This window comes from Pseudomonas sp. BW7P1, assembly GCF_024981055.1.
GTDB lineage: Bacteria > Pseudomonadota > Gammaproteobacteria > Pseudomonadales > Pseudomonadaceae > Aquipseudomonas > Aquipseudomonas bananamidigenes.
Map to the genome: position 1 here is coordinate 3,985,319 of NZ_CP103374.1, position 55,889 is coordinate 4,041,207.

Below are 55,889 nucleotides of genomic sequence, written 5' to 3' on the forward strand. Positions count from 1 at the left end.
GGCACGCGACCGCTGACCGGAACATCCACCACCAGCGGCACCCGTCGAGCGGGATCCTGATACAGACGATAGGGAATCATCCGGCCCCCCGCCTCGCCCGTCATGTAACGCACTTCGCCGGTCCCGCCATGCAGTCCGCCGTCGACACGCAACTGATACGGCGTGTCCGGGTTGCATTCCAGGCGCGGCAGCCGCGAAGGGTTCAATACCGCCCCGAGCGGCCCGGCCGGATCGTCGAGGCGCGCGGTGCTGCCGAAATCGAGGACACCCGATTGCTCGATTCCGGCGTCACGTTGCCGGCCGACCAACTGACAGCCACGCTGCACGTCGACCCGCACTTCCACCTGCAGGTCGGCGGCCTGCACCGGTGCCGCAAACCCGCCCAGCAATGCCCAGACCATCCCTGCATTCACCGTCCGTTCCCTGATGGCGACAGCGTCTCTGCCGTTACAGTGTTTCAGGTTAGCAACGGACGCCGATTGCGCCAGTCGATTGGATCCATTGACCGTGCGGGATATGTTTCGAAAAGTTGTCGATTCAACACGTCAGGGCGCTGAAAAAACCTCTACACACAGCAAATTACTGTCCAGAAAGCAGCGCCTGCCGATAAAGCGCAGTGGAAGAAAAACTACCCATCTGGTTACACTACGCCGCCGCGCTCCGGGAGAGCCGGCCTGATCATGACGGAGTGACTCCACCGTGCCCGCCCGAACGCCCGAACCCTCACGTCTGTCCCGGCGCTTTTCCGTGCTGCGCCGTTGGTTCGGCATACCCCATGCTGCCAGTGCCGGTCATTGCGCCAGCGCTCAGGCGATCCGCGACTATTTCCGGCACAAGGCCCATGCCCAGGGCTATACCCTCAGCCATAGCCAGCAGCGGGTGATCGACTGCATGGCGCAACAGGCGGGCCTGTTGTTCGGTCCTGCCCCGCAAACGCCTCCGAGTCTGTACTTGCACGGTGCAGTGGGACGCGGCAAGAGCTGGTTGCTCGACGGCTTTTTCCAGGCCTTGCCGACACAGCAGAAACAACGTCTGCATTTCCATCAGTTCTTCGCCGACCTCCATCAGGGCATGTTCCGGCATCGTGATCAGGAAGATGCCCTCGCCGCCACACTCGACGAACTGTTGCGAGATTGCCGGGTGCTGTGTTTTGACGAATTCCATGTGCATGACATCGGCGACGCGATGCTCATCACCCGGTTGTACAAAGCCCTGTTCCAGCGCGGCATCCTGCTGCTGGTGACCTCGAATTATCCGCCCGAAGGCCTGTTGCCGAACCCGCTGTATCACGCGCGGTTCAAACCGGTGATCGATCTGATCAACGCCCGCATGCAGGTCATGGAAGTTGGCGGCCCTCACGACTATCGCAGCCTGGCCCGTCACCACGCGCATCAGGTCTTCACGCAGGGCCATTACGTATGGCCGGCCACACCGACACAGCGCCAGGCGCTGGACTTGCCGCCACAAGATGCCGCGCCGCAGTCCATAGCGGTGGGCAGCCGGATTCTGCAGGCGCGCCTGCGCGACAATCGGCGTGTCGGTTTCACCTTCAATGCGTTGTGTGAGCAACCCACGGCAGTGATGGATTATCTGGAACTGTGTCGTCACTTCGACCACTGGGTCATCGAGGAACTGCCGGCGCTGGACGACTGCCCGATTGCCGTCCAGCAACGCTTTATCAATCTGATCGACGTGCTCTACGACCAGGACAAACACCTGACGCTGCTCGGGCATCTGCCTCTGCATGAAAGCCTGGCCGGCAACGCCATTGATCTGGCCCGCACCCGCAGTCGTCTGGGACAATTGTCGGAAACGCACGAACCGATCTGATTTGCCGTTATCATGCGGGCCATTTCCGGCGTACGACGCCCTCTCGATAGCGATCCTCTTCATGCACACCCTTGCACAACTGCGCGCCGGCGAACTGTCGGGCATCACCCGGCTGGATCTGGTCGAAGGCCTGAGCGAATTTCCCCGTGAGATCTTCGACCTTGCCGATACCCTGGAGGTGCTCAACCTGAGCGGCAATGCGTTGAGCAGCCTGCCGGACGACTTGCATCGCCTGCCGCATCTGCGCGTGCTGTTCTGCTCCGACAACCGGTTCACCGAACTGCCCGAGTGCCTTGGCCAGTGCCAGGCCCTGAGCATGATCGGCTTCAAGGCCAACCGGATCGCCCGGGTGACCGGCGCGGCCCTGCCACCGCAGCTGCGCTGGCTGATCCTGACCGACAACCTGATTGAAACCCTGCCGGACGAACTGGGCGAGCGCCCGCTGCTGCAAAAGCTCATGCTCGCCGGCAACCGTCTGCGTGCCCTGCCGCCATCGTTGAGCCAATGCCATCGACTGGAACTGATCCGCATCGCCGCCAACCAACTGACAGAATTGCCGCAATGGCTGCTGACGCTGCCCAGCCTGACCTGGCTGGCCTACGCCGGCAATCCGCTGGAAACCGAAGCAGATGCCGCCGCACTGCAAGCCACCCCGTTGATCGACTGGTCGACCCTGCGTCTGCAACAGCGCCTCGGCGAAGGGGCGTCCGGGGTGATTTCCAGGGCTACATGGCAACCGGCCGGTCAGCCTGAACGCTCGGTGGCGGTCAAACTCTACAAGGGCGAGATGACCAGCGATGGTTCGCCGTTGCACGAGATGAACGCCTGCATCACCGCCGGCCTGCACCCGAATCTGATCCGGGTCGAGGGTCGTATCGGCAATCATCCCGAAGACCGGCAAGGCCTGGTGATGCAACTGATCGATCCGAGCTATCGCAACCTCGCCGCGCTGCCGAGCCTGGCGTCCTGTTCACGGGATGTCTACGCAGAGGATTGCCGCTTCAGTGCCGATGTCGCATTGCGCATCGCCCGGGGTATCGCGTCGGTCGCCGAGCATTTGCATCAACAGGGCATCACCCATGGCGACCTGTACGGTCACAACATTCTGTTGAACGAGGACGGCGACTGCCTGCTGGGGGACTTTGGCGCAGCCTCGTTCCACGCCACCACCGACAACCTGGAAACCCGCGCACTGCAACGCCTCGAGGTGCGGGCGTTCGGGATCTTGCTGGGGGAATTGCTGGCGCGAATCGACTCGGGTCTGAGTGCGGATCAGCGTGTGCGACTGGAGGCACTGGAACAGCGCTGCTGTCAGCCGGATGTGCTGGCGCGGCCGGGGTTCGCTGAAGTGGTGGAGCAATTGCGAAACCTGTGAACACAAACCTGTGGCGAGGGCGCTGGCTCCCGCTGGATGGCGAAACCATTCCGATTGCGGCGACTGCTGCGCAGTCGAGCGGGAGCAAGCTCCCTCGCCACAGTTCAGCTTTGCGACAAGATCAACCGACCAGGCCGATGTACATGTTCTGCACGTCGTCGTGGTTGTCGAGGCCTTCGAGGAACGCTTCGACTTCTGCCATCTGCTCGTCGGTCAGGCCGCTGACCGGGTTCTTCGGCTGATAGCCCAGCTTGGCCGACAGCACGGTGAAGCCTTGTTCCGGCAGGGCTTTCTGAACGGCGTCCAGATCGGTCGGGTCGGTCAGGAACAAGGTCGCACCGTCTTCGCCCGCTTCGAAGTCCTGCGCACCGGCTTCGATCGCGGCCAGTTCCGGATCAGCGTCCGGGGTGTCCGGCGTGGCTTCGATCATGCCGACGTGGTTGAAGTCCCAGGACACCGAGCCGGATGCGCCCAGTTGGCCCTTGCGGAACGCCACGCGGATTTCCGCCACGGTACGGTTGATGTTGTCGGTGACGCACTCGACGATCAGCGGGACCTGATGCGGCGCGAAACCTTCGTAAGTCACGCGATGGTACTGAACGGTCTCGCCCAGCAGGCCCGCGCCTTTCTTGATCGCGCGATCCAGGGTTTCCTTGGGCATCGAGGCTTTCTTGGCCTGTTCGACCACCAGACGCAGGTGTGCGTTGGTGGCGGTATCGGCACCGTTGCGGGCCGCGATGGTGATTTCTTTCACCAGCTTGCCGAAGATCTTGCCCTTGGCGTTGGCTGCCGCTTCTTTGTGTTTAACCTTCCACTGTGCGCCCATTACTCACTCTCTTGATCTGTGGCGCCGAGACATCTATTGGCCGACGCGTGGCGCCAAGTTTATACGGCCTAAAGTCGGCAATCGACCAAAAAATCCGCTGCTGTCGACATCTTCTACGCACCTTGTAGGGCGATTCTGAAAAACCGCTTTCCAATTCCCCTTTCCCGCCGTGGTTTCGTACCCTCTGCCGCCCGTATTACCCGACAGAGCCCGTACGAATGCTCAATGACAAGGAAAGTCCCTTCACTTTGACCCTCATCGAGGGTGGTCTGAGCCTGCCGGTGCAGCGGTTTCGCGGCCATGAAGCACTGAACCGGCCCTTCCGCTTCGAGATAGACGTCATTGGACTGGCCCCGCCCCTGGCCCCGGCTACCCTGCTGTATCGGCCCGCCTATCTGCACATGGGGGAGGATCATGGCATTCACGGCACCCTGCACAGTGCCAGTTGCGAACATCGCGGTGCCCATCGAGTCGGCTACCGGCTGGTGCTGGGCCCCCACTTGCTGCAACTGCAACAGCAGCCCCGGCGCCGGGTGTTCACCCGATCCAGCGTTCCGGACATTCTTGAGCAACTGCTCGTCGAGCATCGTCTGCCCGCGCACAGTTACCGGTTCGACCTGACGACAGGCCACTACCCGCCGCGCCCGTTCTGCATCCAGTACGACGAATCGGACCTGGCGCTGTTGCAGCGCTTGTGCGAAGAGGAAGGCATCCACTATCACTTCGAACACCGACCGGACGGCCATGTCGTTGTGTTCGCCGATGACAGTCTGAGCCTGGCGCAGCAAGCGGTGCCGGTCCCCTTCAGCATGGAACCGGAGCCGCCGTCGCCCGCCCTCAGTTCTCTGTTTCAGCGTCACGATGCGGTCATGGTGCAAATCTCGCCCGGCGTCCGTGATCGAGGGTACTTGAGCAATGCTGACGAGGCTGCCAATCATCCACCGGGAGACCCGCTGCCCGTGCACGGCATTGCGACGAGCGAGCAACGCTACGCCGATCAACGCAGCCGGCGTCAACTGGAACGCCAGCGTTGCCGGTATCGATGTCTCCATGGCCGCAGCGACTGCACCCGGTTACTCAGTGGCCGTCTGCTGCAGGTTACAGATCATCCGGTGGGTGGGTTCAATGACCAATGGCTGCTTACCGAGTTACATCATCAGGGACAACAACCTTCGATTCTCGACACGACACCTGCATCCCGTCGCTACCACAACGACTTCACCGCACAGCCATGGCAGACCGAGTTCCGGCCTGCACTTCGACAACCGCGCCCGAGCATTCCGGGGTATCACCCGGCCCGGGTTCTTGGCCCGGCCGGGCAGCCGCCGCAATTGGACGATCAGGGACGAATCGCTGTCCGGTTATGGCCTCGACAGAGCGTGAATGCCGACGATGACGGGTTATGGCTGGCGATTGCCATGGTTGGAGGTGGCAGCCCGATCACTCGGGAAGCACTGCCTCGCGCCGGCAGTGAAGTCTGGGTGAGTTTCCTCGACAGCGATCCGGACCGCCCGATCCTGTGCCTGGACGTCGGCCACGTTCGTGCGACGCAGCCACCGTCGGAGCCGCTCGATGACGATCTGCTGCTCGACTGGCTGCTCAACCGCACCCCGCCTTCAGCCTGATGTTCAGGCCTTGTCGGCCTTGCCCGCAGCCGCTGCGAATTTCGCCAGGCGTACATCCAGATGCCGAGGACGCCGTCCGTGGTCCTCGGCGCGTTCCTTGCGACGAATTGCGTTGCGCACCATCAAGGAACCCAGATAGCGGATCGGCTCCGGCGGAAAATAGCCCAGCGGCCCGTTGACCAGCGGCGAACGCGTCCAGGGGTTGTCGAGACCTTGCACCAGCGAGGCGAGAATCTGTCCGCCCATGTGGCACGGTCCGACGCCACTGCCGGAATAACCGAAACCGTAGAACACATTGCCGCTGGCGCTCATCTGACCGAAAAATGGCAGACCGGTGACCGAACGATCTGAAGGGCCGTTCCATGTCGCGTCGACCTTTACATCGGCGAAGGCCGGGAAGAAGTCGTCGAGACTGCGCTTGAGCAACCCGGCGTATGGCGATGGCCGGTCGAATACCGGCAACATTCGCCCACCGTAAGCGAAGGTGTTGCCCCCCTTGCCGAGCATGAGCCGGCCGTCCGGAGTGTTGTGGTAGTAATGCACGAAAATCCGCGAATCCAGCACGGTCACGCCGCTGGTCAGGCCGACTTCCTGCAACAGCTCCGGACGCGGTTCGGTGATCAGCATGTCGCTGGAAACGATCGCCACACTGCGCTCGAACTGTGCAAAAGCACGGGCCATCCAGGCATTCATCGCCAGCACCACGCGATCGGCGACCACACGCCCACCGGTCGTATGAAGGCGCGCCGGACGCCCTTCCTCCAGTCCGGTCATCGCGGTGTTTTCATGGATCCTGACGCCCAGTTGCAGCGCCACCCGACGCAAGCCACGCACCAGTTTGCCCGGCTGCACACTGGCGGCTGCCGGCGAGAACCAGCCTTCCAGATGCTTGTCGGAGCCGGCCATACGCCGGACATCGGCAACGGGACGTTGGGTGAACGAGTTGATGCCGCTGCGCTCGAGTGCCGCAATCACCGCATCGGTCGAGCCGCATTGCGCCTGATTGGTGGCGGTGTAGAGCGTACCGTCGAGGCGGTAATCGGCCTCGACACCGTAGTGCTCGCAGAACTCGCCGATGGCATGGATGCTGCGCTCGGACTCCTTGACCAGCCGTACCGCCTCTTCGACGCCGAACAGCCGCTCCAGGGTGAAATACTTCGCCGACCACGACAGCGCACAACCGCCATTGCGCCCACTGGCGCCGGCGCCGCAGATGTCGGCTTCGATCAGCAACACATCGAGTTCGGGGTTCTGCTGCTTGAGCATGATCGCGGTCCACAACCCGGTGTAACCGCCGCCGACGATGCACACGTCGGTGCGCACATCGCCTTGCAGCGGCGCGCAAGGCCCGGATGTATCGAGCTGCAAGGCCTGCTCCAGCCAAAACGGTCTCATGAACATTCTCCAGTCAGTCGGCCATGGCACAGCCTGCCGCGAATGCCGCAGCAGGTCGCGAGGCAGGGTTGATTCAGTTGCGCAGGGGTTTGATGGTCAGGGCCCGATTGGGCACCGAGGCACGGGGTTCCATGACACCGACCGGGCGACTGTTCCAGTGCGGAATCAACACCAGCGCGGAAAACAGCGCACAACCGGCGAACACGATGAACACCGTCACCGAATCGAAGTAGCCCGGCAGCAACCCGCCGAGCACCGCGCCGACCGAGCCGCAACCGTTGACGAATCCCGCCGCCGTGGCGCCCGCCCTGGCCTTGCCGAAATCGATGGCGGCCGCGCCGCTGATCATCGAATCCGGGCCGTACAGGGTCAGGCCCATGACAAAGAGCAAGGCCACCACCAGCAACACGCTGCCGGTGTGCAAGGCCCCCATGAACAGCGCCAGCGTCACGGTCAGCGCCAGCAGGCTCAACACGCAGGCCGGCATGCGCCGGGCGCCGAACAGTTTGTCCGAGGCCAGACCGATCATGATCGGCCCGAGCAGCCCGGCCAGTTCAAACGCAGTCGGAATGATCGCCGCGCCAACCTTGCCGACTGCCGGCATCTGCTCGAAGACGATCACCGGGCCCCACAACAGAATCGCGTAACGCGCAGGTTTCAGCAGAAAGTAAGCCAGCCCCAGCACCAGCACCGTGCGGTTGCGCAGGATTTCCTTGAGCGGTTCCCAGACACTGAGCTTGCTGTCGGCAGCGGTTTGCTCGGCACTGCGTTCCGGCTCCGGCTCCACGGCGGGCAGTCCGACGTCTTCCGGTTTGTTGCGCTGAAAGATGAAGAACAACAGCGCCACCACGGCCACAACAGCCGCACTGGAAATGAACGCCGCATGCCAGCTGCCGATCAGCGTGTAAGCCCACCAACCGGCGAACGGTGAGGCCACCAGGCCACCGAAGGCGTAGCAGGAACTCCATAACCCGAGCACTCGCCCGCGCTGTTCGGCGGGGAAGAAGCTGCCGAGGTTCTTGCACAGGCCCGACCAGCCGGTGGACTGCGCCAGGCCCTGAATCAGCATGCAGGTGGCAAAGATCGGCAAGGTCGCGAAACTGCCCATCACCAACGCCGCAGCGGCGGATATCAGCAAGCCACCGAGCACCACGACCCTAGGGCCGAAGCGGTCGGCGAGCATGCCCCAGGTGAATTGCCCGATGGCGTAGGCCGCCAGATAAATTGCATCGAGATTGGCCATGGCCATTTTGTCGAGGGTGAAACCCGGGTCTTCGGCGATGCCCAGTTTGGCCACCGAAAAGGCTTTGCGGGTGAAATAGAACGCGGCGTAAGCGAGCCAGGTGACAGCGAAGATCTGCATGCGCCAACGCGCAAGGGTGCCGATGTGCTTGTTCATTGTGGTTCTGACCTCAGGGTGTGAGTGTGCCGGCAGAATCGTTAAGTAAACGCCTGTGTTTTTTATTGTTGAGCACTGCGATATCAGCCCGTCCCTTCGGCGATACCGGTCAGATGAGCCCTGCTGTTGCACGCACAGGCCCATGGCCAGCGTGGCTGCCCGACCGGGCAGTCAGCGTTGGCGTGAGCGGATCAAAGCAATTACTGTTTAATAAATAAAATCGATTTATCGTATTTCACACATAAGCTCCGCTTGTTACCGAGGTCAGCCATGTCGGTGTCCCACGCCCAGCTCAAAGCCTTTCATGCCGTCGCCGTGCACGGAAGCTTCACCAAGGCCGCCGAGCGGCTTTACCTGACGCAACCGGCGATTTCCGACCAGGTGCGCAAGCTGGAAGAACGCTTCGGCGTGTTGCTGTTCCATCGCAACAAACGTTCGGTGCGCCTGACTGACTTGGGCGAACGTTTGCTGGCAATTACCCAGCGCCTGTTCGTGGTCGAAGCCGAAGCCCAGGAGTTGTTGCAGGAATCCCAGGCCCTGCAGACCGGCAGTCTGATTTTGGCGGTGGATGCGCCGGTGCACGTGTTGCCGCAGATTGCGCGGTTCTGCGAGCGCTATCCGGGAATCAGCGTGAAAATCGAGACCGGTAATACCGATGAATCGCTGTTTCGCCTGTTCAACTATCAGGCCGATCTGGCGTTGCTCGGGCGCGATGTCAGCGATGAACGCTTGCTGTGCGTACCGCTGCGCAATGATCCGATGGTGGCATTTGTCTCGCGCCATCATCCATGGGCCACGCGCGAATCGATCTGCCTGCAGGATCTGGACGACACACCGCTGGTGCTGCGCGAACACGGCTCGGTCACCCGCCAGACCCTGGAAGAAGAAATGGCCCGCGCCGGTTTCCGCATCCGCCCGGCGATCCAGGTGGAAGGTCGGGAAGCGGCGCGGGAAGCCGTGGTTGTGGGGATTGGCGTGGGGGTGGTGTCGGCAGCGGAGTTTGGTGCGGACGCGCGGGTCTGCGCACTGCCGATCACCGATTGCACCCGGCGGTTGACCGAGACACTGGTGTGCCTGCGCGAGCAGCGTTCGCGGCGAGTGGTGGCGACGTTTCTTGAGATGGTGCGCGAGAGTCTTGTTCAGACCGGGGCCAACCCGAAAAACGCCTGAATCAACCGTAACTCCCGCCGCCGCTCCACGCAGCCGATCATGTGCCGATTGACCAACCCTTCTCCCGCAATGGGAATCGCGACGACTCGGGGGTCATGACTGACCTCCACCGATGACACCACGCCAACCCCCAGCTCAGCCGCCACCGCTTCGGTCACGGCCTCGCGGCTATCGAGCTCCAGCAACACCCGTGGATTGACCGATGCCTGCGCACAGGCCTGATCGAAGGTGCGACGGGTAATCGAACTCGGCTCGCGCAGGACCATGATCACCTGATCCAGCTCCTTGAGGCTGACTTCACCACGGCGTGTCGCCCAGGAATGCCCCGCCGGCACCAGCGCACAGATTCGCGATTCATTCAGCGCCTGCAAGTGCAGCCCCTTGCGCGGTTCGACCTCGGTCAACACGGCCACGTCTGCATGTTCCGACAACAGTGCCGCCAGGGTTTCCTGGGCATTGCCCAAACGCAGATTCACCGTGATGCCGGGATACCTCGCCCGCAGGCTGGCAAGCATCGGCATGACCAGGTGCGGGCCGTCCGCCGCCACTTCGAGACGTCCGCTGAGCAATTGACGATTGGCTTCGAGCAGCGCCTGGGCCTCTTCGGCCATGCCGAACATCGCCCGGGTGATCGCCGCCAGTTTGGTGCCCTCCTCTGTCAGTTCGACCCGACGTGCCGTCCGTCGCAACAGGGTGATCTGATAGTGCTCCTCCAGCGCCTTGATGTGCCCGGTGACCGCCGGTTGGCTGATGAACAGGCGTGCGGCGGCACGGGTGAAGCTGCCTTCCCGGGCCACGGCGTCGAAGGCGCGGAGCTGGAACAGGTTCATGAATAACCCTCACTGATGGCTGGCATAACAACAAACAATTTGATTGATGATCCGCCGAATTGCAACGTATGCCCCGTAGCTTCATCCCACAGCGCTATCGCGAGGACACACGAATGAGTACTGCCGCACCCATCCTGCTCACTCCCGGCCCGTTGACCACCTCGGCCCGCACCCGCCAGGCGATGATGGTCGACTGGGGTTCATGGGATGACCGCTTCAATAAGCTGACCGCCAGCCTCTGTGAGCAACTGCTGGCGATCATCAACGGCGCCGACACCCACCACTGCGTGCCTTTGCAGGGCAGCGGCACGTTCGCCGTCGAAGCCGCCATCGGCACCCTCGTCCCCCGCGACGGCAAGGTACTGGTGCTGATCAACGGCGCCTACGGCAAGCGTCTGGCGAAAATCTGCGAAGTGCTCGGTCGCTCGTTCAGCACCTTTGAAACCGCCGAGGACGAGCCGACCACCGCCGCCGACGTCGAGCGCCTGCTGTGCGCCGACACGGCCATTACCCACGTCGCACTGATCCACTGCGAAACCAGCACCGGCATCCTCAACCCGCTGCCGGAAATCGCCCAAATCGTCGAGCAACAGGGCAAACGCCTGATCATCGATGCCATGAGTTCCTTTGGTGCGCTGCCGGTGGATGCCCGGAAAGTCCCGTTCGATGCACTGATCGCCGCCTCCGGTAAATGCCTGGAAGGCGTGCCGGGCATGGGCTTCGTATTTGCCCGCAAGGAATCCCTGGCGGCGGCCGCCGGAAACGCTCATTCACTGGCGATGGACCTGTTCGATCAGCACAACTACATGCAGAAGACCGGCCAGTGGCGCTTCACCCCGCCGACTCACGTGGTCGCCGCACTGCACGAAGCCCTGCTGCAATACAACGAAGAAGGCGGCCTGCCGGCACGACATGCGCGTTACGCCGCCAACTGCCAGGCGCTGATGGAAGAGATGGGCAAACTCGGCCTGCGCAGCTTCCTGCCCGCCGCGATTCAGGCGCCGATCATCGCGACCTTTCACGCACCGAAAGATCCGCGCTACCAGTTCAAGGATTTCTACGAACGGGTCAAGGCCAAGGGTTACATCCTCTACCCCGGCAAGCTGACCCAGGTCGAAACCTTCCGCGTCGGCTGCATCGGCCACGTCACCCCGGCGCAGATGCGCGAAGCCGTCGCGGCGGTGGGTGAAGTGCTGCGCGAGATGGAAGTGCTGGAAATTTAAGCAACACCACAAAGCCCGCTCCCACAGGGACAGCGAACTCCGAATTGCTTGTTCTCACAGGAATTTCTGCCATGAACTACAACAACCCTACCAAGCTGCAAGCCGCCATCCTCGACTGGGCCGGCACCGTCGTCGATTTCGGTTCTTTCGCCCCGACCCAGATCTTCGTCGAAGCCTTCGCCGAATTCGATGTTCAGGTCTCCATCGAAGAGGCTCGCGGCCCGATGGGCATGGGCAAGTGGGATCACATCCGCACCCTGTGCGACCTGCCGCAGGTTGCCGAGCGCTATCGCAAAGTGTTCGGTCGCACCCCGACCGACGATGACGTGACCGCGATCTACAACCGCTTCATGCCGTTGCAGATCGAGAAGATCGCCGAGCACTCGGCGCTGATTCCCGGCGCGCTGGAGACCATCGCCAACCTGCGCCGGCAAGGGATCAAGATCGGCTCATGCTCGGGCTACCCGAAACAAGTGATGGACAAAGTCGTGGCGCTGGCTGCCACCAATGGCTACGTCGCCGATCACGTCGTGGCCACCGACGAAGTGCCGAACGGCCGACCATGGCCGGCTCAGGCCCTGGCCAACGTGATTGCGCTGGGTATCGACGATGTCGCCGCCTGCGTGAAGATCGACGATACCGTGCCGGGAATCCTCGAAGGTCGCCGCGCCGGAATGTGGACGGTGGCGCTGATCTGCTCCGGCAATGCACTGGGTCTGGACTACGAAGGCTTCCGCGCACTGGGCAGCGACGCACTGGCCAGCGAACGCAAGCGCATTCATGCACTGTTCGAAGGCTCGCGTCCTCACTACATGATCGACACCATCAGCGATTTGCCGGAAGTGATCGCCGACATCAACAAACGCCTGGCCAGCGGCGAGATGCCACAAAGCAGCTGATTGCGCGGCCTGCGGCAAAGAAAAACGCCGGTGTCTGCCCGACACTGGCGTTTTTTTATGGGCAAACTGCTGATTTCGCGTAATGAAAGCATTTTCAGACACGCGCAAATCGGCCAAAGCGGATTACAGTTAAAGCATGCCGTCGCTCAAGAACGGCACGTTTCGACCCTGATCCGTGAGGAAATACCGTATGCCGTGGACAAGTTCAGAATCACGCTACAGCACCGTGTCAGTCCTGTTGCACTGGTTGATGCTGGTGCTGTTGGTGCTGGTATACGCCAGCATGGAATTGCGTGGCATCTTCCCCAAGGGCAGTGGTGGCCGCTCGCTGATCCGTGAAGTGCACTACATGCTGGGACTGACCGTGTTCGTGCTGGTGTGGTTTCGCCTGCTGGCACGCAGCATCGGCCCGGCGCCGAAGATCTTCCCGGCTTCGCCACTGTGGCAGACCACGCTCGCCCGACTGATGCACTGGGCGCTGTACCTGTTCATGATCGCCATGCCGATCCTCGGCTGGCTGATCACCAGCGCCGAGGGCCATCAAGTGATGTTCTACGGTTTCGACCTGCCGCTGCTGGTGCACGAAGACAAAGCCTTCGCCAAGCAGGTTGAACACTGGCACGTGCTGATCGGCAATATCGGCTATTGGCTGATCGGCCTGCATGCATTGGCGGGGCTGTATCACCATTACGTGGTAGGCGATAACACGCTGCTGCGGATGATGCCCAAGCGCAATCAGGGCTGACCACTGAATCCACGCCGGCCCTGCAAGCCGCCGGTGTGGACGAAGATCAGTCGCGTGCCGCCGGCAAAGCGGCCCGCCTCGATATGTTGCTTGAGCGCGAGCAGGGCTTTGCCGGTATACAGCGGTTCGAGGGGAACGCCGCAGACCTGCTCGGTCTGCGCGATGAACTCAAGCAATGCCGCATCGACTTTGGCAAAGCCGCCACGGCTGGCGTCGATCAGCTCATAGCCTCCAACCTCACCGACAATCGCTTCGACATTGGCCGCGACGCCGTGATCGTCGGGCACGGCCAGTGCGCCGTACACCGTGCGTTGACTGCCCTGCGCCAATACCAGACCGGCCAGCGTGGTGCCCGTGCCACAGGCCAGCCACCACCCGTGAAAGTTGTTCCAACCCAGCCTCGCCAATTGCGCGCTGACCTGATCCTTCAAGGACGCGCAACCCTGCGCCCCCGGCCACCCACCACCACCTTCGGGCACCGGATGCAGCGTCGGGTATTGCTTCAGCCAAGGTTCCCAGAACCCCGGCTCATGTCGCGCCCGATAGCCGCCATAACCGAGCCAGTGCAACTGCATGCCAAAATCCTGCAGATCCCTGACCGTCGGCGTGTCCTGCGGATGCCCGCGCAGCAGACCGACCGTTGCGAACCCCAGGCGCTTGCCTGCTGCGGCCAGTGCGTGCAGATGATTGGAATGCGCGCCACCCAGGCTGATGATGCCTTGCGCACCCGCACGGTCGGCGGCTTTCAGGTGTTCGACGAGTTTGAACCACTTGTTGCCGCTGATCAGCGGATCGATCCGGTCCAGACGCAAGATCGCGACTTCAATGCCGGCGGCAGTGAGCCAGTCCAGATGAAGCGGTTCGAGGGGGGCTGGGGCCAGCCAGTCGGAGGGAGGCAGAAACATGAAAGCCGGCTCTGTGCAAAGAGCCGGCATTCTAGGGTGGATCAGAGCTCGGCGGCCAGACGCGAGCCTTGATTGATCGCACGTTTGGCATCCAGCTCGGCCGCGACATCGGCGCCACCGATCAGGTGTACGCTCTGCCCGGCAGCCACCAGGCCGTCGTGCAGCTCACGCAGCGGATCCTGGCCGGCGCAAATGACAATGTTGTCCACCGGCAGCACTTGCGGCTCACCGGTTTCGCCGATGCGGATGTGCAGGCCTTCGTCGTCGATCTTCAGGTATTCGACGCTGTTGAGCATCTGCACCTGCTTGTTCTTCAGGCCGGTGCGGTGAATCCAGCCGGTGGTCTTGCCCAGACCGTCGCCGACCTTGGACTTCTTGCGTTGCAGCAGGAACACGTCCCGGGCCGGTGCGTGCGGTGCAGCCTTGATTCCGGCCACACCTCCACGGGCTTCCAGATTCGTATCGATGCCCCACTCTTTCCAGAACGCGGCGCGATCCTGACTGGTGGCCACGCCTTCATGGACGAGGAACTCCGACACGTCGAAACCGATACCGCCGGCGCCGATCACCGCCACACGCTTGCCCACCGGTTTGCGCGCGAGCAGCACATCCAGGTAGCTCAGCACCTTGGCGTTTTCGACACCCGGAATCGCCGGCACTCGCGGCACAATGCCGGTGGCCAGAATGACTTCGTCGTACCCGCCCTCCACCAGTTTTGCCACGTCGACGCGGGTGTTCAGGCACACCTCGACGTTGGTGGTCTGCAGTTTGCGTTTGAAGTAGCGCAGGGTTTCGTAGAACTCTTCCTTGCCCGGCACACGCTTGGCGACGTTGAACTGGCCACCGATCTCGCTGGCCGAATCGAACAGCGTCACCTGATGCCCACGCTCGGCGGCCACGGTCGCGGCGGACAGACCCGCCGGGCCGGCACCGACCACGGCAATCTTCTTGATCTGCTTGACCGGCAGGTAGTTGAGTTCAGTCTCGTGGCAGGCACGCGGGTTGACCAGGCAACTGGTGAGTTTGCCGCCAAAGGTGTGGTCCAGGCAGGCCTGGTTGCAGCCGATGCAGGTGTTGATTTCATCGGCACGGCCGGCGGCGGCCTTGTTGACGAAGTCCGGGTCGGCAAGGAACGGCCGGGCCATCGACACCATGTCGGCATCGCCTTCGGCGAGGATCTGCTCGGCGACTTCCGGGGTGTTGATGCGGTTGGTGGTGATCAGCGGGATATTCACCGAGCCACGCAATTTGGCCGTGACCTTGGTGAAGGCTGCACGCGGCACTTTGGTGGCGATGGTCGGAATCCGCGCTTCGTGCCAGCCGATACCGGTGTTGATAATCGTCGCACCGGCCTGCTCGATCGCTTTGGCCAATGTGACGATTTCTTCCCAGGTGCTGCCGCCTTCCACCAGATCGAGCATGGACAGACGGAAGATGATGATGAAGTTCGGACCGACCGCTTCACGCACCCGGCGAACGATTTCCACCGGCAGGCGCATGCGGTTTTCGTAGCTGCCGCCCCAACGGTCGGTGCGGTGGTTGGTGTGGGCCGCGAGGAACTGGTTGATGAAGTAGCCTTCCGAACCCATGATTTCCACGCCATCGTACTCGGCGGATTGAGCCAGTACCGAGCAGGTGACGAAATCGCTGATCTGCTTCTCGATGCCTTCTTCGTCCAGCTCTTTGGGCTTGAACGGATTGATCGGCGCCTGAATGGCGCTCGGTGCGACCTGTTTCGGGCTGTAGGCATAACGGCCGGCATGGAGGATCTGCATGCAGATCTTGCCGCCCGCTTCATGCACGGCGCGGGTGACGATGCGGTGCTTGAGCGCTTCCTCTTCGGTGGTCAGCTTGGCGGCACCGGAATACACACCGCCCTCGTCGTTCGGGCCGATACCGCCCGTCACCATCAGGCCGACGCCGCCACGGGCGCGCTCGGCAAAGTACGCCGCCATGCGCTCGAAGCCGCCCGGCTTCTCTTCCAGGCCGGTGTGCATCGACCCCATCAGGGTGCGGTTGCGCAGCGTGGTGAATCCCAGGTCCAGCGGGGCCAGCAGGTGCGGGTAAGTGGCGGTCATCGGTAACTCCACAGCGAGCGATCACGGAAAATGCGGGAGCTCTGCGTCCCCCGTCAGTCATGCTCGACAGCCTAAGAGTCGCATCGCTGTCACTCAATGACCGTAACTGACAAGTTATTGATCCAAATGCGCAGCGGCCCTTGGCAAGCGCAGGCATGGGCCCTACCCTAGTCCCACACCCTGTACCCGGTTGTTGTTGGATTTCATGCGCAAACTTCTGTACCTGACCTTTTCCATGGCGCTGGTCGCCGCGCTCACCTTCTACGCCATGTGGGCGGCTGACCGCCCGGCCGGTCATTACCTGTCGGACCTGCGGATCAAGCTGGCGATCGATCAGGGCACCCGCGCCGATCGTGGCAACCTGCTGGGAATCCAGCCGGAACTGTTCCCCACCGACTATCAAAGTTCCGAACGCCTGCACCGTAAACTCGCGGCCTATCTGCAACAGGCGCAGGATCAGGGTTTGCTCAATGAAAAAACCGTCGTGGTGCTGCCCGAGCATATCGGCACCTGGCTGATGATCAGCGGCGAAAAAGACGAGTTGTACCAGGCGCCCACTCTGGAAGAAGCGATGAACTGGCTCGCCGCCAGCAACCCGTTGCAGTTCGCTCGCGCCTGGCTCTCCGCCAGTGGCAGCAGTCGCCTGGATGACGCCCACTTGCGAATGAAATCCCGAGACATGGCCAAGGACTATCAGTTGCTGTTCGGCGGTCTGGCCAGGGAATTTCATATCACCCTGGTGGCCGGCTCGATCGTGCTGCCGGAACCCGACATCATCGACGGACGGCTCAAGGCCGGTCATGGCGCGTTGTATAACACCAGTGTGGTGTTCGGTCGTGACGGCGCCCCGCTCGGCCAGCCACAACGGCAGATGCGACCGATCTTCGATGCGGGAACCGGCGATGTTTCACAGATCAACGTGGTCGATACCCCGGCCGGACGCCTCGGCGTGCTGATCGGCAACGACAGCTGGTATCCGGACAACTATCGCAGGCTCGACGCGCAAGGCGCGCAACTGATCGCGGTGCCTGCATTCGTCATCGGCCATGGCGCGTGGGATCGGCCCTGGCAGGGTTACAGGGGCTTGCGTGCACCGGATTCGGTCAACCTCAAACCGGGAGAGATCAGCGAGGGCCAGGCCTGGCATCGCCTGACCCTGACGGCACAACCACCGGGCAGCCAGGCGATTGCCGGCATGAGCGTGTTCCTGCGCGGGCAGTTCTGGGACAAACCGGGTTCCGGGCAAAGTTTTCTCAGCAGCAATGGCCAGCAGTTCGCCGACGGTGAAGCCCGTGGCGCGCGCTTGCTGAACCTCTGGTTATAACCCATGAAGCCGCTGCCGATGCGCCTCGGGGATCTGTCAGTGGGGTTCGTCCACAGCCTGGCCGATGCCGTGCACAGCCATGGCGCCGATCCGCAGCCTCTGCTTGAACAATACGGCCTCGATACTGCGCGGCTGGCCGAGGCCGGGGCACGCCTGTCGATCCCGCGCTATATGCGCCTGGGCCATGGCGCAATCCAGCTGACCGGCGATCCGGCCCTCGGTTTGCGCATGGGCCGGCTCAGTCGCCTGAGTCAGGCCGGGCTGGCCGGTGTCACGGCGGCGCAAGCCCCGACCGTACGCGAAGCCGCTCGTTGCCTGACGCGCTTCGAACCGTTGTATGGCTCCAATTATCGCGGCCAGTCGAGTTTCCATGAGGATGCGAACGGCGCCTGGCTGCGTTTCTATTCGATCAGCCCGTACAACGCCTACAACCGCTTTGTGGTGGATTCGATCATCGCCGGCTGGCTGCAGCAGTTATCCAGCGTCAGCCTCGAACCGCTGCGTGCAGAACGCATCGAAATCGAATTCGAGACACCGGATTACCGTGACGCCTACGCCGTGCTGGGCGAATGCCCGATCCAGTTCGGCGCCGAACACAATCAATTGCGCCTGAACCTGGCCAGCCTGGCCCGGCGCAATCCACAACACTGCCCCAGCACCTGGAAACATCTGCTGCAACTGTGTGAACGGGAACTGGAACAATTGACCCGCACCCGCAGCCTGCGTGAACGCATCACGCAATTGCTCGGGCCGTTGCTCAATGGGGGTCGCGAACCGGACCTGGAAGAAGTGGCCGCACGCCTGAAGCTGCCGACCTGGACGTTACGGCGAAAACTGGCCGAAGAAGGCACGCAATTTCGCGCGATCCTCAACGATACTCGCCGTGATCTGGCAATGACCTACATCCGCGACACGGAACTGGCATTCGGCGAGATCGCCTACCTGCTCGGTTTTGCCTCGGCCGAAGCCTTCCAGCGCGCCTTCAAGCGCTGGAACGGGCAGACCCCGGGCGAATTCCGCCGCAGCCACCGCAAGATCGGCTGAAACCTCAGAGCTCGGTGGCGTCTTCCGCAGGCTCCGGTGAATCCAGCTCGTAAGCCTGGAATTCGAGCAGTTCTTCCTGATAGTCATCCATCGCGTAATCCCCCTGACCGCCAACCTGAAAATGGCCTGGAACAATCGACCAGTGCCCCGAGCATAAAGCGCCCGCATGAAGGAAAAATGAAACACGGCCTTCATGAAACAAACGTAGCAGGCGGTCAGGAATTTATCGCGGGGTTTTTCCGATGAAAATGCCATGGGCCCGGCAGCAGCCGAACCCATGGCGTGAAGATCACTGCCCGGAGGCCGGCATGGCCGGAATCGGCTCGGAAGGTGGCGGCAGGTCGGCTGGATTGGCCGGTGGCGTGATGACTTCGGTTGCCGGCCCCGGTGTTGGAACCAGCTCCGAGCCAGGTGCCGGCGTAATCGGCGCAGCTTCGGCGGGTGGAACGACCGGCTCGGAGCTGACCGGTGCCGGCTCTGCAGCGGCAGGAGTCGCAGCGGGCGCGGCGGCCGGTGCCGGTTCAGTCGCCGGTGTCGGCGCCAGCGCTGCCGGTGCCGCCTTGGCTTCAGGCACACCGAGGTCGGTTTTCGGTTTCTCGGTAATGTGAGCGGCCTTCTTCGCTTCGGCTGGCAGGAACAATTCGACCAACGAGAAGAAACGCTCGTAGAACTTCTGCGAGGACACGGTTTCGCTGGCCACCTTGACCATCGAGTCGTCAGAGGAACCGATCGGCATCGACACCGAACCCAGTACACCCACCCCCAGGCTGGCCGAGTTGTTGGTTTTCTTCAACGCGTAGCGGTCCTGCAGGGCGTTGGCGAACACCGTCGCGTGGTGTGCGGCACTGCCGTCATCGGTACACACCACGTTGAAGCTGATCTCCATGTGGGTTTCACCGGTCTGCTGGAAGCTCTTGTGCCCGCTGACCAGTTTCGGGTCGCTGCTGGTGATGATGTAACCCTGACTGAGCAAGGCACGGCGCGCCGCTTCGCAACTGGCTGTATCGTTGACAGGGTAATTGCGCGAAAAGGTGCCGGAGTCGTCGAAGTTCTCATGCTCGTAGATAGGCTTGTCCTTGGAGCAGCCGGCAGCGGCGGTCAGCAACAACGCCAACCCGAAAAAACGCACGGGAATAGAATTCAACATAAACATCCTGAGGGGAAAACGGTCCGGGGCGTATTGTGCAACATAACGTGGCCCTGCGGCGTACCGATTAGTGTCTTAAAACAGTTACAACGCTATTGACCGTCGACGACAGGAAAAAGTCGCGCTGAGAGGTGATCGATGAAGACCCGTAATTTCGCGGTGGCATGACGGCTCGACGGCCAAAGGATCCAGAACTGTCCGACGTGCTCGATGTGATGATCGAGCACCCGCAGCAGACGCCCCTGACGGTGCGCTTCATTGATCATGAAGTCGGGCAGGCAGGCGATTCCCATGCCTGCCAACGCCGCATGCTGCACGGCTTCTATCGACGTACTGACCAGGCGTGTCGGCAAGCGTGACTCGCCAGTACCCTCCTCATGCTTCAGCGGCCACGGCTCCAGTTTGCCGGTGGCGTGAAACGTGTGGCGCAAACAAGCGTGCTGCGCCAGATCCGCAGGTGTCTGCGGCACGCCGCGTGTTTGCAGATAGGCCGGACTCGCGACCAGGACCCTATGAAATTCGCCCAGCGGTCGCGCCATAAGCCGCGAATCCCGGGGCTTTCCGGTACGAATTACAGCGTCGAAGCCTTCCTCGACCACATCGACCATGCGATCGGTCAGGTCCAGGTCCAGCTCGATCTGTGGGTACATGGCCATGAATTCGTTCATCACCGGCATCACCAGTTCATGCACCTGGGGCAGACTGACCCGCAGCCTGCCATGGGGCGCTGACGCGGCGTCGCACAGCTCGAACTCTGCCGCTTCGACCTCCGCCAGAATCTTGCGGCAGCGCTCGAGGAACAACGCACCTTCGCTGGTCAGTGTGATGCTGCGGGTGGTGCGATGGAACAACCTTACGCCCAGTCGCGCCTCCAGCCGCGCAATGCTCTTGCCGACCGCCGATGATGACACCCCCTGCAAGCGGCCGGCCTCGGTGAAACTGCGGGTTTCCGCCACCTGCACAAAGACGGAAATGCTGCCCAGACTGTCCATTCTTTTTTCCTGATTCACGACATTCCTGTCCGAGATGTTCGGAACCCTAACCTGTTTTTCCCGAATATGCAGCGCCCTACCCTGTGGCCTTCATCTCCCTCGGCCAAATGGATGCTGATTCATGAACGACACACCGCTCACCTCTCCTTCCCTTGCCACGCCCGCCGAGCGTAACGATCGGTTGCCGTTGGCGGCGTTGCTGGCACTGGCTACCGCCGGGTTCATCACCGTGCTGACCGAAGCCATGCCTGCCGGTCTGCTGCCACAGATGAGCACCGGCCTCGGCGTCTCCCAGGCCCTGATCGGGCAATTGGTCACCCTGTACGCCATCGGCTCGATACTGGCCGCCATTCCGCTGACCATCGTCACGCGAGGCTGGCGCCGCCGACCGCTGCTGTTATCGGCCATTGGCGGCTTCGCCATTGCCAACAGCATTACCGCGCTGTCGGAGGTTTATTGGTTGACGCTGGCTGCACGTTTCCTGGCCGGCGTATTCGCCGGGCTGCTCTGGGCGTTGCTGGCCGGATACGCGAGCCGTATGGTCGAACCCCGGCTGCAAGGTCGCGCGATTACCGTGGCCATGCTCGGCGCGCCGCTCGCCCTGTCGCTGGGCATACCGGCGGGCACGCTGCTGGGCACCGCCGTCGGCTGGCGCCTGAGCTTCGCGATCATGACCGGCATGACCCTTCTGCTGGTGATCTGGGTGCGCTGGCAAGTGCCGGACTTTGCGGGTGAACGGGCTGGCAAACGACTGCCACTGCGTCAGGTCCTGATCTTGCCGGGCGTGCGATCAGTGCTGTTCGTGACGCTGTCCTACGTGGTCGCGCATAACCTTCTGTACACCTACATCGCGCCATTGCTGGAGCCGTCCGGTCTGGGCAGCGAAATTGACCGGGTGTTACTGGTGTTCGGTCTCGCCTCGGTGCTGAGTCTGTGGATCGTCGGCAGCCTGATCGACCGCTGGTTGCGGCAACTGGTGCTGATCAGCGCGACACTGTTCATGCTGTCGGCGACTGCACTGGCCTTATGGCAGGAACAGCCGAGCGTGGTCTACGCCGCGACGGCTGTATGGGGGCTGGCGTTTGGCGCGATGCCTTCACTGTTGCAGACGGCCTCGGCGAAAGCCGCCGCAGAGGCGGCCGACACCGCACAATCGATGCTGGTGACACTCTGGAACGTGGGCATCGCTGCCGGCGGGCTGGCAGGCGGCCTGCTGCTCAACGTGCCAGGCGTGCAGACGTTTCCCTGGATCGTCACCGGACTCTCGCTACTGACTCTGTGGGCGACCGCAAATGCCCGCAAGCATGGCTTTGCGCGCAGCGAATAGCGTGCAGAAAAAAGCCCCGGATTTTCATCCGGGGCTCGTTTCCTGCCGCTCAGTCAGACATCAGAAACGCTTGATGTCCGCTTCGCTTTCCAATTGCTTGCGGTACGCCGCGAAGTCCTGCTGGCCTTCACGAGAAGCGAGGAAACGACGGTATTGCGCTTTCTCTTCATCGGTAGGCGCAGCGGCTTCATTTACCGCATTCAGACGCACGATGGTCAGGCTGCCATCCGGCAGTGTCACGCTGCTGAAAGTCGGCTTGTCCTTGGCTGCCGGCTTCGGCATACGGAACAGCGCTTGCAGCACCGCAGGATCGACACCTTCCTGAGCGCGGGTGGCCGCCTGGGTGGCTTTCCAGTTCTGACCGTCGATGGCCTTGTCGAGCGGCGTCTTGCCGTCGCGCAGATCAGCGATCAGTTGCTCGGCCTTGGTCTTGGCCGCCGCACTCGCGTGCTCTTTGGCCAACTGCGTGCGAATGGCGGTCGCCACGGCGTCCAGCGGCAGTTGCGCAGGCTTGAGGTGTTCCTTCACGCGCAGCACGATCACGGTTTCCGGGTCCAGCTCGATGGCCGTGCTGTTGGCACCATCATCCAGCACTTCGCTGCTGAATGCGGCAGTGACCACCGCGCGGTTGGCTGCAACACCTTCACCACCTTCACGGCCGAACGGCTTGGAAGTGTGTACCGTCAGTTTCAGGTCCTGAGCCGGCTGCGCCAGGTCAGACGCTTCGAACGACGAGTCTTCCAGTTGCTTGGTCGCCTCGACGAAACGCTGCTCGACCTGCTGGGCCTTCAGCTCGCGGGTCAATTTGTCTTTCAGGCTGGCCAGGGTCGGCACTTCAGGCGCTTCGACACCCAGCAGCTTGATCAGGTGGAAACCGAAGTCGGTGCGAACCGGTCCGGATACCTGATCCTTGGAGAGCGCGTACAGGGCTTTCTCGAAGGCCGGGTCATAGACGCCAGGACCTGCAAAACCGAGATCGCCGCCATTGTTGGCCGAGCCCGGATCCTGCGAGAATTCCTTGGCCAGCGCTTCGAATTTCTCGCCCTTGGCCAGACGTGCCTGAATTTCCTCGATCTTCGCCTTGGCCTGGGCCTCGGTGGTCTTGTCGTTCACCTCGATCAGGATGTGCGCCGCGCGACGCTGTTCCGACAGATTGGCGATTTCTTTCTGATACGCCGCCTGCAGCTCTTCGTCCTTGACGGTGACCTGATCAAAGAACGAGGACTTCTTCAGCTCGAGGTAATCGATGACCACCTGATCCGGCGTCATGAACTCCTTGGCGTGCTCGTCGTAGTAGGCCTTGACCTCATCGTCGGTGAGCTTCACCGCAGCCGGGTCAGCCTTGACGTTCAACGAAGCGAAATCACGGGTCTGCTTTTCCAGACGGGCGAAGGCCAGAACCTGTGCGTCGGTTACAAAACCGCTGCCGGCCACACCGGCGCGCAGCTGGCCGATCAGCATTTCCTGAGCCAGCATCTGGCGGAATTGCATCCGGCTGTAGCCCAGCTGGCGGATCACCTGGTCAAAGCGGTCGGAGTTGAACTTGCCATCGACCTGGAACTCAGGCGTTTGCAGGATCACCTGATCCAGAGCAGCGTCCGAGAAAGCGAATTTCGATTGTTCTGCGCCTTGCAGCAGCAGCTTGCGATCGATCAGACCCTTGAGGGCCGATTCGCGCAGCATCTTTTCGTCAAGCAAGGAGGCATCGAAGTCCTTGCCCAGCTGTTGCATCAGCTGACGGCGTTGCATGTCAACGGCCTGGCTCAGCTCGTTCTGGCTGATTTCTTCGCCATTGACCTTGGCTGCCTCGTTCTTGTGAGTGGCGGCCTTGAAAATGGCGTCGAAACCGGTCAGGGCCATCAGTACGACGATGACCCCGATAATGGTCTTGGCAATCCAGCCTTGTGAATTGTCCCTGATGTTCTGCAGCATGCGTCCCCCATAAACGGTTGAACTTCAAAAATTGGGCAACCGTGGAGCGTGGGTAGAATCCGGATAGAAGAAAGGCGCATCCGAGGATGCGCCTTCTCGTAACTGGCGGAGCGGACAGGGATCGAACCCTCGATCCCGGTGTAGCGGACAATCATTCCAGACAGCCTGCCCTACCGCTCCGCTGCCAGGTCAGGCTTGACCCCGACCCGGTTGGGTAAAAACCTGAATCAAACTTAGTTGACGGCTTCTTTCAGGGCTTTACCGGCTTTGAAAACTGGTTTTTTAGCCGCTGGAATTTCCAGCGTCTTGCCGGTCTGTGGGTTACGGCCGGTACGGGCTGGACGGTCGTTTACCGAGAAAGTACCGAAACCTACCAGAACTACGGAGTCGCCAGCCTTCAGAGCGCCAGTGACGGATTCGATTACAGCGTCCAGCGCACGACCAGCAGCAGCTTTCGGGATATCAGCGGATGCAGCGATAGCATCAATCAGTTCCGACTTGTTCACTCTAAGTCCCCTTATATCTATTTGAGTATGATTCTAAGTTTTTTGGTGAAAGCAAAAACGAGTGCTGAATGGCCTACAGACACTTAAGAGCCGCTTTATAACAAGGGCTCTAAAAAACTGTCAACAAGCCCCCCAACCAAATACGTATTAATGCGTGCTAATTCTTTCCTTGGAATCGGACTCGCGTTTTTCATCCTTCGCGACAATCTCCGGAGCCACATCCGACAAGGGCTCCGGCGCGTATTGCAGCGCAATTTGCAGGACCTCGTCAATCCATTTAACCGGTTTGATCTGCAGATCCTGCTTGATATTGTCAGGAATCTCCTTCAGATCACGCACGTTCTCTTCCGGAATAATCACGACCTTGATTCCGCCACGGTGCGCGGCCAGGAGTTTTTCCTTCAGGCCGCCAATGGCGAGAACTTGACCGCGCAAGGTAATTTCGCCGGTCATGGCTACATCGGCACGCACAGGAATACCCGTCAAAGCGGACACCAGTGCGGTACACATGCCTACACCGGCGCTCGGGCCGTCTTTTGGTGTAGCGCCTTCCGGCATGTGGATATGCGTATCGCGCTTCTCGTGGAAGTCCAGAGGAATGCCCAGGCTCTTGGCGCGGCTGCGGACCACGGTCTGGGCTGCAGTGATCGATTCGACCATGACGTCACCCAGCGAACCGGTCTTGATCAACTGCCCCTTGCCCGGCACGACGGCTGCTTCGATGGTGAGCAATTCACCGCCGACCTGAGTCCAGGCCAGGCCGGTGACCTGACCGATCTGATCCTGCTGTTCGGCCAGACCGTAACGGAATTTACGCACGCCGAGGAAGTGTTCCAGCAAATCGGCTGTCACTTTCACCGAGAAACGTTTTTCCAGGGCATGCTCCTTGACCGCCTTGCGGCAGACCTTGGCAATCTGCCGCTCGAGCCCACGCACACCGGCTTCACGAGTGTAGTAACGGATGATGTCGCGGATCGCTTCTTCGTCGAATTCCAGCTCGCCCTTCTTCAGACCGTTGGCTGCAACCTGTTTTGGCGACAGGTACTTGACGGCGATGTTGATTTTTTCGTCCTCGGTGTAACCCGGCAGACGAATCACCTCCATCCGGTCCAGCAGTGCCGGCGGAATGTTCATCGAGTTCGAGGTGCACAGGAACATCACATCCGACAGGTCGTAATCGACTTCCAGATAGTGATCGTTGAAGTTGTGGTTCTGCTCCGGATCAAGCACTTCCAGCAACGCCGATGCCGGATCGCCCCGCATGTCGCTGCCCATCTTGTCGATTTCGTCGAGCAGGAAAAGCGGGTTGCGAACGCCCACTTTTGTCATCTTTTGAATCAATCTTCCTGGCATCGAACCGATGTAGGTACGACGGTGACCACGGATTTCCGCTTCGTCACGCACCCCACCGAGAGCCATGCGCACGAATTTACGGTTGGTGGCATGGGCGATCGACTCCGCCAGCGAGGTTTTACCCACGCCCGGAGGACCGACCAGACACAACACCGGACCACGGATCTTCTTCACACGCTTCTGCACGGCGAGGTATTCAAGGATGCGCTCCTTGACCTCCTCCAGACCGTAGTGATCGGCATCGAGAATGTCTTCAGCGCGGGCCAGGTCCAGACGCACCTTGCTCTGAGCCTTCCACGGCACCTGCACCAGCCAGTCGATGTAAGAGCGCACAACGGTGGCTTCGGCGGACATCGGCGACATTTGCTTGAGCTTGTTCAGCTCCGCGGTGGCCTTGGCCAGTGCGTCTTTCGGCAGACCGGCAGCGTCGATACGCTTTTTCAGGTCTTCGATTTCGTTGTGGCCTTCATCACTGTCACCGAGTTCTTTCTGAATGGCCTTCATCTGCTCATTCAGGTAATACTCGCGCTGACTGCGCTCCATTTGCTTCTTGACGCGACCCCGGATGCGTTTTTCGACCTGCAGCAAATCGATTTCGGCATCCAGCAAAGCCAGGACGTGCTCAACACGGGCCGGCAGGTCGATGATTTCGAGGATTTCCTGCTTCTGCTCGATCTTCAGCGCCATATGTGCAGCCATGGTGTCCACCAGGCGGCTCGGCTCATCAATGCTGTTGAGGGACGACAGGACTTCAGCCGGGACTTTCTTGCCCAGCTGGACATATTGTTCGAACTGCGACAGCAGCGTACGCACGAACACTTCGGACTCGCGCTCGGCCGCATCGACCTCATCGATCAGCGCCACTTCGGCCCGGCAGTGGCCATCGACTTCGCTGAAGCGTTCGACGGTGCCGCGCTGCTCGCCTTCGACCAGAACCTTCACGGTGCCATCGGGCAGCTTGAGCAGCTGCAAGACCGTGGCAATGGTACCTACGCGATAGAGGGCATCCTCTCCGGGATCATCGTCAGCCGGGTTTTTCTGGGCCAGCAGCAGAATCTGCTTGTCACCCGTCATCGCGGCCTCAAGGGCTTCGATGGACTTCTCGCGCCCCACGAACAGCGGGATAACCATGTGCGGATACACCACGACATCACGCAATGGCAGGAGAGGCAATTCGATGGTTGTCTTCATGATTTCGCCTCTACGGCGGCCATATGGCCGTAATCAGATGGAATTGAGCTTGAAACCAAGATGGGGGCTGCCTTGAAAAAAAACAAGCGTAAAGCGGATGTAAAAAACGACATAAAAAAAAGAGGCCCGAAGGCCCCTCCTTTTATTTCGGCAGACAGAACGCTTACGCGTCCGGTGCAGCCTTGGCCGTCGGCTCACTGTTTTCGTAGATATACAGCGGCTTGGACTTGCCTTCGATCACGCTTTCATCGATCACGACCTTGCTCACGTCGGACTGCGACGGGATTTCATACATCGTGTCGAGCAGCACACCTTCGAGAATCGAACGCAGGCCACGGGCACCGGTTTTACGCTCCAGCGCACGTTTGGCGACCGACTTCAGCGCATCGGACCGGAATTCCAGGTCCACGCCTTCCATCTCGAACAGCTTGGCGTACTGTTTGGTCAGGGCGTTTTTCGGCTCGGTGAGAATCTGCATCAGCGCAGCCTCATCCAGCTCGTCCAGCGTCGCGAGGACCGGCAGACGACCGACAAATTCCGGGATCAGACCGAACTTGACCAGATCGTCAGGCTCGACTTCACGCAGGGACTCACCGACTTTCTTGCCTTCTTCCTTGCTGCGCACTTCTGCATTGAAACCGATGCCACCTTTGGTGGAACGGTTCTGGATGACCTTCTCCAGACCGGAGAACGCACCGCCGCAGATGAACAGGATGTTACGGGTGTCGACCTGCAGGAACTCCTGCTGCGGGTGCTTGCGGCCACCTTGCGGCGGTACGGAAGCAACCGTGCCTTCGATCAACTTGAGCAAGGCCTGTTGCACGCCTTCACCGGAAACGTCGCGGGTGATCGACGGGTTGTCGGACTTGCGGGAAATCTTGTCGATTTCATCGATGTAGACAATGCCCATCTGGGCCTTTTCCACGTCGTAGTCGCATTTCTGCAGCAGCTTCTGAATGATGTTCTCGACGTCTTCACCCACGTAACCGGCCTCGGTGAGGGTGGTTGCGTCGGCAATGGTGAACGGAACGTTCAGCAGGCGGGCCAGGGTTTCGGCCAGCAGGGTTTTACCGGAGCCTGTCGGGCCGATCAGCAGGATGTTGCTCTTGCCGAGTTCGACGTCGTCAGTCTTCTTGTCACGCTGGTTCAGACGCTTGTAGTGGTTGTACACCGCTACCGCGAGAACCTTCTTGGCACGTTCCTGACCAATGACGTACTGGTCAAGGATGCCGCTGATTTCTTTAGGCGAAGGCAATTTATGCGCGCTGCTTTCGGCCTGTGCTTCCTGCACCTCCTCGCGGATGATGTCATTGCACAGGTCGACGCACTCGTCGCAGATAAAGACCGAGGGGCCGGCAATCAATTTGCGCACTTCATGCTGGCTTTTGCCACAGAAGGAGCAATAGAGCAGCTTGCCGTTGTCCTCGCCGTTGCGGGTGTCAGTCATTCGTTCGATCCAAATCCGATAGGCTTGCAACACAAGATGAAGGCTATTGCGGGCTTTTTCAAGCCCGCCACTGATCGGACCAGCCGATCAGGCCTGTTTTGAGCTGCTTGTTTTAAGCTGGGCGCTGCTCGATCACTTCGTCGATCAGACCGTAGTTCTTGGCTGCTTCGGCACTCATGAAGTTGTCGCGGTTGGTGTCGCGCTCGATTTCTTCGAGTGTACGGCCGCTGTGCTTGGCCATCAGCGTATTGAGACGCTCGCGGATGAAGAGGATTTCCTTGGCGTGAATTTCGATATCCGACGCCTGGCCCTGGAAACCGCCCAGTGGCTGGTGAATCATCACGCGCGAGTTCGGCAGGCAGTAACGCTTGCCTGGCGCACCTGCGGTCAGCAGGAATGCGCCCATGCTGCAGGCCTGGCCGATGCAGGTAGTCGATACGTTTGGCTTGATGAACTGCATGGTGTCGTAGATCGACATGCCAGCCGTCACCGAACCGCCCGGGGAGTTGATATAAAGATGGATGTCCTTGTCCGGGTTTTCCGCTTCAAGGAACAGCAATTGCGCACAGATCAGGTTGGCCATGTAGTCCTCTACCGGACCTACCAGAAAGATCACTCGCTCCTTGAGCAGACGCGAGTAGATGTCATAGGCGCGCTCGCCACGAGCAGATTGCTCGACAACCATCGGGACCAGGCCGCCGGCGGCCTGGATATCAGAGTTCTGCTGAATATAGGAATTACGGAACATGCTCTGCAGTCACTCCCAAATAGTCATGTCTTGAATACGCATAAGCCAGCTCGAAGGCTGGCTTATGGTGTGTGCTTCTAACGCAGAAACAATCAGTCGGCTTTTGGAGCTTCTACCGGCTTGACCGCTTCTTCGTAAGAGACCGATTTGTCGGTCACGCTAGCTTTCTGCAGAACAGTATCCACAACTTGTTCTTCCAGCACAACCGAACGGACTTCGTTCAGTTGCTGCTCGTTCTTGTAGTACCAGGACACGACTTGCTCAGGCTCTTGGTAAGCCGAAGCCATTTCCTGAATCATGTCACGAACGCGGGCTTCGTCCGGCTTCAGGTCGAATTGCTTGACCACTTCAGCCACGATCAGACCCAGCACAACGCGGCGCTTGGCTTGCTCTTCGAACAGCTCGGCCGGCAGTTGGTCAGGCTTGATGTTGCCGCCGAACTGCTGAACAGCCTGCACGCGCAGACGATCAACTTCGTTGGACAGCAGAGCCTTCGGCACTTCGATCGGGTTGGTGGCCAGCAGACCGTCCATGACCTGATTCTTGACCTTGGATTTGATCGCCTGACGCAGTTCACGCTCCATGTTCTTGCGAACTTCGGTGCGGAAACCGTCGATGCCGCTTTCCTTGATACCGAATTGAGCGAAGAACTCTTCGTTCAGTTCTGGCAGTTTAGGCTCGGAAACGGTGTTGACCGTCACGGTGAACTCGGCAGTTTTGCCAGCCAGGTCCAGGTTCTGATAGCCCTCTGGGAAGGTCAGGTTCAGAACGCGCTCTTCACCGGCTTTGGCGCCAACGAGGCCTTCCTCGAAGCCAGGGATCATGCGACCGGAACCCAGCACCAGCTGAGTGCCCTTGGCGGAACCGCCAGCGAACACTTCGCCGTCGACCTTGCCAACGAAATCGATGTTCAGTTGGTCTTCGTTCTGGGCAGCACGATCGGCCACTTCGAAACGGGTGTTCTGCTTGCGCAGGATGTCCAGCATCTTGTCCAGATCGGCGTCAGCCACTTCAGCGCTCAGACGCTCGACGGTGATGCCTTCGAAACCGGCAACTTGGAACTCAGGGAACACTTCGAATATGGCTACGAATTCCAGGTCCTTGCCAGCTTCGAGCGACTTTGGCTCGATCGACGGCGAACCGGCCGGGTTCAGCTTCTGCTCGACCACAGCTTCATAGAAGGAGGACTGGATCACGTCGCCGATCGCTTCCTGGCGCGCATCAGCACCGAAGCGGCGCTTGATTTCGCTCATTGGCACTTTGCCTGGACGGAAGCCAGCAATCTTGGCCTTCTGGGCAGTCTGCTGCAGACGCTTGTTGATCTGAGTCTCGATGCGCTCAGCCGGCACGGTGATGCTCATGCGGCGCTCAAGAGCAGTAGTATTTTCAACAGAAACTTGCATGGATATTCCTCGTTGCACAGACGTTAGCCGGCCGTTTCCGACCCAAGAATCAAGGGCAAGCATTCTAGTAGGTCAAACTCAAGAAGTCACCCTACTGAAAACGGGTAAAAAAACAGCAGGCAATTTGAGGACGAGGACAAACGGTTGCACCTCGCCCCGTTAGCAAATACAGCCAATAAAGCCAGAGCTCTGCGCCAACCCCTTCTATATATAGAGGCGGTTGAATCACCTCCCTGACAGCCAACCCCGCAAGCAAGGCCGGCGGGCAGCGCGACACCATCGAGCAACCTGGAAACGACGAAGCGCCCCGCCCTGCGACCCGATACCCGCTGTCGCCGAAATCCGAAAACATGAAACAAAAAAGGCGCCAGACTGTTAAATCTGGCGCCTTTCGGAATATGGGGTGGACGATGGGGATCGAACCCACGACAACAGGAGTCACAATCCTGTGCTCTACCAACTGAGCTACGCCCACCATATTGCATGCCAAAGAAGCCAAACAACTTCTTTGTAGAACTTCACCCGGCCTGCGGCATGAATGAAGCCTTGATTGGTGCGGATGAAGAGACTCGAACTCTTACGCCTCGCGGCGCTGGAACCTAAATCCAGTGTGTCTACCAATTCCACCACATCCGCGGATGAAGCTTTTTAAAGCAAAGGCGCCAGACTTTTACATCTGGCGCCTTTCGAAATATGGGGTGGACGATGGGGATCGAACCCACGACAACAGGAGTCACAATCCTGTGCTCTACCAACTGAGCTACGCCCACCATATCGCGCTACTTGTGCCAATGCAGCCTAATGGCGCACCCGGCAGGACTCGAACCTGCGACCATCCGCTTAGAAGGCGGATGCTCTATCCAGCTGAGCTACGGGCGCCTTGTTAGCTGTACCCTTGGAGGACTACAAACTAAGTGCTTTCCAGTCTCGCAAAACCTTGATTTCGCTCGACCTTCTTAACCAGTGCTAGGCTGTGCCCGACAAGTGCGACGAATAGTATAGAGAGCCCCGGAGGTCGTCAAATCCTTTTTGAAAAAAATTCATTTAATTAAAGGGCTTAGGGGAATTTGCTGACCAAGCGCCTTTGCCCTCACCGCCTGACATGCGAGAATGCGTTCTCTTTTTTTCCCCTCTCGATGGTTAATCACGCGCAATGACTGCACAACTAATCGACGGCAAATCAATCGCCGCCAGCCTGCGCCAGCAGATCGCACAACGGGTAGCCGAACGTCGCGAGCAAGGCTTGCGTACTCCGGGCCTCGCGGTGATCCTGGTCGGCAGCGATCCTGCCTCTCAGGTTTATGTCTCGCACAAGCGTAAAGACTGTGAAGAGGTCGGCTTCCTTTCCCAGGCTTACGACCTGCCTTCCGATACCACTCAGGAAGCACTGACCGATCTGATCGATCGGCTGAACGACGACCCGGCAATCGACGGTGTTCTGCTTCAACTTCCGCTGCCTGAGCACCTGGATGCTTCCAGACTGCTGGAACGCATCCGCCCGGACAAGGACGTCGACGGTTTCCATCCTTATAACGTCGGTCGTCTGGCCCAGCGCATTCCGCTGCTGCGCCCCTGCACCCCGAAAGGCATCATGACCTTGCTGGAAAGCACCGGCGTCGATCTTTACGGGATGGATGCAGTGGTTGTCGGCGCGTCCAACATCGTCGGTCGCCCGATGGCCATGGAGCTGCTGCTGGCCGGCTGCACCGTGACCGTGACCCACCGCTTCACCAAGGATCTGGCCGGACACGTCGGCCGTGCCGATCTGGTGGTGGTTGCCGCCGGCAAGCCGGGCCTGGTCAAGGGCGAGTGGATCAAGGAAGGTGCGATCGTGATCGACGTCGGCATCAACCGCCAGGACGACGGCAAACTGGTCGGTGACGTGGTATACGAGACCGCCCTGCCCCGCGCCGGCTGGATCACGCCGGTCCCGGGCGGCGTCGGCCCGATGACCCGTGCCTGCCTGCTGGAAAACACGCTCTACGCGGCAGAAACACTGCACGCCTGAGTCGAGTTTTCCGCCTTCCGAGAACCCCGCCCCGTGCGGGGTTTTTCATATCCTCGAAAAAACCTTTACCGTTCGCCGGAAACCCCTATTTTTACAGGGCTTTTCACGACTTTTTCATGCCTTTCAAACAACCATCGACAGTTCTTCAGCCATACTCCTAAAATGCGTCGTTTTTACGACACAGTCCGTTACAAAAACGGCATTTTCAACCTTCATGAGTTCGCCCGCGTGAATATTCGTCTGTCCATCCTGAGCCTGGTTTTTGCATTTTCAGGCACGCTCCTCACGCCAACGGTCAACGCCGCCGAAACCACCGCTGCCCCCCGAGACGCTTCGCAACTGAAGATTGCTTCCGGCAGCGCCCTGCTGATGGATCTGCAGACCAACAAAGTCATCTATTCCAGTAATCCGGACGTGATCGTTCCGATCGCATCCGTCAGCAAGTTGATGACAGGCCTGGTCGTGGTTGAAGCCCACCAGAACATGGATGAATGGATTGACGTCGACATCAGCCACACTCCGGAAATGAAGGGCGTGTTTTCCCGGGTCAAACTGCGCAGCGAGTTGCCGCGCCGAGAGATGCTGCTGATCGCCCTGATGTCTTCGGAAAACCGCGCGGCCGCCAGCCTCGCCCACCACTACCCGGGCGGGTATGCGGCATTTATCGCCGCGATGAACGCCAAGGCCAAGGCGCTGGGCATGACCAGCACCCACTTTGTGGAACCGACCGGCCTTTCGGAGCGCAACGTGTCCACTGCCCGCGACCTGAGCAAGTTGCTGATCGCTGCGCAAAAGCATCCGATCCTCACCGAGCTCACGACAACCAAGGAGAAGACCGTCTCGTTCCGCAAACCCAACTACACCCTGGGCTTCCGTAACACCGACCACCTGGTCAACAAGGCCGACTGGGACATCAAGATCACCAAAACCGGCTTCACCAACCCGGCCGGCCATTGCCTGGTGCTCGTGACCCGCATGAGCAACCGTCCGGTGGCCCTGGTGATTCTCGACGCCTTTGGCAAATACACCCACTTCGCCGATGCCAGCCGCATCCGCAGCTGGGTGGAAACCGGCCGAAGCACCAACGTTCCGGCGGTGGCGCAACAGTACAAGGCGGAAAAGAACCTCAAAGGGCGCCAGAGCGGCGTGGTCGAGGCGTCCAAGTAACAGGCGACTCAAGAACAAGCCCCGAATATTCGGGGCTTTTTTTCGTCTGCCGGTTCAGTCGTTGGGCAACGGCATCCGGTCATCATCGGGAATGCCGTCACCGGCAGCGGGGTCGCGCCGGTGCTCCGGCGTCACGACCGCAGGACGCGCCAGCGGATCGCGCAGCGGACTGTCCGGATCCAGTACAGGATCCTCATCCGGTTCCGGCGTGGTCGGCACGCTGTCAGGTTTATGGTCGTCAAAACTGGAATCCGTGCTCATAACCACCTCGCTTCAAGGCTTGAGATCAGCCAACGGGTCATAGGCTCTGGCGGGGCGTTTTTTGTCATCGCCGTGCGCTACGTCCCGTGGAGCCCTGGCCGGACCGACGGGATCGACTTGCGGATCATCCAGATCGGGCGAGTCGGGATCGAATCCCGGCTTTTCGCCACTGGCATGCTCGGATGAGTGAGGGCCACGGGGAGATTGGGGAATTGCCATAGTCGTCTCCTGGGAACGAGGCCCGGAAATAACCGGGCGCTACTGTTCAGAGACCTGCAGATTTTCAGGGTGCCCGGCAGGTGACGAACGGGGCCTTATTGTGTTCCGAGCGCCTTTCTTGCTTGTGCGGCCGCTCGCTCCTGGCCGGCCTGCGCCAGTTCATCAGCGGCTTTCAACCAACGCTGGCGATCGACCGCTGCCGGGATCTGTGAAGGTTTTTGAATCAATACCGCCCAACCACCCGACTTCTCGAGCGCCGATTCAAAAGAACTGAAGCTCATCAGTTCACGGCGGTTCATCCCGGCACGCAGCAGCACATTTTGCTTCTTGCGATCATAACCGGAAAGAATCGCGTAACGCGGCTCGGCCCAGAACGCCGACCCTTCACTGAAACGCACCATCACCGGGTACCCTGCCGCCACCTGAGTCAGCAACGCCGGCAAACGGGCATCCAACGGGTATACGACCATGCCGTATTCACGCGCCAGGTTCTGCATGTTCTGCTGCAACTGATTTTCGGCACCCGGCAGGTGAAGAGGTTTTTCCAGCAGGCCAGGGGTGATCACGATGCCCTGCTGCGACAGCAGGCTGGCCAGCACCTGCGGCCCGCTCTGATTGGCTTCGCCCCGATAGAAGGTGCCACTGAGCTCGACCCGTTCCGGCAGACGCTGCACCTGCGGCGCCACACTGCCTGCACACCCCACCAATGCCGTCACGCAACCGGCCGCCAGCAGCGCTGCGCGAATCCGGGAAAATAGCTGCACCATCGTCACTCTCTTGATCAGTTACCGGTCATCGTGTTCCGGCTTCGTCGAGATCATAGGACGGCGCAACGCTGCGGTATAGCCCGAAGAAGCAGATCCATCGGCTGCATAGAGCGAAGTGATTGGTCACCACCGACCTTTGGTCAATAGCCTGAAACACGCCAGCGACTAGACTGTCATTCGATAGACAGCAAAAGAGAACGCGCCCGACGCAGGGCAAAGAGGAGGCACCGATGAGCCTGACCATGACCATTGTGATGTTGATTGCCGGCTGGCTGGCCGTCGCCGCCGCCATGTTGTGGGGCGTACTGCGGATTTCTCGCCGCCATCATCATCCTGTGCAACCTGCACCGACCAGGAAGATCGAAAAACACAGCGCCCGTCACGCCACCGCGCACTGACTTCTTTCAACCGATTCAAACGAAAAAGGCCGCGTGGCTCTTGCGAGTGACGCGGCCTTCGCTTTTCCAGCCGTTACGCCTGGGCAGCCAGCTTCTTCTGCTTCGCCCGACGGGACATCATGTTCAACACTTCAATCGCAGCCGAGAACGCCATGGCGGCGTACACATAACCTTTCGGTACATGGGCGCCGAAGCCTTCGGCGATCAGCGTCATGCCGATCATGATCAGGAAGCCCAGGGCCAGCATCACCACCGACGGGTTGTCGTTGATGAACTTTGCCAGCGGATCAGCCGCAAACAGCATTACCAGCACCGAAACCACCACCGCGATCACCATGATCGGCAAGTGTTCGGTCATGCCGACCGCTGTGATGATGCTGTCGATCGAGAACACCATGTCGAGCATCAGGATCTGTCCGATCGCGGCAGCGAAACCCAGGGTCACGGTCGAGGTGGCGGTTTTCGGGTCTTCCGGTGCCGGATCCATGCTGTGATGGATCTCGGTCGTCGCCTTCCAGACCAGGAACAGGCCACCGGCGATCAGGATCATGTCCTTCCAGGAGAACGCCTGGCCGAGGACCTCGATGACCGGCTCGGTCAACTGAACAATGAACGCGATGGTGCTCAACAGCGCCAGACGCATGATCAGCGCCATGCCGATACCGAGGCGGCGGGCCTTCTGCCGATACTGTTCGGGCAGCTTGTTGGTCAGGATCGAGATGAAGATCAGGTTATCGATGCCGAGCACGATTTCCATCACCACCAGTGTGGCCAGGGCAATCCAGGCCGTCGGGCTGGAAGCGAGTTCTAACAGGTATTCCATGGGTCAGTCCTGACTCTTGTAAGACGATTTAGATGGTCTTGGCGGAAGATTCGGATTTTTCCGCCTCTTTTTCCGGGGCTTCTTTTTTCTCGATCAGGCCGCCAGTGGCCTCGCTGAGCGCCTGCTCGGCGGCTTTGTGCGTGTCGTCGATAGCCTGTTTGGCACTCTCGGCGGCCTTGCCCATCAATTGCTGGGCGCTTTTTTCAGCCTGGTCGCAGCCAGCCATAAGCAGTAAAGACGTAAACATCAGTGCCGGGATCGTGTATTTCATAAGGATTCCTTCGAATGAACAGACAGGTCACGGACCACCCGTCGATGGCTGGGCATTCTAGGGAGACAAACACTTCAGGAAAATTCGTATTTTCAGCGGCTATACTTCGATTTATACGAACTGAATCTGACGGAGCGAACCCTGTGCTCAATTACCGACAACTGCACTATTTCTGGGTCGTGGCCAAAACCGGCAGCATCGTGCGTGCCTGCGAGCAACTGAACCTGACACCGCAAACCATCAGCGGACAGATTTCCCTGCTGGAACAGACCTACGGCATCGAGTTGTTCCAGCGCGTCGGCCGACAACTCGAACTCACCGAAGCCGGGCGTCAGGCCCTGCCCTACGCCGAACAGATGTTCCAGATCGGCGGCGAACTGGAACTCATGTTGCGCGCCCAACCCAATGAACAGCAGATCCTGTTTCGCGTGGGGGTGGCGGACGTTGTGCCCAAATCCATCGTCTATCGCCTGATCGCGCCGACCATGGAGCTCAGCGAACCACTGCGCATCACCTGCCGCGAAGACAAACTCGAGCGATTGCTGGCGGATCTGGCGATCCAGCGCCTGGACCTGGTGATCTCCGACAGCCCTATGCCGTCGCACCTGGACATCAAGGGCTACAGCCAAAGGCTTGGAGAGTGCGGGATCAGTTTCTTTGCCACCGCCGAACTGGCGGCGCAATACGGTCAGGATTTTCCGCGCAGTCTGCACGGCGCACCGCTGTTGATTCCCGGAGCCGAAACCGTGGTGCGCAGCCGTCTGCAGCGCTGGTTCGCCGAACAGCAGATTCAACCAAGGATTGTCGGGGAATTCGATGACAGCGCCCTGATGCAGGCGTTCGGCCAGTCCGGCAGCGGGATTTTCATTGGCCCGAGCGTGATCGCCGATGAGGTAAAACGCCAATACGGCGTTGAATTGATTGGCCAGACCGATGCGGTGAGCGAGTCGTTCTATGCAATCTCGGTGGAACGCAAGGTCAAGCACCCCGGCATCAAAGCGATTACCGAAGGTGCCCGACGCGAGCTGTTTACCGGGTTTTAAGCCTGCGCGCAGACCTCGCGCGGCTTGAGTACCATCAACACCATGGCGAGAAAAATCGACAGCAGGATGAACGCGGCAGCGGCGAAACCGACGAAGCCGAGGCCCGCGTTGTCGATTACCCGACCGCCAATGATCGCGCCCAGACCGATCCCGAGATTGGCTCCGGCGATATTCAGCGATGCGGCAAAGGCCGGTGCTTCAGGTGCCGCTTTCATCAAGCGTACGTGGCTGACCAGAAACAGCGCGGCCTGCGTCACGCCCCAGATGCCCATCGCCGCCGCCAGGCCCAGCGACGAATTGATGTTGGGCACCAGCGCCACCATCCCGGGAATCATGAACGCGCAGAACATCACCGAAGCCATCAATGGGTGACGATCCACCGCGCGACCGCCCAGCGAGTTGCCGATCAGGCCGACCGCACCAAAGCCCATCAGACACCAGCCGACCACGGTGCCATTGAAACCGGCCAGACGTTCAAGGATATCCGCCAGATAGGTGTAGGCCGTGAACATGCCGCTGAACACCAGAATCGACAGCAGCACATGGCCAAGCATCAACGGGCTGCGCAGAATCTTGAACTGCGATCCGAAGCTGACCTGATGCTGGTGCAGGCTGGTTTTCGGCAGGTAGACAAACAGCAGCAACGCCTTGGCGAATGCGATGACCGCCAGAATGGCGAATGCGCTGCGCCAGCCGAAGGCATCGGAAATCAGCGTACCGACCGGAATGCCGAACACCGTGGCGCAGACGATGCCGAAGCCGATCTTGGCAATGGCGCGACCGGCGAAGTCCGGGCCGACGATGTCCACCGCGGTTTCACTGGCCAGGGCCCAGAACACCGGCAGCCCCAGTGCCGGGATCAACCGTGCAATGGCCATGACCCAGATGTTCGGCGCCAGAGCCGCCACGGTATTGGCCAGACCGAACATGACCAGAATGGTGATGAACAGCTTGCGCCGTTCGAAACGGGCGAAATAGGCCGTCAAGAACGGGCCGAACATGGCCACGGTGAAAGCGAATAGCGTCACCAGCAACCCGGCTTGCGGGATGGTGACTTCCAGGTCTCGGGCAATCGCCGGCAACAGGCCGACGATGATGAACTCCGTGGTCAGCACCGTGAATCCGGCGGCAGACAACAGAAGGATGGGCAACAGCATGGGGAACTCCAGCAAAACGACGGCACCGGCGCTGACCCGAAGGCCCGCCGGCAGAACATGAAAATAAGGATGCGCAATCTTAACAGAGTGTTCCCGGAGTGACTTGCACAAACCTGTCTATATTGCAGAACGTTTCGGTGGCAGATCGTCACAGGCCTGAAGGATAAGGCCTACGCTGTGATAAAGTCCGCGCCCTGAAAAACGTACACCCTGTTCAGCCACCCGTTAATCAGTGTGGCTGTCGCGTCATTCCTTACGGTTCGTGTCTGTGGCCTGCCCCCGATTCATCGCCCGGATCACACAACCTTGCACCCTATAAAAAAGCAGAGATGCCGTTATGACCGCTTCATCCCCTTCTCTAATGCAACGCCTGAAAAGCCTCAGCCTGGTCACGCAGATCCTGATCGGCCTGATTGCCGGCATCGCCCTGGCGTTGTTCGCGCCCGAGGCCGCCAAAGGCACCGCCTTCATCGGCAAGGTGTTCGTTTCCGCGCTCAAGGCCGTGGCGCCGATCCTGGTGTTCGTGCTGGTCATGGCCTCGATCGCCAACCACAAGCACGGTCAGGAAACCCATATCCGGCCGATTCTGTTCCTGTACCTGCTGGGCACCTTTGGCGCTGCGGCGGTGGCGGTGGTTGCCAGCACGATGTTTCCGTCGCATCTGGTGCTGTCCACCGATAACGTCGCCGTCACTGCACCGGGCGGCATCGGCGAAGTCCTGCAAAGCCTGCTGCTGAGCGTGGTCGATAACCCGGTCACTGCATTGATGAACGCCAACTTCATCGGCATTCTGGCCTGGGCCATCGGCATGGGCGTGGCGATTCGGCATGCCGGCGACACCACCCGGGAAGTGGTCAGCGACCTGTCCAACGGCGTGACCCTGATCGTGCGCGTAGTTATTCGTTTCGCACCCCTGGGCATTTTCGGCCTGGTGGCTTCGACCCTGGCCACGTCCGGTTTTGGCGCACTGGTGGGTTACGCGCACCTGCTGGCGGTGCTGCTGGGCTGCATGCTGTTCGTGGCCTTGGTGATGAACCCGCTGATCGTGTTCTGGAAAATGCGCCGCAACCCGTATCCGCTGACGCTGAAATGCCTGCGCGAAAGCGGCATCACCGCGTTCTTCACCCGCAGTTCGGCGGCCAACATTCCGGTCAACCTGGAGCTGAGCAAGCGTCTGGGCCTGCATGAAGACACCTACTCGGTCTCGATTCCGCTGGGTGCCACCATCAACATGGCCGGTGCGTCGATCACCATCACCGTGCTGACCCTCGCCGCCGTGCACACCCTGGGCATTGCCGTGGACATCCCGACCGCGATCCTGCTCAGCGTCGTCGCTGCGATCTGCGCGTGTGGCGCCTCCGGTGTGGCCGGCGGTTCGCTGCTGCTGATTCCGCTGGCGTGCAGCCTGTTCGGCATTCCGAGCGAGATTGCCATGCAGGTAGTGGCGGTCGGCTTCATCATCGGCGTGTTGCAGGATTCGGCCGAGACGGCGCTGAATTCCTCCACCGACGTGTTGTTCACCGCTGCGGCTTGCCTGGGCGAAGAACAGAAAGCACAACGTCCGGCGTAAACCGGGCGCAACAAAAAGCCCGCCAAGGCGCAAACCTTGGCGGGCTTTTTGTTGCGTCGGGTTTAGAACGCGCCCATGTAATCGCGCTTGCCGATTTCAACGCCGTTGTGACGCAGCAGGTCGTAAGCAGTGGTGACGTGGAAGAAGAACTGCGGCAGGCCGTAGCTCAGCAGGTAGGCCTGGCCGGAGAAGCGTTTCTCTTTCGGAGTGCCCGGACGGGTCACAATTTCGATGCCTTCCTTGCCATTGATTTGCTCAGGCTTGATCTCGCCGATGAAGGCCAGAACCTTGGCGATCAGCGCTTGCAGCTCGGCGAAGGTGGTTTCGGTGTCGTCGTATTTCGGGATTTCGACTTCGGCCAGACGCGAGGACACGCCTTTGGCGAAGTCCACGGCGATCTGCACCTGACGCACCAGCGGGAACATGTCCGGGTACAGACGCGCCTGCAGGAAGGCGTTCGGGTCGATGTTTTTCGCGGTGGCGTGGGCTTCGGCCTTTTTCAGCACATCGCTCAGGGCGTTGAGCATTTGCTGGAAAACCGGAACGGATGCGGCGTACAGGGAAATGGTCATGGCAGTCTCACAGGGTGGCTGGGTAAATCGTGGGGCGATTATAGCCATGCTCGCGGACCGTGCGACTTGTCTTTTATCCAGCAAGGATTAGGCTAGGCGCCTTCGACTGCAGAGGGAACGCGCGATGTCCACAGAACTTGAAACGACCATCCACGAACCACGGCTCAACGCCACGGAAATTCGCATTCTGGGCTCGCTGATCGAGAAGCAGGCCACCAGCCCGGAAACCTATCCGCTGACCCTCAACGCACTGGTGCTGGCCTGCAATCAGAAAACCAGCCGGGAACCTGTGATGAACCTGACCCAGGGCCAGGTCGGCCAGAGCCTGCGCGCCCTCGAAGGCCGGGGTTTCGCCAAACTGGTCATGGGCAGCCGCGCCGACCGCTGGGAGCACAAGGTCGACAAGGCGCTGGAGCTGGTGCCGGCGCAACTGACTCTGACCGGGCTGATGTTTTTGCGCGGCCCGCAGACCGTCAACGAGCTGCTGACCCGCAGCGGTCGCATGCATGAATTCGAAGACGCCGAACAAGTGGTGCATCAACTGGAACGCCTGATCGCTCGGGATCTGGCGGTGCTGATTCCGCGTCAGGCCGGCCAGCGCGAAGATCGCTACACCCATGCGCTGGGTGACCCGGCGGACATCGAGGCGATTATCGCGGCGCGGCAGAATCCGGGTGAGCGCGGGACTGCCAGCGGTGTTTCAGTCGAGCGCATCGAAGAGCTGGAAGCGCGGATTGCAGCGCTGGAAGAACGCCTGGCCCGCCTCGAACAAGCATAATGGGGGCGGCGTCATTCGCCGTCCCAGTAATCTACCCCGTCCGACTGCCGCGCCACCGCGACGAAGCCCGAGGCATTGCCCTCGGCATCGATGCTGAAGTTATCCATCACCGCGTACTTGTTCGAGTCCGGGTACTCGCAGATGTCCGGTTGCTGCTGGGTACTGACCGCCAGATAACGCAGCTCCTGCGCGCTGGTGTTGATGATTTGATGCGCCTTTTCCGGGCCGCCCGGCGGGCAGGCGATCACGTCGCCGGCGCGGATCGGAAAACGCTCGGCGCCCAGGCGCACCTCCCCTTCTCCGGCCACCACGTAGAACATTTCCTCATTGACCCGATGGCTGTGAAACGGACTGCCGCGCATGCCCGGCGGCAGCGCATACAGCCGATAACCGAGCTTTTGCGCGCCCAGTTGCTGACCGATTCGGGCGAACCGCTGCTGATAACGTCTGGCGGTTTCGCCTCCGGGTGCCAGCGCTTCGGGCAACGGTTCAAGTTCGACGTCATTCAGATTGAGAATGGGCGGATGCATGCAAACCTCGGTTTTTGTCGTGGGGCAAGTCTGTGCCTGCTGATGCGGCAGTATAGGCAATGACCACCCCGACACCGAGATCAATCAACTGCGGGCAAACGCCACCGCCGCCTCGAACTGCTCGACCGTCGGCCGCACGCCGGTGTAAAGCACAAACTGCTCCAGCGCCTGGATCGCGATCACTTCCAGCCCGGTGATGACCTTTTTGCCTTCGGCGCGACCCCGCACGATCAATGGCGTTTCCGAGGGGATCGCCACCACATCGAACACCGTATCGGCAGACTTGATCACATCCGCCTCAAACGCCAACTGACCCGCTTCCGGACCACCGTCCATCCCCACCGGGGTCACGTTGATCAACATCTGCGGGCGCTCCTCACCCAGATCCACCTGCCAGCGATAACCCAACGAATCCGCCAGCGTCCGGCCGGCGCGCTCGTTGCGGGCCACGATCAAACCCTTCCTGTAACCACCATCGCGCAGGGCACTGGCTACCGCTTTGGCCATGCCACCGCTGCCGCGCAGGGCGAAGGTCGAGTCCTTCGGCACCGCATGGGTTTCCAGCAACTGGGCGATGGCGATGTAATCGGTGTTGTAAGCCTTGAGATGGCCGTTGGTGTTGACGATGGTGTTGATCGACTGGATCGCCGCCGCCGACGCATCCAGCTCGTCGACCAGCGCAATGCAGGCCTCCTTGAACGGCATCGACACCCCGCAACCCCGAATACCCAGCGCGCGAATGCCGCCGACAGCGCCCGGCAGATCCTGACTGCTGAAGGCCTTGTAGTAAAAGTTCAGACCCAGTTGCTCGTACAGATGGTTATGAAAACGCAGACCGAAATTCCCGGGACGCCCAGACAGGGACATGCACAATTGGGTGTCTTTATTGGGGTTCATCTGCATGGGAGTCTCCTTCAAATACACTTTCGGATGGACGGGATTAGCCAGACCATCGGGTTCTGAACGATCATAAGGCGGTCTGTTCCGGGTATCACAGCCATTGCATGCAACACGGTAAGCAAGCCGGTACAGACCTTACACAAAATTTACCCAGCCGCCGTGCTGTTTTTCCAAATGTTGCTGTCTTAGATGTATCCCCGCGCTTTCCCGAGCCTGATGCAGGCCCGGACGCCGGGTCGAAGAACCGAGGATTAATCATGATTCGTAAACTCCCCATCGTGGCCTTGTTGATCGGTGCATGCGCTATCACAGGTCAGGCAGAAGCCCATGGCGGTGGCTGGCAGGGCCCGGCGGTATTTGGTGCGATCGTCGGCTCGGCCATCATCGGCTCGGCACTCATCAACCAGGATCGTCCGGTGTACGTTCAACAGCCTGTTTACGCTCAACCGGCGCCGGTGTACGTGCAGCCACCGCCACCACCGGTCTATTACCAGCCGGCCCCGGTCTATGTACAACAACCGGTTTATGTACCGGGACCGGTCTACTACGGCCCGCCCCGTGGTTATTACGGCCATCCGCACTACGGTCGCTGGTAAGCCCCCTGCAGAGCCCCGCCTTTACGGCGGGGCTTTTTATTGAGTGCGGGAAAGCCAACCGTCCGTCGGCCAACGTCTGAAAAAATCTCGCCAAGGTCGCTGTGGAGACAGTTTCACCCGTTAAAGTCGGCATGATGGACTCGACCGTCGAGCTGAAACACACAACGGTCATCGATTTGTCATGACGGAACCGCAATCTGAATCCGTCCGCATACAACAGGCTGATAACAACAAGGACGACTGGAATGCCAACACAAAATCCCCACCGCATCGTCGGTTTATGCACCTCGGGCAAGGTGTACAACGCCCTGACCGAGCTCAAGCACCTGGAAGGTCATCGTACGGCGAAGTTTCTCTCGTTGCTGGCGGAGAACCTGGTACGCAAGGGTTTGCTCAACGAGCACGAAATCGTGCACATGCTCGATCAAGTGGTGGACTGAACCAGCCCTCACTGGCATCAATGACCACTATCGAAAGCGTTGATTGTCCCTGAAACGACCAACCCCCTAAGGTAGCTCCATAGATTGATGGAGGTACTTTTCATGGCTCAGGTTCAAATCATGTCCGTTGTCGGCAGCGCCGTTCCCGCATCCCTCAGAGAGCTCGGATTGCTCGCCTGCTGGTATCTGGTGCGCGACGGCGAGCCCGTCAGCGGCCCGCTGACTTCGCTGCCAGCCGCCCAGGCGCTGTCGCAACAACTGATCAACGGCCCGTTCAAGGCTTAAGGCAACTGCACCTTCGGTCTGGTTTCGACGAAGAGCGCCCAGCTCGACATGAACAAGGCAGCAATCAGCGGCCCGATCACGAAACCATTAAGACCGAACACCGCCATCCCGCCCAGCGTCGAAATCAGGATCATGTAGTCCGGCATGCGCGTGTCCTTGCCCACCAGCACCGGACGCAGCACGTTATCCACCAGGCCGATCACGAATATCCCGAACAACGCCAGTACCACGCCCTGCCAGATCATTGCGCTGAGCAGAAAGTAAACCGCCACCGGCGCCCAGACGATCCCCGCCCCCACCGCCGGCAACAGTGACAGAAACGCCATCAATACCGCCCAGAGCAACGCACTGGGAATATCGAGAAACCAGAAAATCGCGCCGCCCAGTGCACCTTGCGTAATGGCCACCACCAGGTTTCCCTTGACGGTGGCGCGCACCACCCGATTGAACTTCAGTTGCAGTCGGCGTTTGTGATGTTCCTCCAGCGGCACCGCCGTACGCACCTTGCGCGCCAGTTCGGCGCCATCGCGCAGAAAGAAGAACAGCAAGTACAACATGATGAAAAAGCTCACCACGAAATCGAAGGTGCCCTGGCCGAAACTGAACGCCTGGGTGGCCAGCACCTGACTGCCCTGCATCGCTGCCTTGACGATTTTCTCGCGCACGGCATTGAGTTCGCCCATGCCGAAACGGTCGAGCAGGTGCTGAAAGTACGGCGGCAGGCTGTGCTTGAACTGCGTCAGATACGCGCCGATATCGAGCTTGCCGCTTTCGATATTGTCGTAAAGCGTCGCCCCTTCCTGCACCAGCAACACGCTGATGACGATCACCGGCAGAATCGCGATCACCACGCAGATACTCAGGGTGCACAGCGACGTCAAATTGCGTTGCCAGCCGAATTTCTGTTGCAACCGACGCTGCATCGGCGCGAACACAATGCCGAGAATCACTGCCCAGAACACCGCGCCGTAGAACGGCAGCAGGATCCAGATGAAGGCGACGGTCACCAGCAAGAGCAGCACGGTGAGGGATTTGAATTGCAGACTTTTTGGGTTCATGTCCGGTCCATGTCAGTCAGGCGCCAAACGCACCCGCCCAACTTAGTCAGCCCGTGCCCGCGCGAGTGCCATCTTTGTTCAAGGAGCATAGATCCAGATCAATAAACCCTCGCCGCACCTCGTTTACCCTCCCGCGCTTTTGCGACCGACACCGCCATGACGCCCTCCTTCACCCCGGAACTGCTCGCCCCCGCCGGCACCCTGAAAAACATGCGCTACGCCTTCGCCTACGGCGCCGATGCGGTCTACGCCGGTCAGCCGCGCTACAGCCTGCGGGTGCGCAACAACGAGTTCGACCACGCCAATCTCGCCCTCGGCATTCGTGAAGCCCAGGCTCAGGGCAAGCGTTTCTACGTGGTGGTCAACATCGCACCGCACAACGCCAAGCTGAAGACCTTTCTCAAGGATCTGGCACCGGTGATCGAGATGGCACCGGACGCGCTGATCATGTCCGACCCTGGCCTGATCATGCTGGTACGCCGTCATTTTCCGCAGATGCCGATTCATCTTTCAGTGCAGGCCAACACGGTGAACTGGGCGAGCGTCGAGTTCTGGCAGCAACAAGGGTTGAGCCGGATCATCCTGTCCCGGGAACTGTCGCTGGAAGAAATCGGCGAAATCCGCGAACAGGTGCCGGGCATGGAACTGGAAGTGTTCGTCCACGGCGCATTGTGCATGGCTTACTCCGGGCGCTGTCTGCTCTCCGGCTACATGAACAAACGAGACGCCAATCAGGGCACCTGCACCAACGCCTGCCGCTGGAAATATTCAGCACAGGAGGCTACGGAAAATCAGCTCGGCGAAATCGTCCAGACCTTCGAACCGCAACCGACCCTGGGCCTTGGCGCTCCCACCGATCAGGTGTTCCTGTTGCAGGAAGCCAATCGTCCCGGCGAGATGATGCCGGCCTTCGAAGACGAACACGGCACCTACATCATGAATGCCAAGGACCTGCGCGCCGTGCAGCACGTCGAGCGCCTGACCCGCATGGGCGTGCACTCGCTGAAGATCGAAGGCCGGACCAAATCGCACTTCTATTGCGCGCGCACCACTCAGGTCTACCGCCGGGCCATTGATGATGCGGTGGCCGGACGCGAATTCGACCGCAGCCTGATGACCGATCTGGAATCCCTCGCCCAGCGCGGCTACACCGAAGGCTTCCTGCGTCGACATGTGCATGACGAATATCAGAACTATCAGAACGGCAGCTCGGTGTCGGAGCGACAACAGTTTGTTGGCGAACTGACCGGAGAACGCCGGGACCGGCTGGCCGAGGTCAAAGTGAAAAACCGCTTTGCCCTGGGCGATCATCTGGAACTGATGACACCCAAGGGCAACTTTCACTTTGACCTGCACGAATTGCAGAACCTCAAGGGCGAAGCCATCGACGTGGCGCCGGGAGACGGGCACACCGTGTACTTGCCGATTCCGGATGCGGTGGATTTACGCTTCGGGTTGTTGATGCGTGATCTCGGCGCTGTTTAGACGCTGCTATCGAACCAGCGGCTTCAATTCGTGGCTGAAAACCGATCACGACTGTTGGTCAGGTGCAGCCACATCGCCGCGCGCGCCGCGTCGGGGTCCTGACGCTTGATCGCGTTGAGGATCGCTTCATGTTCGAGATTCGCCAATTGCCCGAGCTTGCTCAAATCCACTGCCCCGCGCTCGGCCGCATTGACCCGGGTGCGCGGAATCATCGCGCTGCCCAGGTGCTGCATGATTTCGGTGAAGCAGGCATTACCAGTGGCTTCGGCAATCAGCAGATGAAAGCGCCGGTCGGCCTCGACGCAGCTATCGTTGTTGGCCAATAGTCGCTGATAGTCGTCCAGCGCCTGACGCATCTGCAGCAGTTGCAGCTCGGTGCGGCGCTGCGCGGCCAGTGCCGCCGCTTGCGTCTCCAGCCCCATGCGCAATTCGAGAATGCTGCGCACGCCCAGCGCGGTGTCCACATTCAGCCGCAGCCCTTGCTCCGGCGCACGCTCGATCACGAACGTGCCGATGCCGTGCCGCGTCTCCACCAGCCCCGACGCCTGCAACTTGGAAATCGCCTCACGCACCACGGTACGGCTGACGCCGTGTTCCTGAACGATCGAGTTTTCCGACGGCAACTTGTCACCGGGCAGCATCTGGCCGAGCAGGATGCTCCGGGAGAGCTTTTCCACCAAGTCATGGGCCAGGTTGTGCGCACGCTTGCGTGCGGGAGCTTCGAGGTCTTCTTGCATGGTTCGGATCCGCAGGTCATGGCTGATCGATCGTAACACTGCGTCGAAGACTTGTATGAGCTCCTATGATTCCCCAGGCCAAACTTGTATGACAACATGGACATTTGCTTGGCAAACCCTCACTGACGATAACGCCGTCGCCTCCCGATCAACGGCATGCGTCTCTGCTTCACCGCAACAAAACGTCTTTAAAACCCAATGTATACGGCACAAACAGCCAAAAAAGCATAAAAACAATTCGCTGTAGATAAATTTGATTGGGCGTCTCTGCTTGTAGGACAAAAAAGTCTAGTTGTATGATGTCTATCAACAACGCAGCACCCAACCACACCCCCGCATAAAAATAACGAGTGGGAGAAAACCAAGTGAAATCATCCATTGCCGGGATGAGCGAAGGCGCCGATTTCGCGCTGTCCTGCGCCATCGCCAAAGTCAAACGCCACGTCCTGCCGCTGTTCGTCATCATGTTCATCGTCAACTACATCGACCGTGTGAACATCGGCTTTGTCCGCACCCACATGGAACATGACCTCGGCATCGGCGCCGCGGCCTACGGGTTCGGTGCCGGTCTGTTCTTCATTGGTTACGCGCTGTTCGAAGTCCCTTCCAACATGCTGCTGCAAAAGGTTGGCGCGCGAATCTGGCTGACCCGCATCATGCTCACCTGGGGCCTGGTGGCCGCCGGCATGGCGTTCATCCAGAACGAAACCCACTTCTACATCCTGCGATTTCTGCTGGGTGTGGCCGAGGCCGGCTTCTTTCCCGGCGTGATCTACTACTTCACTCGCTGGCTGCCCGCCGCGGAGCGCGGCAAGGCGATTGCGATTTTCCTGAGTGGCTCGGCCGTGGCCTCGCTGATCTCCGGACCGCTGTCCGGCCTGCTATTGCAGATTGAAGGTCTCGGACTGCATGGCTGGCAATGGATGTATTTCATTGAAGGCATGTTTTCGGTCGGTCTGTGCGTATTCGTGTGGTTCTGGCTCGATGCCAAACCCCACGATGCCAAGTGGCTGACCCCCGCCGAGCAGGATGCGCTGGTCAAAGCCATCGACGACGAACAGAAGGCCCGCGAGGCCGCGACGTCGATCCGGCCGTCCATGGGCAAGCTGCTCAAGGATCGCCAGATCATCCTGTTCTGCCTGATCTACTTCTTCATCCAATTGACGATCTACGCCGCGACGTTCTGGCTGCCGAGCATCATCAAGAAAATGGGCGAGATGAGTGACTTCCAGGTCGGCCTGTTCAACTCGATTCCGTGGTTGCTGTCGATCATCGGCATGTATGCGTTCGCCTCGTTCTCGGCGAAGTGGAAACACCAGCAGGCGTGGGTGGCCACCGCACTGTTGATTGCCGCAGCGGGGATGTTCATGTCCACCATCGGCGGGCCGATCTTCGCGTTCGTCGCGATCTGTTTTGCCGCGCTGGGTTTCAAGTCTGCGTCGTCGCTGTTCTGGCCGATTCCGCAGGCCTATCTCGATGCGCGGATCGCCGCGGCGGTGATCGCGCTGATCAACTCGGTGGGCAACCTCGGCGGCTTCGTCGCCCCCACCACGTTCGGCCTGCTGGAACAGCACACCGGTTCGATCCAGGGCGGCCTCTATGGTCTTGCCGCGACCTCGATCATCGCCGCGCTCACCGTGTTCGCCGCCCGCACGACACCCAAATCCGCACCTGATAACGCCGTGGCCGATGCCGCGCCGAAACACGCTTGAAAGGACAATCCGATATGACCGCACACGACATCGCCAAAGCCCCGATCATCACCGAAATGCAAGTCCTCCCGGTGGCCGGCCACGACGGCATGCTGCTCAACCTGAGCGGCGCCCACGGGCCGTTTTTCACCCGCAACATCGTCATCCTCAAGGACAACGCCGGCCATACCGGCGTCGGTGAAGTACCCGGTGGCGAGCGCATTCGCCAGACCCTTGAGGACACCCGCAGCCTGGTGGTCGGCAGCCCGATCGGTACGTATCAGAAAATCCTCAACCAGGTTCGCCAGACTTTCGCCGACCGCGACGCCGGCGGCCGAGGCCTGCAGACCTTCGACCTGCGCATCACCATTCACGCGGTCACCGGGCTGGAAGCCGCCCTGCTCGACCTGCTCGGCCAACACCTCGACGTACCGGTGGCCGCTCTGCTCGGTGAAGGCCAGCAGCGTAATGAAGTAAAGATGCTCGGTTATCTGTTCTATGTGGGGGATCACCGGGAAACCGACCTCGCCTATCGCAGCGAACCGGATGCCGACAACGACTGGTTCCGCGTGCGTCACGAGAAAGCCATGACCGCCGACGCCGTGGTGCGCCTGGCCGAGGCGGCCCATGGGCGTTACGGCTTCAAGGATTTCAAGCTCAAGGGCGGCGTGCTCAGCGGCGATGCCGAAATCGAAGCGGTGACCGCACTGGCCGAGCGCTTCCCCGAAGCCCGCATCACCCTCGACCCCAACGGCGCGTGGTCACTGAAAGAAGCGATCCGGCTGTGCCGCGATCAGCATCGTGTGCTGGCCTACGCCGAAGACCCGTGTGGTGCGGAAAACGGCTATTCGGGCCGTGAAGTGATGGCCGAATTCCGTCGCGCCACCGGCCTGAAAACCGCCACCAACATGATCGCCACCGACTGGCGCGAGATGGGCCATGCGATTCAGTTGCAATCGGTGGATATCCCGCTGGCCGACCCGCATTTCTGGACCATGCAGGGCTCGGTGCGCGTGGCGCAGATGTGCCACGAATGGGGCCTGACCTGGGGCTCGCACTCCAACAACCACTTCGACATTTCTCTGGCGATGTTCACCCACGTCGCGGCCGCCGCGCCGGGTGACATCACCGCCATCGACACCCACTGGATCTGGCAGGACGGCCAGCGCCTGACCAAGGCCCCGCTGCAAATCGTCGACGGCTGCGTGCAGGTGCCGACGAAACCGGGGCTGGGCGTGGAACTGGACATGGACCAGGTGGCCAAGGCCCACGAACGCTATAAACGCATGGGCCTTGGCGCGCGGGATGACAGCGTGGCAATGCAGTTTCTGATTCCGGGCTGGACGTTCGATAACAAGCGCCCCTGCCTGGTGCGCTGATCCGGATTCAACGCAATTTCCTGTGGGAGCGAGCCTGCTCGCGATGGCGGAGTGTCAGTCGATAAACTTTTCGAATTTGAGGCCGTCTTCGCGAGCAAGCTCGCTCCCACAAGGACTTTCACTAGCCTGAAGTTTCCAGCAACCAGTGTTTGAACGCCGCCATCGCCGACGTCTCCGGCCGTGACTGCAAGCGCGTCAGCCAATAGCTGCCGGTGGTGATTTCAATGGCAAAGGGTTGGCGGATCAAGTCTGCCGCCAGTTGCCGGGCGAACATCAACGGCGGTGCCAACGCCACGCCGCCCCCCTGCAGCGCCGCTTCCATCATCGCCAGCGACGAGTCGAACACGATGCTCTGGGGCGGCGCGGCGTGGGTGGCCATCCCCGCCGCATGAAACCATTCCGGCCACTCATCGGTGCGATAGGAACGCAACAGACGCTGCTGCAGAAGATCCCCTGGCGTGTGCAGTTGCCGGGCAATTTCCGGCACGCAGAGCACCGACAACGGCGCCTCCAGCAAACGGGTCGCCTCGATACCGTGCCAGGCCCCGGCGCCAAACCGGATCGCGTAATCCAGACCTTCGGCAGCGACGTCCACTCGATTGTTATTGGTCGACAGCCGCAAATCGATGAGCGGATGTTTCGCCTGAAAGTCCGCCAGCCTCGGCAACAACCAGCCCACGGCAAAAGTACCTACCGCGCCGACCGTGAGCATTTCCCGATACTGCCCGCCCGCCAGACGCTCGAGCATCTGCGCGATATGATCGAACGACGTGGTCAGCACCGGCAAAAGGGTTTCGCCCTCGCCGGTCAGCATCAGCCCCCGCGGCAGGCGTTTGAACAGGATCACCCCGAGTTGCGCCTCAAGGCTTTTGACCTGATGGCTGACAGCCGCCTGAGTCACGCACAACTCCACCGCAGCACGGGTGAAGCTCAAATGGCGCGCAGACGCTTCGAAAGCGCGCAGTGCATTCAAGGGCAATTGAGGTCGAATCATGCCAGATCCCAAATTTTTCTAATGGCTCGTCCGAGTTTTCATCGTTTGTCGAAAGACGCCGGACTGCCTAGATTTGGCGCTGCCGATCAGCCGGCCCGACGGAAAACACTCGCAGTGTAGCGGGATAACACCAACAACACTCATGGAGAGTGGCTCAACGATGCCTTCAATAAACCTGAACAAACTCAAGTCCTGCAGCGCTTTCGGACTGTTCTTCAGTGCCGCCACCTGCCTGGCTGCCCCACAGAGCGACGACCAGTTGCAGGCGCTGGTCAAGGCCACCGTGACACCGGTGATGCAGCAGCAGGACATTGCGGGTATGGCGGTCGCCGTGACCGTCGATGGCAAGGCGCATTACTTTAACTACGGTATTGCCGACAAAAGCACCGGGCAAGCGGTGAGTGAAAACACCCTGTTCGAAATCGGCTCGGTGAGTAAAACCTTCACCGCAACCCTCGCTGCCTACGCCCAGGCCACCGGCAAACTCGAGTTCTCCGACAAGGCCAGTCAGCACTGGCCCGAGCTGAAAGGCAGTGCCTTCGACAAGATCAGCCTGCTGCAACTGGCCACCTACAGCGCGGGCGGGCTACCGCTGCAATTCCCGGATGCCGCAGACTCTTCCGACAAGATGCTCGGCTATTACCAACAGTGGAAACCGACGTATCCCGCAGGCAGTCAACGCCTGTATTCCAATCCGAGCATCGGCCTGTTCGGCTACCTGGCGGCGAAAAGCTTCGGCCAGCCGTTCAACCAGGTCATGACTGAAACCCTGCTGCCGAAACTCGGGCTCAAGCACACCTACCTGTCGGTGCCTGCGTCTGAACAAAAGCGTTATGCCCAGGGCTATGACAAGAACAACAAACCGATTCGGGTCAGCCCCGGCGCACTGGATTCCGAAGCTTACGGCGTGAAAACCAGCGCCGCCGACCTGCTGCAATATGTCGAAGCCAACCTCGACACCGCGAAACTCGAAACACCGCTGCAGAAAGCCATCGCCCTCACCCACACCGGCTACTACACCGTCGGCGACATGACCCAGGGCCTGGGCTGGGAACGCTACACCTACCCGATCAGCCTCGACCGCCTGCTGGACGGCAACTCGACGCCCATGGCCATGGAACCACACAAGGTCAAATGGCTGAATCCGCCACAGCCTGAACCGGCAAACGTGCTGCTGAACAAGACCGGTTCCACCGCCGGCTACGGTGCCTACGTCGCGTTCGTGCCATCGAAAAAGGTCGGGCTCGTGATTCTGGCGAATCGCAATTACCCCAACGGGGAGCGGGTGAAGATTGCGCACAGGATTCTGGAAGAGTTGACCCGGTAATCACGCCAAAAAAAACGGGCGACCCGAGAAGGTCGCCCGTTTTTGTTTGGGGGATTGAAAACTACGCCTGTAGCTTCCAGCCCAGTACATCCATCAGGTCACAGCTGTCGCGCAGAGGGATCGCCAATACCCGGGCGAAGTCCTGCAGCAGCAAGGCGTCATGACCGATGCCGTCGCTGAGGGAAAGTGTTTCCAGCAGTTGAGTCACGCTGCGCAATCGGTAGGCGGCAGTGCCGTGGAGTACGTCTACCGGGGCTTCGCGATCGATCAGGAGACAGGGAATTTGGCAGTCGATGCCGGTGATGGGGATGTAGCGGGGTTTGGTTGAGTCGGTGGAACGTTCAGGTGATTCGAAATCCGTTTTCTTCATGTGTGTAACTCCGATGGGATTGTGAAAAACGCTACCCATCTCACTTCCACATGAGGGTGGTAGCTGTACGCAGGTGTGGAAGACCGAGCCAATCACCCGAACCCGGCGCACTCGAAAGCGCTCCCGCGTACAGCCACCATAAGGCCGCGATGTTGACATAAAAGATGTCGCCATGCGCTTTATGAGGCTTGGTGAATGAGTCTGAAACCGGACTTCCACATCCGACCGCTGATTTTGCAGCGGTCCGGAAAGGTTATCGGCACGGCTTTCGGAGCACCAGCTCACCAACGCCGCCGCATTTTGAAGGAAATGTCCGACGGAATTGAAGGGAGTTGCGCAGCTCATTCTGGTGGGAATATGCGGCAACTATTTTCATGGGTGACCAGGTGAAGTGGAGTATCTACACTCCAGCGAATCAATCCGTGGCCGGTGATGACATAATGCGCGCCAAAGCCCTCTTACCGACCAGACCATAAGGTGATGCATTGCAGATTTTCAGCTTTAACCTAACGGACGTCGGTCGATTCAACGAATTGGACGTTCAACTGGCACCTACTAATAAGACCTCATCAAACGTTACGGTTTTTGTGGGGAACAACGGTGCCGGGAAAACTACGCTTTTAAAGTCGCTCGCCACCTCACTGAGCTGGTTGGTCGCCAGAATTCGTACTGAAAAAGGAATTGGCAGTCATTTAGCAAATGATGACATCCGAAACGGTGCCTCCATCGCCATGGTTCATGTAGCAGTGTTAGACACTTCTCTGGCACGTTCAAACATTCCTGAGGTGTTCGCGAAGGAAACCCTATTCAGTTGGACAGTCGCAAGAGTCAAGCAAGGACGAAAATCCGCGTCCCATAGTGTGCTGACAGACGCCAGTCGATTAGCAGACCACTACCGCACACTACTAACTGCTGATAACAAAGCTTCTCTTCCCTTGGTCGCCTATTATCCGGTGGAGCGCTCAGTCCTTGAAATTCCGTTAAAAATCCGCACCAAACACACCTTCGACCAACTCGACGGCTACGACAACTCTCTCAACCGAGGCGTGGATTTCCGCCGTTTCTTCGAGTGGTTCCGCGAGCGCGAGGACAGCGAAAACGAAACTGGCATTTCCGACACTGCACTAGCCGAAATCTCGATAAAGTTCGGCTATGACAGTGATGTTTGGAAAACCCTGTCCAAACTGAAAGCCTCGTCCCGCGACCGCCAGCTAACCGCCGTCCGCTCAGCCATCGCCGCCTTCATGCCGGGCTTCACCAACCTGCGTGTGCAACGCAAACCTCGCCTGCACATGGCCATCGACAAGGACGGCGTCACTCTCAACGTTGCCCAGCTATCGCAAGGCGAGAAGTCGATGATGGCGCTGGTCGGTGATATCGCCCGCCGCTTGGCAATGATGAACCAGTCGCTGGACAACCCGCTCCACGGCGACGGCATCGTGCTGATCGACGAAGTGGATCTGCACCTGCACCCAAAATGGCAACGCAGCTTGATCCGCCAACTGAGCGAAACCTTCCCCAACTGCCAGTTCGTACTGACCACCCATTCGCCACTGGTGATCAGCGACGCCAAGGATGTGCTGGTTTACGTGCTCAATAACGGAGAGCTCCACGAACACAACGGCCTTTACGGTCTCGATGCCAATCAGGTGTTGCTGGAAGTCATGGACACCGATATCCGCAACAGCGACGTTCAAAAACGTTTGAACGCGTTGCTCGAACGCTTGCAGGACGGCGATCTGGAAACCGCACAGAAGCTATTCGCCGAACTGGCAGAAGAACTTCCAGACGGTCATATCGAACTGGCGAAAGCAGCGCTGTTGCTGCGCAAGCTGGAGCTGCGTCGTGCGTAAGATCACCAAGGGAGCCGAGCCGGAACAACTCATCAGATGGAAACGCGCCAACACAACATTACGTTACCGGGACCTGCCCAGCGAAGAACGTGTGAGCGTGCGCACGGCTTGTATAGCGGAACAGTTCAGCCTTTGCGCCTATTGCTGCCAGACCATTGCAGGCGACAACTCACATAACGAGCACGTTGAAGCCCAGGATAAAGCCCCCAATCGCACATTGGAGTTCACCAACATCGTCGCCAGTTGCCAGCGCCAGAATCAATGTGGACATCATCGAGGCACGCGCCCACTAGATCTGACGCCTTTGATGGAGGAATGCGAGTCGGAATTGAAGTTTTATCTGTCCGGTAGAGTGACCGGCAAAACCGAACGCGCAAATTCAGCTGTGGAAATCTTGAATCTGGGTCATACCGAAGAAAGCAATCGCGGACTCATAGGCGCGCGGAAACAGCTGGTTGATCAGTTGATCTTCACAGGAGGCATGCAACCTGATGAC

Annotated in this window: 53 protein-coding genes and 4 tRNA genes (2 of these 57 running past the window's edge); 25 read left to right on the forward strand and 32 right to left on the reverse strand. The window is 60.0% G+C overall.

Annotated elements, in window-relative coordinates:
- Positions 1–401: the 5' portion of a spore coat U domain-containing protein gene (locus tag NWV16_RS17860; protein ID WP_260523551.1), read on the reverse strand. 109 nt of this gene lie to the left of the window's left edge; the window shows 401 of its 510 coding nt (coding positions 1–401); its start codon is at positions 399–401; the stop codon falls past the left edge of the window.
- A 298-nt stretch (positions 402–699) separates the two neighbouring features.
- Here NWV16_RS17860 and zapE point away from each other — a divergent pair, with 298 nt between their 5' ends.
- Both zapE and NWV16_RS17870 read left to right on the forward strand, forming a co-directional pair.
- On the forward strand, positions 700–1,830 hold the full coding sequence (gene zapE / locus NWV16_RS17865) for a cell division protein ZapE (protein WP_260520130.1): 1,131 nt from the start codon (positions 700–702) through the stop codon (positions 1,828–1,830).
- A 61-nt stretch (positions 1,831–1,891) separates the two neighbouring features.
- Positions 1,892–3,205, forward strand: a complete 1,314-nt coding sequence (locus NWV16_RS17870; RefSeq protein ID WP_260520131.1) for a protein kinase — start codon at positions 1,892–1,894, stop codon at positions 3,203–3,205.
- A 121-nt stretch (positions 3,206–3,326) separates the two neighbouring features.
- On the opposite strand, the gene NWV16_RS17875 is transcribed toward NWV16_RS17870, so the two are convergent.
- Positions 3,327–4,031, reverse strand: coding sequence for a YebC/PmpR family DNA-binding transcriptional regulator (locus tag NWV16_RS17875; protein ID WP_260520132.1), 705 nt, complete (start codon positions 4,029–4,031; stop codon positions 3,327–3,329).
- A 218-nt stretch (positions 4,032–4,249) separates the two neighbouring features.
- On the opposite strand from NWV16_RS17875, the gene NWV16_RS17880 reads away from it, so the two are divergent.
- A complete protein-coding gene (locus NWV16_RS17880) occupies positions 4,250–5,656 on the forward strand; it encodes a type VI secretion system Vgr family protein (RefSeq protein ID WP_260520133.1) in 1,407 nt (468 codons plus the stop codon).
- 3 nt (positions 5,657–5,659) lie between these two features.
- On the opposite strand, the gene NWV16_RS17885 is transcribed toward NWV16_RS17880, so the two are convergent.
- Both NWV16_RS17885 and NWV16_RS17890 read right to left on the reverse strand, forming a co-directional pair.
- Positions 5,660–7,057: an FAD-dependent oxidoreductase gene (locus tag NWV16_RS17885; protein ID WP_260520134.1), complete on the reverse strand. Its 1,398-nt coding sequence runs from the start codon at positions 7,055–7,057 to the stop codon at positions 5,660–5,662.
- Between the two features lie 67 nt (positions 7,058–7,124).
- Positions 7,125–8,450: an MFS transporter gene (locus tag NWV16_RS17890; protein ID WP_260520135.1), complete on the reverse strand. Its 1,326-nt coding sequence runs from the start codon at positions 8,448–8,450 to the stop codon at positions 7,125–7,127.
- A 270-nt stretch (positions 8,451–8,720) separates the two neighbouring features.
- On the opposite strand from NWV16_RS17890, the gene NWV16_RS17895 reads away from it, so the two are divergent.
- A complete protein-coding gene (locus NWV16_RS17895) occupies positions 8,721–9,620 on the forward strand; it encodes a LysR family transcriptional regulator (RefSeq protein ID WP_260520136.1) in 900 nt (299 codons plus the stop codon).
- Here NWV16_RS17895 and NWV16_RS17900 read toward each other — a convergent pair.
- A complete protein-coding gene (locus tag NWV16_RS17900; RefSeq protein WP_260520137.1) occupies positions 9,590–10,450 on the reverse strand; it encodes a LysR substrate-binding domain-containing protein in 861 nt (286 codons plus the stop codon). The two genes, NWV16_RS17895 and NWV16_RS17900, sit on opposite strands and share 31 nt — an antisense overlap.
- A 113-nt stretch (positions 10,451–10,563) precedes the next feature.
- Between NWV16_RS17900 and NWV16_RS17905 the strand changes: the two genes are divergently transcribed.
- The 3 genes from NWV16_RS17905 (at position 10,564) to NWV16_RS17915 (ending at position 13,317) form a co-directional block, all read left to right on the forward strand.
- Positions 10,564–11,673 carry a 2-aminoethylphosphonate--pyruvate transaminase gene (locus tag NWV16_RS17905; RefSeq protein ID WP_260520138.1) on the forward strand — a complete coding sequence of 370 codons (1,110 nt, stop codon included), beginning with the start codon at positions 10,564–10,566 and terminating at the stop codon, positions 11,671–11,673.
- A gap of 71 nt (positions 11,674–11,744) precedes the next feature.
- The gene (phnX, locus tag NWV16_RS17910) at positions 11,745–12,572 is read left to right on the forward strand and encodes a phosphonoacetaldehyde hydrolase (RefSeq protein WP_260520139.1); all 828 of its coding nucleotides are present in this window, start codon (positions 11,745–11,747) and stop codon (positions 12,570–12,572) included.
- A 190-nt stretch (positions 12,573–12,762) separates the two neighbouring features.
- Positions 12,763–13,317 carry a cytochrome b gene (locus NWV16_RS17915; protein ID WP_260520140.1) on the forward strand — a complete coding sequence of 185 codons (555 nt, stop codon included), beginning with the start codon at positions 12,763–12,765 and terminating at the stop codon, positions 13,315–13,317.
- Here NWV16_RS17915 and NWV16_RS17920 read toward each other — a convergent pair.
- The gene (locus NWV16_RS17920; protein WP_260520141.1) at positions 13,308–14,222 is read right to left on the reverse strand and encodes a 1-aminocyclopropane-1-carboxylate deaminase/D-cysteine desulfhydrase; all 915 of its coding nucleotides are present in this window, start codon (positions 14,220–14,222) and stop codon (positions 13,308–13,310) included. The two genes, NWV16_RS17915 and NWV16_RS17920, sit on opposite strands and share 10 nt — an antisense overlap.
- Positions 14,223–14,263: 41 nt before the next feature.
- Complete coding sequence (locus tag NWV16_RS17925) at positions 14,264–16,300, reverse strand: FAD-dependent oxidoreductase (RefSeq protein ID WP_260520142.1); 2,037 nt, start codon at positions 16,298–16,300, stop codon at positions 14,264–14,266.
- Positions 16,301–16,505: 205 nt separating this feature from the next.
- On the opposite strand from NWV16_RS17925, the gene NWV16_RS17930 reads away from it, so the two are divergent.
- The gene (locus tag NWV16_RS17930) at positions 16,506–17,624 is read left to right on the forward strand and encodes a nitrilase-related carbon-nitrogen hydrolase (protein WP_260520143.1); all 1,119 of its coding nucleotides are present in this window, start codon (positions 16,506–16,508) and stop codon (positions 17,622–17,624) included.
- Between the two features lie 3 nt (positions 17,625–17,627).
- Positions 17,628–18,668 carry an AraC family transcriptional regulator gene (locus NWV16_RS17935; protein ID WP_260520144.1) on the forward strand — a complete coding sequence of 347 codons (1,041 nt, stop codon included), beginning with the start codon at positions 17,628–17,630 and terminating at the stop codon, positions 18,666–18,668.
- A gap of 289 nt (positions 18,669–18,957) precedes the next feature.
- On the opposite strand, the gene NWV16_RS17940 is transcribed toward NWV16_RS17935, so the two are convergent.
- A complete protein-coding gene (locus tag NWV16_RS17940; RefSeq protein WP_260520145.1) occupies positions 18,958–19,815 on the reverse strand; it encodes a DUF2242 domain-containing protein in 858 nt (285 codons plus the stop codon).
- 92 nt (positions 19,816–19,907) lie between these two features.
- The gene (locus NWV16_RS17945) at positions 19,908–20,807 is read right to left on the reverse strand and encodes a LysR family transcriptional regulator (RefSeq protein ID WP_260520146.1); all 900 of its coding nucleotides are present in this window, start codon (positions 20,805–20,807) and stop codon (positions 19,908–19,910) included.
- A gap of 121 nt (positions 20,808–20,928) precedes the next feature.
- Between NWV16_RS17945 and NWV16_RS17950 the strand changes: the two genes are divergently transcribed.
- On the forward strand, positions 20,929–22,134 hold the full coding sequence (locus NWV16_RS17950) for an MFS transporter (RefSeq protein ID WP_260520147.1): 1,206 nt from the start codon (positions 20,929–20,931) through the stop codon (positions 22,132–22,134).
- Positions 22,135–22,194: 60 nt separating this feature from the next.
- On the opposite strand, the gene NWV16_RS17955 is transcribed toward NWV16_RS17950, so the two are convergent.
- The 10 genes from NWV16_RS17955 to NWV16_RS18000 all read right to left on the reverse strand — a co-directional run bounded on the left by NWV16_RS17955 (position 22,195) and on the right by NWV16_RS18000 (position 31,593).
- Positions 22,195–24,066, reverse strand: coding sequence for a SurA N-terminal domain-containing protein (locus NWV16_RS17955; RefSeq protein ID WP_260520148.1), 1,872 nt, complete (start codon positions 24,064–24,066; stop codon positions 22,195–22,197).
- A gap of 233 nt (positions 24,067–24,299) precedes the next feature.
- Positions 24,300–24,572 carry an HU family DNA-binding protein gene (locus NWV16_RS17960; protein WP_260520149.1) on the reverse strand — a complete coding sequence of 91 codons (273 nt, stop codon included), beginning with the start codon at positions 24,570–24,572 and terminating at the stop codon, positions 24,300–24,302.
- Between the two features lie 147 nt (positions 24,573–24,719).
- Positions 24,720–27,116, reverse strand: a complete 2,397-nt coding sequence (lon, locus tag NWV16_RS17965) for an endopeptidase La (protein WP_260520150.1) — start codon at positions 27,114–27,116, stop codon at positions 24,720–24,722.
- Between the two features lie 163 nt (positions 27,117–27,279).
- On the reverse strand, positions 27,280–28,563 hold the full coding sequence (clpX, locus tag NWV16_RS17970; RefSeq protein ID WP_260520151.1) for an ATP-dependent Clp protease ATP-binding subunit ClpX: 1,284 nt from the start codon (positions 28,561–28,563) through the stop codon (positions 27,280–27,282).
- Positions 28,564–28,675: 112 nt separating this feature from the next.
- Positions 28,676–29,311, reverse strand: a complete 636-nt coding sequence (gene clpP, locus NWV16_RS17975) for an ATP-dependent Clp endopeptidase proteolytic subunit ClpP (RefSeq protein ID WP_065261734.1) — start codon at positions 29,309–29,311, stop codon at positions 28,676–28,678.
- 92 nt (positions 29,312–29,403) lie between these two features.
- Complete coding sequence (gene tig / locus NWV16_RS17980; protein WP_260520152.1) at positions 29,404–30,714, reverse strand: trigger factor; 1,311 nt, start codon at positions 30,712–30,714, stop codon at positions 29,404–29,406.
- 399 nt (positions 30,715–31,113) lie between these two features.
- Positions 31,114–31,189: transfer RNA gene (locus tag NWV16_RS17985), tRNA-His, on the reverse strand.
- A 76-nt stretch (positions 31,190–31,265) separates the two neighbouring features.
- Positions 31,266–31,350: transfer RNA gene (locus NWV16_RS17990), tRNA-Leu, on the reverse strand.
- Between the two features lie 58 nt (positions 31,351–31,408).
- A tRNA-His gene (locus tag NWV16_RS17995) sits at positions 31,409–31,484 on the reverse strand.
- Positions 31,485–31,516: 32 nt separating this feature from the next.
- A tRNA-Arg gene (locus tag NWV16_RS18000) sits at positions 31,517–31,593 on the reverse strand.
- A gap of 274 nt (positions 31,594–31,867) precedes the next feature.
- Here NWV16_RS18000 and folD point away from each other — a divergent pair.
- Together folD and pbpG are read left to right on the forward strand one after the other, a co-directional pair.
- Positions 31,868–32,722: a bifunctional methylenetetrahydrofolate dehydrogenase/methenyltetrahydrofolate cyclohydrolase FolD gene (folD, locus tag NWV16_RS18005; RefSeq protein WP_260520153.1), complete on the forward strand. Its 855-nt coding sequence runs from the start codon at positions 31,868–31,870 to the stop codon at positions 32,720–32,722.
- 228 nt (positions 32,723–32,950) lie between these two features.
- Complete coding sequence (gene pbpG / locus NWV16_RS18010) at positions 32,951–33,889, forward strand: D-alanyl-D-alanine endopeptidase (protein WP_065261737.1); 939 nt, start codon at positions 32,951–32,953, stop codon at positions 33,887–33,889.
- Between the two features lie 54 nt (positions 33,890–33,943).
- Here pbpG and NWV16_RS18015 read toward each other — a convergent pair whose 3' ends face one another.
- The 3 genes from NWV16_RS18015 to NWV16_RS18025 all read right to left on the reverse strand — a co-directional run bounded on the left by NWV16_RS18015 (position 33,944) and on the right by NWV16_RS18025 (position 35,136).
- Positions 33,944–34,150 carry a hypothetical protein gene (locus NWV16_RS18015; RefSeq protein ID WP_260520154.1) on the reverse strand — a complete coding sequence of 69 codons (207 nt, stop codon included), beginning with the start codon at positions 34,148–34,150 and terminating at the stop codon, positions 33,944–33,946.
- Positions 34,151–34,162: 12 nt separating this feature from the next.
- A complete protein-coding gene (locus NWV16_RS18020) occupies positions 34,163–34,369 on the reverse strand; it encodes a DUF6021 family protein (RefSeq protein WP_260520155.1) in 207 nt (68 codons plus the stop codon).
- Between the two features lie 95 nt (positions 34,370–34,464).
- On the reverse strand, positions 34,465–35,136 hold the full coding sequence (locus NWV16_RS18025; RefSeq protein WP_260520156.1) for a peptidase C39 family protein: 672 nt from the start codon (positions 35,134–35,136) through the stop codon (positions 34,465–34,467).
- A gap of 230 nt (positions 35,137–35,366) precedes the next feature.
- On the opposite strand from NWV16_RS18025, the gene NWV16_RS18030 reads away from it, so the two are divergent.
- Positions 35,367–35,534, forward strand: coding sequence for a hypothetical protein (locus tag NWV16_RS18030; RefSeq protein WP_260520157.1), 168 nt, complete (start codon positions 35,367–35,369; stop codon positions 35,532–35,534).
- 73 nt (positions 35,535–35,607) lie between these two features.
- Here the strand turns inward: NWV16_RS18030 and NWV16_RS18035 are convergent, their stop codons facing one another.
- On the reverse strand, positions 35,608–36,357 hold the full coding sequence (locus NWV16_RS18035) for a TerC family protein (RefSeq protein ID WP_260520158.1): 750 nt from the start codon (positions 36,355–36,357) through the stop codon (positions 35,608–35,610).
- A 28-nt stretch (positions 36,358–36,385) separates the two neighbouring features.
- Complete coding sequence (locus NWV16_RS18040; protein WP_260520159.1) at positions 36,386–36,628, reverse strand: hypothetical protein; 243 nt, start codon at positions 36,626–36,628, stop codon at positions 36,386–36,388.
- Between the two features lie 143 nt (positions 36,629–36,771).
- On the opposite strand from NWV16_RS18040, the gene nhaR reads away from it, so the two are divergent.
- Complete coding sequence (gene nhaR / locus NWV16_RS18045) at positions 36,772–37,671, forward strand: transcriptional activator NhaR (protein ID WP_260520160.1); 900 nt, start codon at positions 36,772–36,774, stop codon at positions 37,669–37,671.
- Here nhaR and NWV16_RS18050 read toward each other — a convergent pair.
- Positions 37,668–38,828 (reverse strand): MFS transporter, encoded by a 1,161-nt coding sequence (locus NWV16_RS18050; RefSeq protein ID WP_260520161.1) that lies wholly within the window; start codon positions 38,826–38,828, stop codon positions 37,668–37,670. The genes nhaR and NWV16_RS18050 overlap by 4 nt on opposite strands.
- A gap of 337 nt (positions 38,829–39,165) precedes the next feature.
- On the opposite strand from NWV16_RS18050, the gene sstT reads away from it, so the two are divergent.
- On the forward strand, positions 39,166–40,398 hold the full coding sequence (gene sstT / locus NWV16_RS18055; protein WP_065259352.1) for a serine/threonine transporter SstT: 1,233 nt from the start codon (positions 39,166–39,168) through the stop codon (positions 40,396–40,398).
- Between the two features lie 62 nt (positions 40,399–40,460).
- Here the strand turns inward: sstT and NWV16_RS18060 are convergent, their stop codons facing one another.
- A complete protein-coding gene (locus tag NWV16_RS18060) occupies positions 40,461–40,970 on the reverse strand; it encodes a DUF1993 family protein (RefSeq protein ID WP_065259353.1) in 510 nt (169 codons plus the stop codon).
- 124 nt (positions 40,971–41,094) lie between these two features.
- On the opposite strand from NWV16_RS18060, the gene NWV16_RS18065 reads away from it, so the two are divergent.
- On the forward strand, positions 41,095–41,748 hold the full coding sequence (locus tag NWV16_RS18065; RefSeq protein ID WP_260520162.1) for a YceH family protein: 654 nt from the start codon (positions 41,095–41,097) through the stop codon (positions 41,746–41,748).
- An 11-nt stretch (positions 41,749–41,759) separates the two neighbouring features.
- Here NWV16_RS18065 and NWV16_RS18070 read toward each other — a convergent pair whose 3' ends face one another.
- Complete coding sequence (locus NWV16_RS18070) at positions 41,760–42,278, reverse strand: cupin domain-containing protein (protein ID WP_260520163.1); 519 nt, start codon at positions 42,276–42,278, stop codon at positions 41,760–41,762.
- Between the two features lie 84 nt (positions 42,279–42,362).
- A complete protein-coding gene (locus NWV16_RS18075) occupies positions 42,363–43,181 on the reverse strand; it encodes a shikimate 5-dehydrogenase (RefSeq protein WP_260520164.1) in 819 nt (272 codons plus the stop codon).
- A gap of 254 nt (positions 43,182–43,435) precedes the next feature.
- On the opposite strand from NWV16_RS18075, the gene NWV16_RS18080 reads away from it, so the two are divergent.
- From NWV16_RS18080 to NWV16_RS18090, 3 genes are all read left to right on the forward strand, one after another.
- Positions 43,436–43,774 (forward strand): hypothetical protein, encoded by a 339-nt coding sequence (locus NWV16_RS18080; RefSeq protein WP_260520165.1) that lies wholly within the window; start codon positions 43,436–43,438, stop codon positions 43,772–43,774.
- Positions 43,775–44,019: 245 nt separating this feature from the next.
- Entirely contained in the window at positions 44,020–44,214 is a 195-nt protein-coding gene (locus NWV16_RS18085) for a hypothetical protein (protein WP_065259358.1), read from the forward strand.
- Between the two features lie 102 nt (positions 44,215–44,316).
- The gene (locus NWV16_RS18090) at positions 44,317–44,499 is read left to right on the forward strand and encodes a hypothetical protein (RefSeq protein ID WP_065259359.1); all 183 of its coding nucleotides are present in this window, start codon (positions 44,317–44,319) and stop codon (positions 44,497–44,499) included.
- Here NWV16_RS18090 and NWV16_RS18095 read toward each other — a convergent pair.
- Entirely contained in the window at positions 44,496–45,557 is a 1,062-nt protein-coding gene (locus NWV16_RS18095; protein ID WP_260520166.1) for an AI-2E family transporter, read from the reverse strand. The two genes, NWV16_RS18090 and NWV16_RS18095, sit on opposite strands and share 4 nt — an antisense overlap.
- Positions 45,558–45,713: 156 nt before the next feature.
- On the opposite strand from NWV16_RS18095, the gene yegQ reads away from it, so the two are divergent.
- Positions 45,714–47,042, forward strand: coding sequence for a tRNA 5-hydroxyuridine modification protein YegQ (yegQ, locus tag NWV16_RS18100; protein WP_065259361.1), 1,329 nt, complete (start codon positions 45,714–45,716; stop codon positions 47,040–47,042).
- Positions 47,043–47,065: 23 nt separating this feature from the next.
- Here the strand turns inward: yegQ and NWV16_RS18105 are convergent, their stop codons facing one another.
- A complete protein-coding gene (locus tag NWV16_RS18105) occupies positions 47,066–47,779 on the reverse strand; it encodes a FadR/GntR family transcriptional regulator (protein ID WP_260520167.1) in 714 nt (237 codons plus the stop codon).
- Positions 47,780–48,144: 365 nt separating this feature from the next.
- Here NWV16_RS18105 and NWV16_RS18110 point away from each other — a divergent pair, with 365 nt between their 5' ends.
- Positions 48,145–49,491, forward strand: a complete 1,347-nt coding sequence (locus tag NWV16_RS18110; RefSeq protein ID WP_260520168.1) for an MFS transporter — start codon at positions 48,145–48,147, stop codon at positions 49,489–49,491.
- A 14-nt stretch (positions 49,492–49,505) separates the two neighbouring features.
- Entirely contained in the window at positions 49,506–50,849 is a 1,344-nt protein-coding gene (gudD, locus tag NWV16_RS18115) for a glucarate dehydratase (protein WP_260520169.1), read from the forward strand.
- Positions 50,850–50,970: 121 nt separating this feature from the next.
- Here gudD and NWV16_RS18120 read toward each other — a convergent pair whose 3' ends face one another.
- Positions 50,971–51,843, reverse strand: a complete 873-nt coding sequence (locus NWV16_RS18120) for a LysR family transcriptional regulator (RefSeq protein WP_260520170.1) — start codon at positions 51,841–51,843, stop codon at positions 50,971–50,973.
- A gap of 160 nt (positions 51,844–52,003) precedes the next feature.
- On the opposite strand from NWV16_RS18120, the gene ampC reads away from it, so the two are divergent.
- Complete coding sequence (ampC, locus tag NWV16_RS18125) at positions 52,004–53,170, forward strand: class C beta-lactamase (protein WP_260520171.1); 1,167 nt, start codon at positions 52,004–52,006, stop codon at positions 53,168–53,170.
- Positions 53,171–53,231: 61 nt separating this feature from the next.
- Here ampC and NWV16_RS18130 read toward each other — a convergent pair whose 3' ends face one another.
- A complete protein-coding gene (locus tag NWV16_RS18130; RefSeq protein ID WP_260520172.1) occupies positions 53,232–53,540 on the reverse strand; it encodes a hypothetical protein in 309 nt (102 codons plus the stop codon).
- Positions 53,541–54,025: 485 nt separating this feature from the next.
- Here NWV16_RS18130 and NWV16_RS18135 point away from each other — a divergent pair, with 485 nt between their 5' ends.
- Together NWV16_RS18135 and NWV16_RS18140 are read left to right on the forward strand one after the other, a co-directional pair.
- The gene (locus NWV16_RS18135) at positions 54,026–55,393 is read left to right on the forward strand and encodes an AAA family ATPase (protein ID WP_260520173.1); all 1,368 of its coding nucleotides are present in this window, start codon (positions 54,026–54,028) and stop codon (positions 55,391–55,393) included.
- On the forward strand, positions 55,386–55,889 hold the 5' portion of the coding sequence (locus NWV16_RS18140) for a retron system putative HNH endonuclease (protein ID WP_260520174.1). It continues 117 nt past the right edge of the window; 504 of the gene's 621 nt are visible here — the first part of the coding sequence; it begins with the start codon at positions 55,386–55,388; the stop codon falls past the right edge of the window. Before NWV16_RS18135 ends, NWV16_RS18140 begins: the two co-directional genes overlap by 8 nt.

What these genes read in the sequence shown, in the direction of transcription:
- ampC (WP_260520171.1), top strand. Translation starts at nt 52,004, where the DNA reads ATGCCTTCAATAAACCTGAACAAACTCAAGTCCTGCAGCGCTTTCGGA.
- NWV16_RS17885 (WP_260520134.1), bottom strand. Translation starts at nt 7,057, where the DNA reads ATGTTCATGAGACCGTTTTGGCTGGAGCAGGCCTTGCAGCTCGATACA.
- NWV16_RS18015 (WP_260520154.1), bottom strand. Translation starts at nt 34,150, where the DNA reads ATGAGCACGGATTCCAGTTTTGACGACCATAAACCTGACAGCGTGCCG.
- NWV16_RS17935 (WP_260520144.1), top strand. Translation starts at nt 17,628, where the DNA reads ATGAAGCCGCTGCCGATGCGCCTCGGGGATCTGTCAGTGGGGTTCGTC.
- gudD (WP_260520169.1), top strand. Translation starts at nt 49,506, where the DNA reads ATGACCGCACACGACATCGCCAAAGCCCCGATCATCACCGAAATGCAA.
- clpP (WP_065261734.1), bottom strand. Translation starts at nt 29,311, where the DNA reads ATGTTCCGTAATTCCTATATTCAGCAGAACTCTGATATCCAGGCCGCC.
- NWV16_RS18020 (WP_260520155.1), bottom strand. Translation starts at nt 34,369, where the DNA reads ATGGCAATTCCCCAATCTCCCCGTGGCCCTCACTCATCCGAGCATGCC.
- NWV16_RS18080 (WP_260520165.1), top strand. Translation starts at nt 43,436, where the DNA reads ATGATTCGTAAACTCCCCATCGTGGCCTTGTTGATCGGTGCATGCGCT.
- NWV16_RS18065 (WP_260520162.1), top strand. Translation starts at nt 41,095, where the DNA reads ATGTCCACAGAACTTGAAACGACCATCCACGAACCACGGCTCAACGCC.
- NWV16_RS18075 (WP_260520164.1), bottom strand. Translation starts at nt 43,181, where the DNA reads ATGCAGATGAACCCCAATAAAGACACCCAATTGTGCATGTCCCTGTCT.
- NWV16_RS18070 (WP_260520163.1), bottom strand. Translation starts at nt 42,278, where the DNA reads ATGCATCCGCCCATTCTCAATCTGAATGACGTCGAACTTGAACCGTTG.
- folD (WP_260520153.1), top strand. Translation starts at nt 31,868, where the DNA reads ATGACTGCACAACTAATCGACGGCAAATCAATCGCCGCCAGCCTGCGC.
- NWV16_RS17915 (WP_260520140.1), top strand. Translation starts at nt 12,763, where the DNA reads ATGCCGTGGACAAGTTCAGAATCACGCTACAGCACCGTGTCAGTCCTG.
- clpX (WP_260520151.1), bottom strand. Translation starts at nt 28,563, where the DNA reads ATGACTGACACCCGCAACGGCGAGGACAACGGCAAGCTGCTCTATTGC.
- NWV16_RS18095 (WP_260520166.1), bottom strand. Translation starts at nt 45,557, where the DNA reads ATGAACCCAAAAAGTCTGCAATTCAAATCCCTCACCGTGCTGCTCTTG.
- NWV16_RS18060 (WP_065259353.1), bottom strand. Translation starts at nt 40,970, where the DNA reads ATGACCATTTCCCTGTACGCCGCATCCGTTCCGGTTTTCCAGCAAATG.
- NWV16_RS17875 (WP_260520132.1), bottom strand. Translation starts at nt 4,031, where the DNA reads ATGGGCGCACAGTGGAAGGTTAAACACAAAGAAGCGGCAGCCAACGCC.
- NWV16_RS18105 (WP_260520167.1), bottom strand. Translation starts at nt 47,779, where the DNA reads ATGCAAGAAGACCTCGAAGCTCCCGCACGCAAGCGTGCGCACAACCTG.
- NWV16_RS17905 (WP_260520138.1), top strand. Translation starts at nt 10,564, where the DNA reads ATGAGTACTGCCGCACCCATCCTGCTCACTCCCGGCCCGTTGACCACC.
- NWV16_RS17870 (WP_260520131.1), top strand. Translation starts at nt 1,892, where the DNA reads ATGCACACCCTTGCACAACTGCGCGCCGGCGAACTGTCGGGCATCACC.
- phnX (WP_260520139.1), top strand. Translation starts at nt 11,745, where the DNA reads ATGAACTACAACAACCCTACCAAGCTGCAAGCCGCCATCCTCGACTGG.
- NWV16_RS17940 (WP_260520145.1), bottom strand. Translation starts at nt 19,815, where the DNA reads ATGTTGAATTCTATTCCCGTGCGTTTTTTCGGGTTGGCGTTGTTGCTG.
- NWV16_RS17880 (WP_260520133.1), top strand. Translation starts at nt 4,250, where the DNA reads ATGCTCAATGACAAGGAAAGTCCCTTCACTTTGACCCTCATCGAGGGT.
- NWV16_RS17925 (WP_260520142.1), bottom strand. Translation starts at nt 16,300, where the DNA reads ATGACCGCCACTTACCCGCACCTGCTGGCCCCGCTGGACCTGGGATTC.
- NWV16_RS17950 (WP_260520147.1), top strand. Translation starts at nt 20,929, where the DNA reads ATGAACGACACACCGCTCACCTCTCCTTCCCTTGCCACGCCCGCCGAG.
- NWV16_RS17920 (WP_260520141.1), bottom strand. Translation starts at nt 14,222, where the DNA reads ATGTTTCTGCCTCCCTCCGACTGGCTGGCCCCAGCCCCCCTCGAACCG.
- NWV16_RS17895 (WP_260520136.1), top strand. Translation starts at nt 8,721, where the DNA reads ATGTCGGTGTCCCACGCCCAGCTCAAAGCCTTTCATGCCGTCGCCGTG.
- NWV16_RS18040 (WP_260520159.1), bottom strand. Translation starts at nt 36,628, where the DNA reads ATGAAATACACGATCCCGGCACTGATGTTTACGTCTTTACTGCTTATG.
- NWV16_RS18090 (WP_065259359.1), top strand. Translation starts at nt 44,317, where the DNA reads ATGGCTCAGGTTCAAATCATGTCCGTTGTCGGCAGCGCCGTTCCCGCA.
- tig (WP_260520152.1), bottom strand. Translation starts at nt 30,714, where the DNA reads ATGCAAGTTTCTGTTGAAAATACTACTGCTCTTGAGCGCCGCATGAGC.
- NWV16_RS18120 (WP_260520170.1), bottom strand. Translation starts at nt 51,843, where the DNA reads ATGATTCGACCTCAATTGCCCTTGAATGCACTGCGCGCTTTCGAAGCG.
- NWV16_RS18035 (WP_260520158.1), bottom strand. Translation starts at nt 36,357, where the DNA reads ATGGAATACCTGTTAGAACTCGCTTCCAGCCCGACGGCCTGGATTGCC.
- NWV16_RS18025 (WP_260520156.1), bottom strand. Translation starts at nt 35,136, where the DNA reads ATGGTGCAGCTATTTTCCCGGATTCGCGCAGCGCTGCTGGCGGCCGGT.
- NWV16_RS17955 (WP_260520148.1), bottom strand. Translation starts at nt 24,066, where the DNA reads ATGCTGCAGAACATCAGGGACAATTCACAAGGCTGGATTGCCAAGACC.
- NWV16_RS18130 (WP_260520172.1), bottom strand. Translation starts at nt 53,540, where the DNA reads ATGAAGAAAACGGATTTCGAATCACCTGAACGTTCCACCGACTCAACC.
- NWV16_RS17890 (WP_260520135.1), bottom strand. Translation starts at nt 8,450, where the DNA reads ATGAACAAGCACATCGGCACCCTTGCGCGTTGGCGCATGCAGATCTTC.
- NWV16_RS17945 (WP_260520146.1), bottom strand. Translation starts at nt 20,807, where the DNA reads ATGGACAGTCTGGGCAGCATTTCCGTCTTTGTGCAGGTGGCGGAAACC.
- NWV16_RS17930 (WP_260520143.1), top strand. Translation starts at nt 16,506, where the DNA reads ATGCGCAAACTTCTGTACCTGACCTTTTCCATGGCGCTGGTCGCCGCG.
- NWV16_RS18030 (WP_260520157.1), top strand. Translation starts at nt 35,367, where the DNA reads ATGAGCCTGACCATGACCATTGTGATGTTGATTGCCGGCTGGCTGGCC.
- lon (WP_260520150.1), bottom strand. Translation starts at nt 27,116, where the DNA reads ATGAAGACAACCATCGAATTGCCTCTCCTGCCATTGCGTGATGTCGTG.
- NWV16_RS18050 (WP_260520161.1), bottom strand. Translation starts at nt 38,828, where the DNA reads ATGCTGTTGCCCATCCTTCTGTTGTCTGCCGCCGGATTCACGGTGCTG.
- sstT (WP_065259352.1), top strand. Translation starts at nt 39,166, where the DNA reads ATGACCGCTTCATCCCCTTCTCTAATGCAACGCCTGAAAAGCCTCAGC.
- yegQ (WP_065259361.1), top strand. Translation starts at nt 45,714, where the DNA reads ATGACGCCCTCCTTCACCCCGGAACTGCTCGCCCCCGCCGGCACCCTG.
- NWV16_RS18085 (WP_065259358.1), top strand. Translation starts at nt 44,020, where the DNA reads ATGCCAACACAAAATCCCCACCGCATCGTCGGTTTATGCACCTCGGGC.
- NWV16_RS17900 (WP_260520137.1), bottom strand. Translation starts at nt 10,450, where the DNA reads ATGAACCTGTTCCAGCTCCGCGCCTTCGACGCCGTGGCCCGGGAAGGC.